This is a genomic window from Pedobacter cryoconitis, assembly GCF_014200605.1.
In the GTDB taxonomy this organism is placed as follows: Bacteria; Bacteroidota; Bacteroidia; order Sphingobacteriales; family Sphingobacteriaceae; genus Pedobacter; species Pedobacter cryoconitis_B.
The window spans coordinates 115344-173014 of the sequence record NZ_JACHCE010000008.1; the positions used below are offsets into that span (position 1 = coordinate 115344).

Consider the following 57671-nt stretch of genomic DNA (forward strand, 5'->3'; position numbering starts at 1 on the left):
GAACTAGCCAGCATGTCGGCGGTACTAACATGTTTGTACCAGGAATTAAAATTCTTCCTGGGCGAAAAGCTCAGCTAAAGATTAATTACCATTATACACTTAATAAGGGGTCTTTCATCAGAACTGGAGAGGTTGACAGCAGTTCTTTTTTTATCGCTTATTTCTTCCCTCGAGTTGCTGTTTATGATGATATAGACGGTTGGAACGAATTCCCATACGTCGGTAAGGAAGAATTCTACAATGATTACGGCAACTTCCATGTGGAAATTACTGTGCCAGGAGATTACGCGGTATGGGCTACTGGGGACCTACTTAATTGTAAAGATGTTTACCAGCCAAAAATCTGCGAGCGCATCCATAAGGCGGAAATGGTTGATACTATTGTGAATATTATTACACCGGAGGATTTGAAATCCCGAAATGTTACGACAAAAAAGGATATCAATACCTGGCAGTTTGAAGCACAGAACGTAACCGACTTTGCCTTTGGGACCAGTGACCATTATGTATGGAAGTCTGTCAGCGTGATGGTGGATTCTGTAACCAAACGGCGAACCAGAGTTGATGCTGTATTTAATCCAATTCATCGATCTTATATACCAGTAGTTGATTATGCCCGCAAGACGGTAGAACTTATCAGTAATTATTTTCCAAAGGTCTCTTTTCCTTATGCGCACGAAACCGTATTTGATGGTCTGGATGCCATGGAATACCCGATGATGGTCAATAACCGTCCAATAGATGATCACAGGGAAAATATTGAATTGACAGCACATGAGGTATTCCATTCATTATTTCCTTTTTATGTAGGTAGTAATGAAACCAAATATTCATTTATGGATGAGGGCTTGGCAACGCTGACGGAATTTTATTTTTATCCTAAAATCGATCCTTTAGTTCCGGTTAATTATGATATTACCTATATGAATAATAGTGCTGTCAGTGCGGAAGATGTACCTATTATGACCCTTACACCACAGTTATATAGTATAGCAAGGTTTACAGATAAGGATCTTAAACCGGCTTTGGCTTTATATTATCTTAAAGAAATGTTGGGTGAACCGTTATTCATTAAAGCTATCCAGAAATACATTCACAACTGGCATGGTAAGCACCCTACACCTTATGACTTCTTCAATAGCCTAAATGCAGGTAGTGGCAAAAATCTTAACTGGTTTTGGAAAAACTGGTTTTTTGAAAAGAATGATCCGGATCTGGCTATTACGAAAGTTATTGAGCGCAAATCAGATTATGAAATTACGATCACTTCATTGGGCACACTTGCTGTTCCGATACACCTGACTATTACTTATCAGGATGGAAGTATTCAGAAGGTAGAGCGTGACCTAAGTTGCTGGCAAAAAAAGAATAAAACGGTTGTGTTCCATATCAGTAATAAAAAGCATATCAACAAACTTACAATTGGAAATGAACTGGATGTTGATATCGATTTAAGCAATAATAAGTGGGATGCGAAATAGATCGAATGTTATTTCATGGGATCAAAAATTGATAATAATTTTCCTGTTGTTTATCGGGTCACTTATAGTTAATTATTCAGCCAGAGCTCAAGTGTCTCCAGTTATACGATATAAACAGCAAACTTACCTGATTCCTATGCGTGATGGAATCAGACTTTTCACAAGTATTCAGTATCCGGTGGATCTGAATACAAAAGTTCCATTCTTATTGATGCGAACGCCTTATGGAGTTGACAGCCTAGTTAGGGACAGTGCCAAAACGATCACAGGAAGTTTTGCGGAACTCGCATCTAGTGGCTACATTATTGTCAAACAGGATATCCGTGGCAAATTCAATAGCGAGGGAAAAATGAAGATACATCAGCCTTTGGTCCATCAGTATGATAAAAAGGCTATTGATGAAAGTACCGATACTTATGATACTGTCGATTGGCTTATCAAACATATTGCAAATAATAACGGTAAAGTAGGGCTCACCGGACAATCTTACGATGGTTGGCTGGTGTTAACCGGTGCTGCATACCCACATCCGGGGGTCAAAGCAGCTTGTGAACAAGCGTGTATGGCCGATCTGTTTTTGGGCGATGATTTTCATCACAATGGTGCTTTTCGCCTTAGTTATGGTTTTGAATATGGTTACGAAGTGGAGCATAATCCCCAGATGGATAGTCAATTCCCCTTTCCTGATTCTGATTTATACGACTGGTATTTAAAACTGGGGCCGTTAAGTAATGTGAATAAAAATTATTTCCATGGAAAAATACCAACATGGAATAGTTTTGTTAATCATCCTGATTATGATAATTACTGGCAAAAAAACTCGCCTTTAAATTATATGCCTGCGATCAAAATCCCCATGTTACATGTTGGAGGTTACTATGATCAGGAGGATCTTTACGGTCCACAACTGATGAATAACTGGATGGAAAAGCAAGATAAACAAGGCTTTAATCATCTTATTCTTGGGCCATGGAACCATGGGCTGTGGAACACTGATAAGTCAGACAGTCTTGCCGCAATAGAGTTCGGCTTTCAAACTGCAAAATTTTTTAAAGATCTCCAACGCAAATGGTTCGATTTTTACCTGAAAAATATCGGTGATGGCCAGTTTTGCAAAGCGTATGTCTTTCAAACCGGGAGCAACCAGTGGAAAAGCTACAACAACTGGACTCCAAAGAATACGGTGATCAAACGGCTTTATGCTGGTAATAATAAGCACTGTTCTTTTAAAAAAAGTAATATTCGCAGCGCTATCAGCTATATGAGTGATCCTGAAAATCCGGTACCATACCGATCCCGGCCAATTGAGCCAACCTATGGAAAATATAGTCGATGGCCAACATGGCAGGTGGAAGATCAGCGTTTTTTAAGTAACCGTAAAGATGTTATCAGTTTTGAGGGCGATATTTTACCGAATGACTTGATAGTTACTGGTCAGATAAATGCTCATCTATTGTCTGCAAGTACCGGTAATGATGCAGATTGGATCGTTAAATTAATCGATGTTTATCCAATAGATAAACTGCAAGGTAAATTAAGCGGTTATCAATTACCGGTTGCTATGGAAGTATTCAGGAGCCGATTTAGAAAAAGCTTTAGCAAACCCAGTCCACTAATACCGAACAAACCAGAAGTATACACAATTAACATGCATCAGATTAATCATTGTTTCAAAAAAGGACACCGCCTGATGATACAGATTCAAAGTTCCTGGTTCCCTGTGATAGACCGTAATCCTCAACGCTATATAGCTAATATTTTTAAAGCGAGTGCAGATTATTATCAAAAGGCTAAACAATCCGTCTACGTGGGAGGAAAGGATGGTACCTATATTGAAATGCCTGTTAGTAATTAATGCATACCCGTCATTGACGGCTGATATAGGTGCGTTGGTCTAAAATGTAAAAAAGGTCATGAAAAATTTCATTGACTTGAACTGTAAAAGCAAAATTTCAAACTTAAATAAAGTGTTTTTATGATAAAGTCCCTCTTTTCATTAGCATCAGCTATTGTAATTTCTTTTTGTACCCCTTTTGTTACAACTGCTCAACAAACAAAAACTGTAGCCAGTAAAAAAAACTGGGTAAACACATCTGATCATTATACACAAATGTTGATAGATCTGGATGAAAAATTCTCACCAGAAAATAATTCTTCTCAAGGACTGGTCAAATATGATACCCTGATATCGATACCAACACTGGCAAATGTAATGGCCAAAAGAAAAGATGAGGAGGCGTTGCTAATTATCTATCAAAAAGCATTGAAAACCGAAAAGGAAGTACGGGTGATACAAGATCTGAACATTCTAATGGATTACTTAAAATTAAGATTTCGCAAGCAAGACTTTGCATTGAAGCATAAAATATCTTTTGAAAACGCAGCATCAATTGTCTATGATGGTGTAGCGGATTTGTTAGACGACCAAACGCCGGCAGAACGTAGACCGGCAGCTGTAGCCAGGATCATTAAATACGCGGGCCTTGTTAAGGGGTACGTACCAATAACTACTATTTTACAGGAGCAGGTTCTGAAACAGATATCGGGTAAGGATATGATATATCCATTAAAAAAGAAAATGGAAGACGACCTGTCACATAATTCCAGCCTTTTAGACGGTATATCAGAACTTTGCAGAAAGTATAAGCTAAAAGGTTGGGAAGAACCTTACGCTAAGCTCCGCAAACAAATTGAGGATTATGACCAATGGGCACGCGAACATGTTTTGACAAATGCCCGTACAGATTTCCGCTTGTCACCTGAAGAGTATTCCATGGCTTTGGAGACCCATGGAATTGATATTTCGCCGGTAGAATTGGTTAAAATGGGTCATACTGCTTTTATTGACATTCAAAATCAAATGAAGCCTATTGCGGCGCAAATAGCACAACAACGCCATTTACCATCGGCAGATTACCAGGATGTTATTCGCGAATTAAAAAAAGAACAGTTATATGGTGATTCGATAGTTCCGGTATATGAGAGCCGTTTAAAATATTTGGAAGGTATTATCCGTGAACATCACTTGATTACCTTGCCAAACCGACCCGCTATTATTCGCCTGGCAACTGCCGCAGAATCCGCTCAATTGCCTGTTCCTTATATGGCGCCGCCACCATTGCTGAATAACGCGGGGCAGAGCGGCATTTTTGTGCTACCACTAAATGAGCCTGCTGCGCCTGGTGAAAAAAGCGCGGATAAATTTGATGATTTTGCTTACAAGGCCGCCTCCTGGACTATCGCAGCACATGAAGGACGCCCGGGCCATGAGCTTCAGTTTGATAGAATGGTTGAAATAGGTGTTTCAAAAGCACGAGCCTTATATGCTGATAATTCCACTAATGAGGAGGGATGGGCTGTATATTCAGAATATATCACACGCCCGTACATGCCTTTAGAAGGCAGGCTTATTTCATTAGATTACTTACTTTTAAGGGCTGCTCACAATTATTTGGATCCTGGATTGCAGGCTGGAACCGTAACTCAAGAACAGGCATTTAAGATATTAACACAAGATGTAGGATTGTCGATCCCTTTTGCAAAAATAGAAATAAATTTTTATAAGATTAAAAGTCCAGGAAGGGCAAACAGCTATTTTTATGGATTTACATCAATGCTGGCCTTAAGAGCTTATGCACAAAAGGCTTTAGCTAGTAAATTCAGCGAGTTGCGTTTTCATGACTTTATTATATCACAAGGATTATTAACACCTAAATTACTTAAAAAAGCAGTTATGAATGAATTTGTTCCGGCTGAAAAAAACAGGTAGGGTATTGATTTACAGTTTATTTTAAATATTCATTAATATAAAATTTGACATGAGTGATCAACAATTAAAATTTACCTATAATTTAGGTAGCAATTTACAAATTAATAGGTTAGGTTATGGCGCTATGCAACTTAATGGATTTGGCGTGTCTGGTGAAGCAGAAGATCTTGAAAATGCTAAAAGTGTCTTGCGTGAAGCGGTTAAAGCAGGAGTAAACTTTATAGACACTGCCCATGCTTACGGCCCTGAATTGAATTAGTCACTGATCGGTGAAGACGCTTTCGTCCATAGCCAACAGGCCCTTGTTATCTGCAACAAGGGCCCGGGCGGTGTCTGTAAGTTGCTCAGTTATCATCGCTTTGATTCCATTTCCAATTTAGTATCTCTGGCATATCCTCACCATGGACATCAATAAAGTGCTTATGTTGTATAAGTTTATCTTTCATCATTTGTTTCAGGTAATCTCCTTTAGCACCAAGATTGGGAACACGGTCAACTATATCCTGAACCAGGTGAAACCTGTCCAGGTCATTCTGTACGCGCATATCAAAAGGAGTAGTAATAGTACCTTCTTCTTTGTATCCCCTAACATGCAAATTACGGTTAGTGCGACGATAAGTTAGACGGTGGACCAGCCACGGATAACCATGAAAGGCAAAAACAATATGTTTATCTTTGGTAAACAGCGAATCATAATCCTGGTCACTTAAACCATGGGGGTGCTCGCTGGCAGACTGCAATTTCATCAGGTCAACTACATTAACTACACGAACTTTCAAATCGGGCAAATGTTTGCGCAGGATAGAAACAGCTGCCAGTACTTCTAAGGTAGGGGTGTCTCCGCAACTCGCCATAATGACATCCGGTTCTGATTCCTGGTCATTGCTTGCCCATTGCCATATCCCGATGCCTTCAGTACAATGAATTACGGCAGCGTCCATCGTTAACCATTGAGGCAGTGCATGTTTACCGGCAACAACCACGTTTACATAATCCCTGCTGCGCAGGCAATGATCAAAAACTGATAAAAGGCAATTGGCATCAGGTGGTAAATATACCCGGACGATGTCTGCTTTTTTATTAATGACATGGTCAAGAAATCCAGGGTCCTGGTGAGTGAAACCATTATGATCCTGTTGCCACACATGCGAAGAAAGTAAATAATTTAGCGAGGCTATATTGCGCCTCCATGGCAATTCTTTAGTAACTTTTAGCCATTTAGCATGTTGACTGAACATAGAATCGACGATGCGAATAAAGGCCTCATAACTGTTAAAAAGGCCATGCCTGCCGGTAAGTAAATACCCCTCAAGCCACCCCTGACACTGGTGTTCACTCAGCTGTGCATCCATTATCCGGCCTGATGGTGCTAAAAACTCATCATTTTCTTTTTCTTTAGCATCCCATTGGCGGTTACTAACTTCAAATACAGCACCTAATAAGTTCGAGAGGGTTTCATCCGGCCCGAATACACGGAAATTATCTCGGTTGAGCTTAATTATATCCCGGAAAAACTTTCCCAGTATAGTGGTGTCACCCAGCTGTACTGCACCCGGCGAAGGTATAGCTACAGCATGATCCCTAAAATCTGGCATATAAAGATCGCGCAATAATATACCGCCATTGGTATGCGGATTTGCGCCCATCCGCCGGTTTCCTTTGGGAGCTAGCTCGACCAGTTCGGGTATCAGTGTGCCGTTTTTATCAAACAGTTCTTCGGGTTTATAACTTTTCATCCATCTCTCCAGTTGCTCAAGGTGTTCAGGATGTTTGGCATCTACCAGGATAGGTACCTGGTGTGACCGAAATGTTCCTTCATTAGGCAAACCATCCACTTCCTTGGGGCCTGTCCAGCCTTTTGGCGAACGTAAGACGATCATTGGCCATCGGGGACGGGTATTATCATTGTTATTTCGTGCATTTCCCTGATATTGTTTAATATCTGCTATGGCCTGATCTAACACACCTGCCATTAATTGATGCATGGTTTCAGGATCATCACCCTCCACAAAATACGGTGTCCAACCGCAACCTTGCAGAAACTTCTCTAGTTCCTCATGCTCGATTCTGGCAAGTAAAGTGGGATTACTTATTTTATAGCCGTTTAAGTGCAAAATAGGCAACACCACTCCATCCGTGATTGGGTTTAAAAATTTATTGGATTGCCAAGCTGTTGCCAGGGGGCCTGTCTCGGCTTCGCCATCACCAATAATACAGGCCACTATCAGGTCTGGGTTATCGAATGCGGCACCAAAGGCATGACTAAGCGAATAGCCCAATTCTCCACCTTCATGGATGGAGCCTGGAGTCGTTGGTGCGACATGGCTCGAAATACCACCCGGGAACGAAAATTTGGTGAATAATTTCTTCATCCCGGCTTCGTCTCTTGTAAAGTCTGGATAAACGTCGCTCCAGGTACCTTCCAGATAAACGTTTCCTACGATAGCAGGTCCTCCATGCCCTGGCCCGGCGACATAAAATAGGTTAAGGTCATACTTAATAATGATGCGGTTCAAATGCACATAAATAAAATTTTGCCCCGGCGTGGTACCCCAATGTCCAACAACAAGCGGTTTAACGTGGGAGAGTTTTAAAGGCTCTCTCAAAAGTGGGTTGTCATATAAATAGATCTGTCCTACTGAGAGGTAATTAGCAGCGCGCCAGTAAGCGTCCATATTTTTAAGTAACTCAGGAGATAGGGGGCCTGCCACTGTATTTATTGTTGCTGTTTCCATAAATATTAATTTTTAATGTTATAACTCAAAAGTTTATATACTGATCTCGCAATCATTAATTCTTCGTTAGTCTTGATCACCCAAACAGATGCCTTGTTGGCACCCATTGAAATGAATATTTCATTCTTGATATTTTTAGTTCGATCTATTTCAATCCCTAAAAATTGAAGCCCTTTGCAGATCCTTTCGCGAATTTCAGGTGAATGCTCTCCTATACCACCAGAGAATATAAGGGTGTCTAAACCACCAAGCACAGCGGCAAAAGCGCCAATCCATTTGATCGTTTGGTAGCAAAAAAGCTCAACAGCCTCTGCGGCCCGATGATCGTGCTGTTGCATGTTTAGCAGTTCCTGCATATCGGCTGTAGTTTCTGAAATACCTAATAGACCCGACTCATGATTAACCAGTTGGTTAAATTTTTCAGGAGTAAGCTTTTCCGATTTCATCAAATACCAGGCAACGCCAGGGTCAAGATCGCCTGTGCGGGTACTCATCGTTAAGCCGGATGCTGGCGTAAACCCCATACTGGTATCCATGCTTTTCCCATCTTTTACTGCAGCAAGGCTTGCTCCGCTGCCCAAATGTGCCATGATAATTTTACCCTTTGATGCTTCAGTACCTGCAATCCGTTCAAATTCTTCCATGAGATAAGAATAGGAAAGGCCATGAAAACCATATCGCTTGATTCCTTTAGCCTGATATTTACGTGGGATGGGCAATAGTTTTGCGATACTGGGCATTGCTGAATGGAAAGAGGTGTCGAAACATGCCACCTGATCCAACTGCGGGAAGTGTTTTTTAAATGCTTCCACTAATTTGATCTCTGCTGGAAGATGCTCGGGATCGTAGGCACTGATCTCTTTTAATTCCATTATCAATTTCGCGGTAATGAATTCAGGTGATCCATGATTCATCCCCTGGACTATCCGATGTCCTATTGCCTTTATCTGGACAAATTCAGTCTCCTTTGCAAGCCAGTTAACAAGCCAGTCCGCAGCTTCACCGTGGTTCGCTACTTTGATGTCGATTAGGCACTGTTGTTCTCCACCAGAATGGATAAAGTTGAGGTTTGCACTACTGCTTCCGATATTTTCCATTTCGCCGACCAGCAATTGATTAAGCGAACCTTCCATTTCATACAAAGCATATTTAATACTGGATGAACCTCCGTTTATCGTCAGTATGCATTTTTTTGAGGTATTATTCATGAGCCGCAGGGATTAAATTTAATCCAAACTCATTTAATTGATCTCTGGTTGATTGGAGGCTGGTATGTGAAATGCCCTTTATACCAAATCGTTCAGCTATACTGACAAATAAGGGCTGGTTATCAATGTAAATGCTTTCTCCCGGCGTTACCTGCGCAATGTCTAATGCCAGCCTGAAAATGGTGGCATCTGGTTTTCTTAAATTCACAAAGGAAGAAGAGATGAAAAAGTCAATAAATTCATTAAGCTTAAATTTCTTTATCCTGTATTCATTAAGTTCGCGGCCTTCATTGCTGATGACGGCAATTTTTAAACCATAATCCTTTTTTAAAGAAGTAATGAGTGCTATCATCTGCGGCAGAGGTTGCGATTGTCTGAACATAAATGTTTTAAATTCATCCGGGCTAAAATTTCGTTTCTTATAGAACACAACGCTGTCTAAGTATTCATCCAGGCTCATTTTTCCTAATTCATATGTTTCAAAATTAAGATGGTGCCGTTCTTCCATGTCATTATGATCTAGATGGAATTTTTTAGCGCCTGCTCTGCGTGAATTACGGTCCCATCCATCGCTGAGTAAAACACCCCCAATATCAAGAAATAGTATATTTATGTGAGTTTCTTTCTTCACAGGATAATTTTGATTAATTATAACCACTTTTGATGATAGGTTGAATCATTTGGAAACGGCCGTTAGGTTTGATGAAACTAGAAAGATGAGCCGGAATGATAATGCCTTGCCCAGATTTAATGAATAGCAAAAAATGGAGGCTTGTAAGTCTTTTGCAAAAAAAAAATTGACGTAAAACGTTAATTTCATGCAAGTATTTCGTTCTTCAAGGTCCATGTTATCCTTTACTTCAGATGATCTGTTAAAGGACTGCTATATATCGGAACAATCCTTTAAATAGATCAATTCATTATTCGAATTCAACAAGTATATCATTCTTTACCTTAGAAACACCAGGAGCATTCCAGGCGATTCGCCCTGCTTCATCTCGTTTATAGATGGAATTTACAGATCCGGTCAAGGTTACGTTATTACCCTTCACGTTTACACCAATGTCTTCTGCATCAATAGACCAGCTCCTGTTAAGTGCGCGTTCAATGGCACCTTTTTCTACTTGGTCGGTTGTTTGAGAATGGATAGCGATATTATTAATCACGCCTAAAACACCCAAAAGTGTTGATACAGATTTTTGTGCTGCTTCTTTTTGATAATTCCAGCGGACTTCACCTTCAAGCGTAACTAATCCATCCTCCACTTTTACTTTTATTTTATCATCCGGAACTTCCCAGTTCCACTTCCATGCATTCAATATTTCTCGCGCAATTTCCGTATCATTTTGTTTGCTTGTACCTCCAAAATGAATTTTGATGGTTTCTGCAACAATTTTTACACCCGCTACATTTTTAGCGGCATTTTCCGCTTCCTTTTTCTTGGCGTAACTGTTTACAGTTCCACTCAAAGTTATGACACCATCTATTGCGGTTACGCCAATTTCTGCTGCGTTCAATAATGGTTCCCATTTGATAGCATTTTGAACATCTCTTTGCAAATCTTCGTTTGTTTTCATGTTTATTTAATTGTTAGATAGCTTGTTGTTTTGTTTAAAGTCGGTTATTTAAATTACCACTTTTTTATTTGCGTACTTTCACTTCTCTCTTCTCAGGTTCAATTGAACCATTCTTTTTAAGATCTATACAAAGCAATCCCTTGCGATAAGTGGCAGAAATATGATCTTGTGCTACATTTTGAGGAAGGTGGAACGAACCAGTGAAGGAAGAACGTGAGAATTCTTTTCGGGAATAATTATCTTCATTTTTATCTACTTCCTTACTAGACTCTGCAGTAATTGTCAATATTCCATTATCGGTCGTAATTTTAAAATCTCCCTTTTTGAATCCGGGGGCGGCAACTTCCAGTTTGAACTTACCTTCTGTATCCCTGATGTTTACTGCATGCTCAGGTTCATCTGGGTTATCAAAAACATCTGTTTTCCAGAAGTTCTCGATCATTGAGGACACTTTTTCGGTTTTTTTTGCTTTTACTAACTCTTCCATATCGTTTACATTTTAATTCTGATATAAAGATCAGTAAGAAATAATAAGTCAACTTGATGTGAATCAGTAGAATGGATGATGTTGGTCATCCCCAGCTAATTTTCATATCTTACATTTGACAGAGTCCAAGGTCACGGGCAATCGTTCAATTATGTTGAATCAACATTTCATTTAATAAAATATTATGACAATCATTAAAAATATACATCCTTTAAGCGCTGAAGTACTTTTCGACCTTCTGAAAAAAGAATTTCCAGATTATATTAATGCTAAACTGGACTCTATGTTGAACATAGATTTTACTCATGTGTATCATGAGATCAATGTGCTGTTTCCTGAAGTTATTACAGGTACCGCGCTCACAATTACAGTATCGGATCAGGAGATCACTATATCTGACAATACAGCGAGTTATGAATTTAATGCCACTTTGCTAGAAGAGCAATTAATAGTTTTTATCAAGATAAAAGCCGGGCAATAGTAAATCCGAGTTCACTCAGTACCTTCTTCTATGTAAAAGTTAAAGTTATTTAGAACTGGTGAGCCGTTTTTTTATTTTCTTGTAGAACCATCTTTTGGCCGCTTCGGCAGTTAGCAGGTAAGCGGTAATGATAACAATCATCCAGCCATAAAAGAATAGGGGTAGTCTGATAAAACCAAACCATGTGGCTACAGGTGTAATCGGTATAACCAGAACGATAAGTAAAACAACCATAGTTGCGATAGACAGGTAATTACCAGGCAGACTTTTCAGGAAGGAAAGCCGGGTGCGTACGACTAATACGATCAGGATTGCTGAGATCACAGATTCTGTGAACCAGCCAGTTTGAAATACCTTTTCGTTTGCGTGCATGACCAGTATTAAAAGACCAAAAGTTAAGTAATCAAATACTGAACTTAACAGCCCGAAGGTAATCATGAAATATTGAACGAACCTGAGGTCCCAATGCTGGGGTTCCTGAATATTTACATCATCCACCCTGTCTGTTGCTATGGCCATCTCCGGGAAATCTGTGAGGAGATTGGTCAGTAGAATTTGTTTGGGTAGTAAAGGCAAAAAAGGAAGAAATAAAGATGCACCGGCCATGCTGAACATATTTCCAAAATTGGCACTGGTTGCCATAAATATATATTTCATTGTATTGGTGAAAGTTTTTCGTCCTTCAACAATTCCCTCACTCAGCACATTAAGGTCCTGGCTGAGCAGTACAATATCTGCAGCTTCTTTAGCTACATCAACGGCTGAATCTACAGATATGCCTACATCGGCAGTATGTAATGCTGGAGCATCATTGATCCCATCACCCATAAAGCCTACAACGTGCCCAGCCTTTTTTAGTATGGTAATGATGCGTTCTTTTTGATTGGGTTCCACTTCTGCAAAAATATCAGTATGAGGAGCCTGATGTTTTAAGGCCGCATTGCTCATCTCTCTTAAAGTAGAACCAGTTAATATTTTGGGTGTGGCGATCCCGATTTGCTGTGCAAGGCTTTTTGCTACCAGGGCATTGTCACCAGTGATGATTTTTAACTGTACACCAAGATTTTTCAGTTTAGTAAGCGTAGCAGACATCCCAGCCCGTGGTGGATCAAATAAAGTAATGAAACCCAAAAAGATCATTTGCTGTTCCTGATCCCTGGTAAAGTTTTTTTCAGCACTACCTGCTTTATAAGCCACGCCAAGCGTTCGAAAACCTGCATCACTCAACTGCTGATATTGATCCAGGATTTTTGCACGATTTTGATCTAAAGGAACCAGGCTGCCGTCTGCGGTTTCTGTTTGATTACAAATGTTTAAAATGACCATTAGTGCACCTTTAGTGATCACCAGGTTGTCCTTTTTATTTTTAACCTGTACGGTTAACCGCTTACGGATAAAGTCATAAGGGATTTCAGCTTGAACATGATACGGATCAGTTGATGACTCCGGCTTTGGATAAGCTAAACAAATAGCCTTATCAATAGGATTGTTAAAACCTTGCTGCATTGATGCGTTGAGCCAGGCATATTGCAAGACCTTATCGCTGTGTTTACCATCAATACTTAGGGAATCTTTTAAGGTTACTTTACCCTCGGTAATGGTGCCGGTTTTATCAGAGCATAGGATATCCATACTGCCAAAATTCTCGATAGAGGAGAGACGTTTCACAATAACCTGGTGTTTGGCCATGCGTCTGGCTCCCGTAGATAGATTCACACTTATAATGGCCGGTAATAATTGAGGTGTTAATCCTACGGCAAGTGCAAGAGAAAACAAGAATGAATCCAGCACCGGTTTATGCAAGAAAACGTTGACTGCAAAAATAATGATGACCAGTATAAGGGTGATTTCCATTAGCATATAACCAAATTTCCTGATACCTCTTTCAAAATTCGTTTCGGGTGCCTTTTGCTGTAGACTAGTTGATATCTTACCAAATTCCGTTTGGGAGCCTGTTTTCATGATTAAGCCAATCGCTTTTCCGCTAATCACATTAGAACCCATAAAAAGAGAGTTGGATCGTTTGGCCAATGATATGTCTGGCTGTAATACACCCGGAAACTTTTCTACCGGATAAGTTTCACCTGTAAACGCAGCTTCATCAATAAACAATTCCTGCGCTTCTAAAAGTAAACTGTCACCGGGAATGATATCGCCGGCCGATAGATAAATGATATCGCCTGGAACGATCTCTTCTATTGAAACTTCCTTTTTCTCACCTTCTCTTAGTACTGTGCAATGTAGCTGAACCATTTTTAGAAGTTCAGAAACCGCATTAGCTGCTCCTCTTTCCTGCCAAAAACCAAGTAAACTGCTAATCATGACGATCAGCAGTATAATTACCGTATCGGCTATATCCCCGAGACTGGCAGATAGGAGCGCAGCGATGATAAGCATGATGGTAATTGGGCTTTTAAATTGTGAAAGCAGCAGTAACAACATTGGAGCCTTATTCCCTGATTTTAAGGTATTGTGCCCATATTGTTTGATCCGGCTTACTGCCTGTTTAGAAGTCAAACCTTTTTGGTCAGCAGCTAAACTTGCAAATGCTTCGGTACTGCTCAAACTCCAGAAACATTCTGTTTGATGACTATCTTGAGGATTTTGTTTGTCCATGTTAGCTATTTTTAATCGAATTGACTGGTATAGAGTTCAAAATACCTTCCTTTTTGTTTTAATAATTCGGCATGACTACCCTGTTCAATGATTTCGCCCTGCTCAAGAACAATGATTTTGTCGGCATTTATAATGGTGGATAAACGATGGGCAACTACAAAACTTGTTCTCCCCTCCATTAAGCGGTCGATTCCAATTTGAATATGGATCTCGGTTCTGGTATCTATAGAACTGGTTGCTTCATCCAGGATGAGGATTCGCGGATCTGCAACGGCGGCTCTGGCAATGTTTAGGAGTTGCCGCTGACCCTGACTTAGGTTATTACCATCATCTTCAAGGATGGTTAAATAACCTTTAGGTAATCTTTTAATGAAGGAATCTGCGCTAACGAGTTTTGCTGCTGCAATGACTTGTTGGTCTGTTGCTTTTAGTGACCCATAGCGGATATTTTCCATCACCGTTCCATGGAATAAATGTGTGTCTTGAAGAACCATAGCAAGTGATTGTCTCAGATTTTTCCTTTTGATCATCCTGATATCGGTACCATCAATGGAAATATCGCCAGACTGGATATCATAGAAGCGGGGAAGTAGATTGATGATTGTGCTTTTTCCTGCACCTGTTGAACCTACGAAGGCAATTTTTTGCCCAGGTAATGCTTTTAAAGATATATTCTTAAGAATTGTTTTTCCTGGATTATAACTAAATGTCACCTGATTAAAATGGATTTCTCCTTTAATGTTAACGAGTTCCACGGCTTGCTTCTCATCTGCTTTTTCTGGCAGCTGGTCCATGACCTCAAAAATTCGTTCCGCACTTGCCATTGCAGTTTGAAAACTGCTGAACTCGCCAGATATTTGATTTAAAGGACGTGAAAATTGTTTGGAGTATTGCAGAAAAGCAGCAAGTCCGCCAATATCCAGTCCAGTTACAATCGACATAATTCCTCCAGCAGCAGCAGTTAATGCAAAATTTATGGTGTTTAAATTTTGCATGATAGGCATCATAATCCCTGAATAAAACTGTGCTTTGGTGGCTTTTTTAAGCAGACCTTTGTTTAGTTTTTCAAAATCATCTACGGCCTCCTCTTCATGACAGTATACTTTAACGGTTTTTTCGCCAGTAATTATCTCTTCTATGTAGCCATTTAAAATACCAAGAGCTGCCTGCTGTCCGGTAAAATAGGTATTGCTTTTCTGAATAATCAGTTTTGCGAGCCAAAACATTGCGAATACGACAACAATAGTGACCAGAGACAACATCGGGCTAATGTATAGCATAAGGACAAATGTGCCAGCTACAGTAATTAGACTTGAAATAATCTGGGTTACACTATCGTTCAAGGCATCACTTACATTATCCAGATCATTTGTAAAACGGCTCATAAGTTCTCCATGGCTATGGGTATCATAAAACCGGATTGGAAGGGTCTGCATTTTACAAAACATATCAGCGCGGATCATATTTACTGTTTTTTGTGCAACATGTATCATCAGACGGCTTTGGAAGAAAGCTGCTATTACACCAAGTAGATAAATAGCCATTAGCAAGACAACCATTTGTAACAGGCCTTGAAGGCGACCCGGAATAATATAGTTGTTAATGATGGGTCTCAAAAGGTAAGATCCATATAAGGATGCAGCTGTGTTCAGGAGTAAAAAAAGAATTACCAGCAAAAACAGTATTTTTTGTTTGCCAAAGTACTGCCATATTCTGATGATGACCATACCTGGTTTTTTAGCTTTCTCCAATGATACGTATCCATGGTGTCCCGGCAGTCCGGAAGGTAGAAGATTGACACTTTTACTCATTTTACAGCTCCTTCCTTTTGCTGTTGGGAATGGTATATTTCCTGATAGGTTTTGTTTGTCTTCATGAGTTCATCATGAGTACCCATTCCAACAATTTTTCCGCTATCCAAAACAATGATTTTATCGGCCAACTGAACCGAACTAATTCTTTGGGCAATAATAAATATAGTAACCTCCTTAAGATACAGTTTAAATTCATCCTGGATTTTAGCTTCTGTGGTAGAATCTACAGCGCTTGTGCTGTCGTCAAGGATTAGTATCAGGGGATGTTTAACAAGGGCCATTGCGATGCAGATTCGTTGTTTTTGTCCACCGGAAAGATTAACGCCTCCTTGTCCTAGTTCAGTTTCGTATTGTTTTGGAAAGGACATGATGAAATCGTGTGCCTGAGCTTCCTGGCAAGCCAGGATGATTTCTTCCTGAGTTGCGCCTGGATTTCCCCATCTCAAATTATCTTTGATTGACCCTGAGAATAATTGGTTTTTCTGTAAAACCATGCCGATGCTATTTCGTAAATTTTTTAGTGAATAATCCTTCAGCTCGAGATCATCAATCAATATTTTTCCTTTACCCACCTCATACAATCGTGGTATAAGTTGTACAAGGGTGCTTTTAGCCGATCCGGTTGCGCCAATAATAGCAATTTGTTCACCGGGGTGAGCAATAAAATTAATGCCATTCAGTACATATCTTTTTGCTTCTTTATGGTATTTGAAAGCTACATTCCTAAATTCTACCTTCCCTGCTTTTATCTTAATACTTCTTTCCAGAGCCGATGGTGTATCCACTATATCAACATCTGTATTCAATACCTCAAGAACACGCTTAGAGGATGCTCCAGCTCTGGAAAAGGCCATGATGGTCATAGAAAGCATGGTCAAAGACATCAGGATCTGGGTAATATAAGTAATGAAAGACATGAGCTGTCCGATATGCATGGTCCCGGATATGATTTTTTTTCCGCCAAACCACACTACTGCAACAATGGATATATTCATCACCAGCATCATCACTGGGGTTACCATCACTACTATTGCTGAAGCTTTAATGGCGGCATCTCTTAAACTATTATTCGATATTGAGAATTTTTTTTCTTCAAAAGACTCACGTACAAAAGATTTAACCACACGAATGTTCATTAAGTCTTCTTGTATGGCACCATTTACATGATCCAGTTTTTGCTGCATCCTAAGAAAATAAGGAAAGCTTTTTCGCAGGATAAAGAAGATACTTATGCCCAATACAGGAATGGCGACTGCAATAATAAAGGCAAGACTGGAATTGATTCTTGCTGCCATAAAAACTCCAAATACAAGCATGAGCGGAGCACGGATGAGTAATCTTAGCGACATCATGACTACGTTCTGGATAATATTTATATCATTAGTCATTCTGGTAACCAGAGATGCAGAACTGAATTTGTCAATATTTAAAAAAGAAAAGGTTTGGATTTTTCGAAATAACCCTTGTCTTAATTCAGCGGCAAACCCAACAGATGCTTTTGAGGAATAATAAATATTACCCACATTTCCAATGATTGCAACAATAGAAAGGACCAACATTGTTATTCCTGTAATTATGATATAGTGCAGATTTTTCTCCTGTACACCCTGATCAACGATGCGAGACATGAGCACAGGTTGAACGATTTCTCCCATAACATCTATAAATACCAGTAGTGGAGCCATTAGGAAAGCCGTCAGGTACTTTTTAAGGAATGGGAAATAAGCATTCATCTAAAGGAGATTTTTAAGTCTTACCGTGTAAAATCTGTCTAAACCTTGTTTTGAAATAAAATTCATTTTATTTAGATATTCTCAAGCGCAGTGCGATGGCCGGTTTGGGCATTTTTAAAATAGGAGACTGTAAGCCCTGTTACTTTTTTAAACTGTCTGCAGAGGTGGGCAACACTACTGTAATTCAATAGGTGGGAGATTTCGGTAAGATTAAGCTCCTTATAAAGGATAAGTTCTTTTACCCTCTCAATTTTATGCTTGATGATGTAATGCTCAATAGTTAGTCCTGTTTGCCGTGAAAATACGTTGGCCAGGTAAGTATAATCGTAATGAATTTTCTCGCTGATGTAATTAGAGTTTTTGATTTTTGGCATTTCATCATTATAATGAACCATGTCAATAATTGTGTTTTTAATTTTTTCTATTAACATTTCTTTCTTATCGGATATCAATTCGAAACCTGATTCGAGCAAGGCACACCTTAACAATTCGAACTGCCGCTGAGTCGGATTCTCTTTGGTCTGGACTTCACCCAGGTCTATGGATCTATAGCTTAAACCAACCTTATCCAATTCTATTTTTACGGCCATTCTGCATCGGTTACTGACCATGTGTTTAATATGTAAAACCATTGTGATTATGTTATGGGAGTTAGTTTGAGTCTCAATAGGCAACCAAAGCTGTTTTAACAAAACTCGGGATTTAACCGCGTGTTCAAAATGATAACCGTCACGATTATCATGATGGTCATCATGATTACTGATGATGCATAAAGTTCCTTTTTATGTGAATTGTGCAACTGTTATCCATAAATGTATAATGATGTTGGAATGAAATAAGGCAACCTTTGAGGTGTGAAATATTTCACATGAAAATCATGGATCATGAAAAATAACGAAACATTGCAAAAAAATGTTCAGGACGCAATCAAATGGGAACCATTATTACATGCAGCTGAAATTGGTGTAACAGCTAATGATGGTGTGGTCACCTTAACAGGAATAGTGGATAGTTATGCTAAGAAATCCGAAGCAGAGGATGCAGCAAAAAAAGTAGCTGGAGTAAAAGCCGTTGTCGAGAGAATAGAGGTGAAGTATCTTGGTTCTATCCACAAAGAAGATGAGGAAATTGCCAAAGAGGTTTTAAATGCTTTCAAATGGAACTGGAAGATCCCCGGAGAAAAAATTACAGTTAAAGTTGAAGATGGTTGGGTAACTCTTACAGGAACTATTAATTGGAATTATCAAAAGGATGCTGCTAAAAATGCGATCAAGAACCTGTTAGGGGTGAAGGGGGTGACCAATAGCATTACAATCGAGTCAGATATTCATGATGCAGTGGAGAAAAAGGAAATTGAAGATGCAATTGACAGGAACTGGTCGGTCAATAACCAGGATATACAAGTTAAAGTTTCTGGTAGTCGTGTGACATTGACAGGAACTGTGAATTCAATTTATCAAAAAGATGAGGCCCAACGAATGGCTTGGAATGCGCCAGGTGTCTGGTATGTGGATAATGAGATTGAAATTGAATACGATTATTTATTAGTTGATTAAATATAGAACGGGAGCTAATGCTCCCGTTTATTGGAAATTATGAGAAAATTAGAAAAAAAGGTGGTATTCATTACCGGTGGAAATTCAGGTATAGGAAAAGCTGCTGCACTTGAAGCTGCCAGGGAAGGTGCGATTGTTGTCGTGGCCGACCTTGAAAGTAAGGACCACATGGAAACGCTTACTGAAATAAAGGCACTTGGAGCCAGAAGTATGTTTGTCCCAATTGATGTGTCAGATGTGGAGAGCGTTAAATTGGCAATTCTTACGGCTGTAGCAGAATTCGGTAGATTGGATGTAGCTTTTAACAATGCAGGTATAGGCGGTACTTATTCGGGAATACATGATATGCCAGAGGCCACTTGGGACAGGGTGATCGCTGTAAATTTAACTGGCCAGTTTTATTGTGTCAAGTATGAACTGCAACAGTTTTTGAAACAGGGCGGAGGGGTAATTGTAAATATGTCTTCTCTTGGTGGATTGAAAGCAGAACATGGTCTGGTACCTTATACAGCAGCCAAACATGGTGTATTAGGCATTACCAAAAATATAGCGGTTCAATATGCTGCACAGCACATCAGGGCAAATGCACTATGTCCCTATTATGTGGAAACTCCTTTATTGGCTGAAGTTCCTGATGCCACCCATCAGGCATGGATTGATGGAACCCCATCTAAACGTCTTTGTACACCTGAAGAAGTGGCTAAAGCTTTTATTTACCTGGCTTGTGATGACTCCAGTTATTGTAACGGCACACAAATTATTCTGGATGGGGGAGTGATGGCTTAATTAGTTCTTCATTTTCGTAAGCCTTTCCACATCCAGTACCATAATGGTTATTCCTTCACGTTCAATTAATTTTTCGTTTCGGAAATCTGACAAGGTCCTGCTTACCGTTTCAGTAGCCATACAGGCCATTGCAGCTAAGTCTTCCCGGGTAATGCTTAAGAAATCACTTTTTATAATCTGCTGATGGTACAGGCGAAGAATGGCTCCGGCCATTTTTTTTCTTACTGAATCGTAAGCTAGTTGGAGGAGCTGTTCTTCTTTTTCCCGGTTATCATTGGATAAAAGATGAATGAATTTTCTCGCTACTTCAGGATAAAGATTGATGACTTTTTCAAGTTCTTCAACAGGGATCAGACAGAGTGTGCTATCCTCTATTGCGGTGGCAGTATCAGTATAATTGCTTTTTCCTAAAATGGTATTGATGCCAAGGTATCCCCCAGTTGTATACATGCCTGTCATCAATTCACGGCCATCCAGCGAAAGTTTAATGGTTTTGATCTTACCCTGGATGATCAGATACAGACCTTTGCCATGATCTCCTTCATAATAAACAACTTGGTTTTTTCTGAATTCGCGGCCTTTATGGCCTGCTATGATCTTTGAAAATTCTGCCAGACCATCAGTTTTGGCAACCAGTACTTTGAATTCATCAGCTGTATTTTTATTTTGGAGTTGCAGATGGGCTTTTTTTCTTAGCCTGACCTCAATGGCATTAAGCAGTTCAATATCATCAAAAGGCTTAGTTAGATAATCGTCAGCACCCATCTCCATTCCCTTACGAAGATCATGGTGATCAGCTTTGGCAGTCAGGAAAATGAAAGGAATTGCCGAAGTCTCTGAGTATTTATTGAGCATATACAAAACCCCATATCCGTCAAGTTCAGGCATCATGATATCGCAAAGGATGATATCGGGAATATGTTTTAAAGCCATTTCTAAACCCATCTTGCCATTGTCAGCTTCAAAAACAGTGTATTTGGCCATTTCAAGGATCTCAACTATGTTCCCCCTTATGGCGTCGTGATCTTCAATGATCAATATTTTTTCGTTCATGATTGTGGAAATGTGAGGGTGAAAAGTGTACCCCGGTTAATTCTGCTTTTGAAATCTACTTTACCATTCATCAGATCGGTATACCTGGAAAGTATACTTAATCCAAGTCCATTACCGGAGATCTTTCCTGTGTTATGGGCCCGAAAAAATGGTTCACAAAGATGTTTCTGGTCATCAATAGGTATCCCTATGCCATTGTCGCAGATTCTGATGGTGCAGTTGTTTTCATTGATTTTGGTATAGAATTGAATGGAGCTTTCTTCACCGGAATATTTTATAGCGTTGTCAATAAGTATAACGATACAGTTTTTTAACAAGGTCTGATCTAGTGTGATCATTGATTCCGTGCCTCTGTGCACAAAGACTATTTTTTGTCTTCCCTTTAAAGCGATCTGCATTTCTTCAGTAATTTCTGCGGCGAATTCGGCTAGATTAAAATGGTTGAATTTAGTCTGTACCTTTCCGGAATCTAATTTTTCAAGGGAAAGAAAATCGTTTAAGATGGCAGTAACATTCAGTACAGCATCTTTTATTTTATCTACATGTTTACTAATATTGGGGTTGTCAAAAGGAAGCGCATGACGTTCAATAAGTGAGGCAGAAAGCTGTACCATACTCAATGGTGTACGGAATTCATGTGATGCAATAGAAACGAACCGACTTTTAAGCTTACCTAATTCTTGTTCTTTTGCCAGGGATAAGTTCAGTTCCCGTTGTGTCTGTTCTAAAGTAAAAACGGTATTGTGTAAGTTTTCAAGCGACTGGTTCAATTCTGCCTTGGTTTGCTCTAGGGCATCAACAGTTTCCCGAAGGGAAAGCGTTCGCTCCTGTACCTGATCTTCCAGTAAAGCTGCATAATCATGGAGTTTTGATTCGGCTTCTTTTTCCCGGCTCAGGTCATGAATAAAACCTGCATAAATGATCCTTCCTGAGTATTTAACCTCACTGACACCCAAACGAAATGGAAACTGACTCCCGTTTTTTCTTAAGCCTGTCAATTCTCTCCCGACACCAATAATACTGGCCTGACCAGTTTTTTTATAGCGGAAGAGGTAACCATCATGGTTCATCCGATCTTGTTGTGGCATCAATATAGAGATGTTTTTTCCAAGAATTTCCTGTTCAGTATAGCTAAAAAGTCTGCAGGCTGAGGGATTAATGGACTCAATGATCCCCTGGTCATCAATAGTAATCAGACCGTCTATCGCATTATCGATAATCGCTTTAAGCAGAACGGAATTTTCCATAAAATTGGGGTTACAGATTAAATTAATCTGTTCTATACCTACAATCTGATGATCATTTTGTTTTAATTATCTGATGGCCGATGATGGGCGTCACCATTTGACTGGTGGCTGATCATGTCTGAGAAACATCTCAATACCGAAATTTGAATTCAAACAACTGTAGATCAACTCAGGTTCGAAATTGGTAGATAAAAAAATGGATCAGTCAAATTGCTGATAAGTGATCCGGCAGGTGAACTTTCATTATACAAAGACATCAGTTATCTTAACTTGGATGACATTCCTGAAATCAAGAATTGGAAATGGAAAATGAAATAAAGTATCCATTAGAACTAGTTCCGCTTTAAGTACGTAAAGCTTTTTCTGGTAAGGTTGGGTTGATCTGATGACGAGTATCTTATATGGAGATGATTAACATCATTTCCAATGTTGGTGATTAAATAGACCTTTATTATCTAATTGAGATAACTAAAATACAATAATTGCTATTTAAAATGACAATGAATATGATATACTTCACTGAAAATCAAAAATCTTTATTCGAGAATATTGGAATAATTCATTATGAAGAACAGATGTTGCGGTCTGAGGAGAAGTTTAGTATATGGGAAAGTAAAAGTTTCCCTGAACGACAGTCTGTTTTCAAAAAGGTGAGTATGCTTCGTCGGTATTCTGAAGATCTACTATCCGATTGGGTTGCCGAGCAGATGGACATCTTATTAGCTAAAAGTGTTGCGGGCTGAATTAAATTAAAAGCTTGTTCAGGGATATTTTAAAATAATAATTAAATAAAATCATGGTTTATACAAATCTTTTTTTTGGAATGGACATCATTTGGTGGTTCATCTGGCTGATCATGTTGGTATGGATATTTCTTGTACCCTATGATATTCCTGGCCAACGGAATAAAAAGGAGCGGCCACTGGATATTTTACAGAAAAGATTTGCCAGAGGCGCAATTGATCTTAAGGAGTATCAGCGAAATAAAGCTGTTCTGGAAAAAGACGCTACTCAATAGTAATGGTTACACAATTCAAATAAATAATCTACATTATGGCTATACAGACCATTAATCCTTTTAGTAACGAGCTTATTAAAAGTTTTCAGGAAATGTCCCCAGAGTTAGTGGCAGACGAAATTTCTATCGCTGACGAAACTTTCCAAAGCTGGCGCAAAACCAGTTACGTACAAAGGGCGGAACTCTTACACGGTGTTGCAAAATTGATGCGTGAGCAGAAAGACCAATTATCTAAATTGATCACATTGGAGATGGGTAAATTAATTGCTCAAAGTTATGGTGAGATCGCACTTAGCGCCGATATTATAGACTATTATGCTACAAATGGGGAAGCATTTTTGAGTGACCAAAAGTTGGAAACTGAATTTGGTGAAGCTTATATTAAGAGCACTCCAATTGGTGTACTTCTTGGGGTTGAACCTTGGAATTTTCCCTTTTATCAGGTAGCTCGCTTTGCTGCACCTAACATTATGGCAGGTAACGTCGTTTTAGTTAAACATGCTTCCAACGTTCCTCAATGTGCATTGGCAATTCAAGAATTGTTTGTGCAGGCTGGAGCACCAAAAGGTGTGTATACCAATTTATTTGTCAGTGGGACTCGCATAGAAGATGTGGTAGCAAACCCAAGGATTAAAGGCGTTTCCCTTACAGGAAGTGAGGTTGCTGGTGCAAGTATCGCCACTGCTGCCGGAAAGTTTCTGAAGAAGTCGGTGCTTGAACTTGGTGGCAGCGATGCCTTTATTGTTTTAGAAGATGCGGATTTGGATAAGGCTGTTGATTGGGCTGTTGTTGGACGGATGAACAATACAGGGCAGTGCTGTGTAGCCTCAAAACGAATTATCGTGTTGGAAGTTGTTGCTGATGAATTTTTGGATAAGTTCAAGGCTAAACTGAGTGGGTTGAAAGTTGGAGACCCAATGGATGAGGCGACCGAGTTAGGACCTTTAAGCTCAGAGGGAGCCGTCATTCAGTTGGTTGAACAAGTACAGCGGAGTGTAAGAGCTGGTGCGAAGATATTGTTAGGTGGTAAATTAATTGATCGTAAAGGTGCATTTATTGAGGCTACCATTTTAGGAGATATTAAACCTGGAATGGCTGCGTATCATGAAGAATTATTCGGGCCGGTTGCTTCCTTTTACAGGGTGAAAAATGAGCAGGCGGCGATTGAGCTGGCCAATGATTCACCTTTTGGATTGGGAGGAAGCATCTTTACCAATGATATCGAAAGGGGGAAACGTTTAGCTGAACAGCTAGATACAGGTATGGTATTTATCAATCATCCAACCTGGACTCAGCCTGATTTGCCTTTTGGTGGAACTAAGGGGTCTGGATACGGAAGAGAGTTGTCTAGTCTTGGTATACAGGAATTTGTCAATAAAAAATTGATTCGGATCAGCAAATTAACAGATCCTTTTTAATCGCCAGCAGGGATGCTCAGACATTTTGGGGCCAAAAGGACCCGTTAGTGAAAGGAAAAATAAAAAATGCCTTTGGAAAACCTCCAAAGGCATTTTTATGTAGAAAACACTTATTGCGCCAGATTCAAGGGCGTCATTGCATGGATATTGATTTCATAACTGGCCAATTGTGTCAGCTCATCATCAATGTGTTTTTCGTTTACCTCAGATTCGTAAAAGACGTTTGCGAATTCCAAAAGGCCTAACAGTTTGGCAAATGCTGCCGCTGTTCCATAACTGCTAATCTTAAAGTGGCAGATTGACTGGATTCCAGCAAGTACACAAGCGTCCTTAATTTCAGGATTATTGCAGGCTTCTAGTTTTTCATCGATAGACTTAATGAATGCAAGCATGATCATGTTTGTCCTGTTAACCGAAAGAATCTTTTCCTGTTCAAGAAAAGTGTCCATTCTCTGTAAGTGTTGACTGGTAAAACTGATGTATTTTTTTAAGATCATCTTTAGTTGCATGGAGCTGGCTATATTCGCCCATTCGAGGAGTTTTCTTTTCAATTCAATTTCTGCACTTGAAAATTGTGATGTGTTCAGGTCGAGTAGATCCTGAAGATTATTGATGCTTAGTTTTGCTTCCATTTCTTGTTTTTTTAAGATAAATAAAGCTAGCTTGATTTGTTCCTTTCATTGATGATCATTGTCATCAGAAATGATGTTCCTGCGCAAGGAAATAGTAATTTCTATTGCTCACCTTTATAACTTCAACGAAGAGGAAATGAACAATCTATTGGTACTGACTGATTTTTCTAAGTCCGCAAAGCATGCGGCAGTTTACGCTTGCAGCCTGGCTAAGCAAATACAGGCTAAAATAATTCTATGCAATGTTGTCATTGTTCCGGCAGAGGTTCCTCTTGCGGGTTTTGTAGCCTGGCCCTTAGAAGAATCTGATGTTCTTTTAAAGGAAAGTGAAGTAGAATTAAAAAAGCTAAAAATGCAATTGGAAAAAATGGATGATTACCCAATTCCCAATTCTGATATCAGCTTTAGAAGTGATCCAGGGATACTACTGGATGTGGTAAAGGATATATCAGCTGAAATCCAAATAGATTTTGTAATCACTGCTGCACATGGAAGTGGTTTAGGTGCATTTCTACTTGGAAATCATAGCAGAGGTTTGATTGATGATATTGGAACAGCACTTTTTATTATTCCTCCAACGTCGAAAATTGCCCTAATCCAAAAGATTGCTTATGCTACAGATTTTGAAGATCCAGATCATGAAATGAAATTCATCAGAAAGCTGATCGCATTGGCAAATTTACTCAAAGCTGAGGTATTTATCACGCATGTATATAAAGAAAGTGACGTTAGTCCAGCTTTTTATAAGTCTGTTCAGCAAATCATGTTGGATATCTCCTGTGAAAATGATTATCCTAAGATTCATTATAAGGCTATTAAAAATGTAAGTAACAAAAAAGGGTTGGACTGGTTGATGGCTCACGGCGACATGGATCTGTTAGTTATGGTTCATCATGCCCAGGGTTTTTTAGATAGAATAATTCGGGGAAGTCTGACTCAAAAACTGGCAGGGTCTGATGCAATTCCATTACTCGTGTTCAAGAAAGCTCCTGCCCCATAACCAATTTAAAAATTAACCCTACTTTTAAGTAGTTATTTCTTTCTGAAACATTTTCTTCTTTTGTGTGTCAATTATTTCTCTTAAGTTTTCTAATAAGCTTTATTAACACCTTGAACCATGAAAAAATTATTGTCTTTTAACCTGATGTGGTTATGAATGAACCTGAATATATTATTGCAATTGGTGCGTCCGCCGGTGGCCTGGATGAAATCAATTCTTTCTTTGATCATACTCCTTTAGATGGAGTATCCTATATTGTTGTTCAACACCTTTCAGCTTCTTTTAAAAGTAGAATGGTTGAAGTGCTTGCTAAACATAGCAAGCTGGTTGTAGAAGAGGCTACTGACGGTAAGCTCGTCGAGTGTAATCAGGTTTACCTTATTCCGCACGATAAATATATGACCATTGAAAATAACAGGTTGTATTTAAGAGATAAGGAGGAAGCAAAGGGGGCACATCTGACCATCAATATATTTTTTAATTCTTTAGCTGCGGATTGTGGGAGAAAAGCAATCGGTATTATTCTTTCTGGCTTAGGAAGCGATGGATCTGAAGGACTTGTTGCTATTAAAAATGCTGGTGGAATGATAATGGCCCGAAATCCGGAAACTTCCGCTTTTCCCAGTATGCCATCCAAGGCCATTGCTACGGGAATGGTAGATTTTGTATTGGAGCCCGCAGCAATGCCTGGTGCAATAGAAGATTACGTAAAACACGAGGGAATTTTGCAAGCCGAGAGTTACAATGATGAGGTAAGCCTTAAGGCTATAGTTGAATTGATCAGACAGCAGTCTCCTCTTGATTTTTCAGATTATAAATCCTCTACCATATTAAGGCGCACCAAAAGGAGGGCAGCCTATCACGATTTTACCAGCCTGACAAAATACCTGGCATTTTTAAAGTCCTCGCTGGAAGAAATTGAGGCACTATCAAAAGACTTTTTGATTAGTGTAACGTCTTTTTTTAGAGACAAGGAAGCTTTTGAGTATATAAGACATAATATCCTACCTGGTATATTAAAAAAACTTAAACCAAAGGAAGAACTCAAAATTTGGGTAGCAGGTTGCGCGACAGGAGAAGAGGTGTATTCACTAGCTATTCTTATTGCCGAACAATTGACAGGTGAACTGGAACATATTATAGTGAAAATATTTGCTACCGATATTGATAGTACGGCATTAGTTCATGCAGGTAAGGGTGTGTATCCAAATGATATTGTTAAAGACGTGTCAGCTGAGCGATTAAAGAAATATTTCTTAAAGGAAGGTAATCACTATAGAATTAAGCCAAAACTTCGTAAAATGGCAATTTTTGCACAGCACGATTTGGTTAAAAATCCGCCATATTGTAATATGCATTTTATCAGTTGTCGTAATCTGCTCATTTATATGGCGCCGGTATTGCAAAAAAAGATATTTAGCATGTTACTCTTTGGACTTAAAATGGATGGTTATTTATTTCTGGGATCAAGTGAGAATCCGATGTCAATTATCCAGAACCTTGAAGTCGTAAATAAACAATATAAATTATATAGGAATATCAAGTCAAAAAGAATCGTGAGTTTCGATGCTTTTTCAATGCCAGATTCCGTAGAGGTGAGAAATAAGTCTACTTATACCAGTAACGAGCAGGTGACTAATGATCCGCTACAGTCGCTTGCCGAGATGATGCATACCAACCTTGCTGATGAACAGGATTACCTGGTGGTATGTGTAGATGAAAACAAAGAAGTCATCAAGTCTTATGGAGACACGAGCAAATATTTGCTTCCAAAACACTTTACATCTAATTTGGAGAAACTATTACCAAAGAAATTGGCAATGGTATTCAATATGCTAAGTAATAGTGTGTTAAAGACAAATCAAATAGCCCGTTTGAATGGTATAAAAATTAAAATGGCAGATTCGTTTGTCCATGTGAATCTAGTGGTTAGTCCTCTGGTTAGCAAAAGAAAGGAACAAAAGCTTTTAATGGTCACTTTTACAGCAGGCAAACTGGCCAAAAGCTCGAAAAGAGAGATTCAGGGTTTTGATGAGGATGTTTTTCAGGATCAATATACACTTGACCTGGAACAGGAGTTAAAAGAAATAAAAGAGAAACTAAGCTCTGCTTACGAGCAACTGGATGCTTCCAATGAAAATATGCAGTCCTTTAATGAAGAAATGATTTCTGCCAATGAAGAAATGCAAAGTACCAATGAAGAGATGCAGTCCGTAAACGAGGAATTGGATACTATTAATTCTGAGTACCAGTTGAAGAATAAGGAACTACTGGAAATTAACGATGATCTGAATAATTACTTCAGGAGTAATGTTAATGGGCAGTTATTTATTAATAATGACCTGCTTTTAATGAAATTTTCTCCTGGTACAGTCAAACAAATCAATTTACTTGAAACTGATATTGGGAGGCCACTGAATCATATAACCACTAATATAAAGTTTGAAACCCTCATTGAAGACGTTAAAAATGTGTTGAGTAAAGGTAATGTCATCACCAAGGAGATTGAAACCAATAATGGAAAATGGTACCAGGTGATGACCATGCCTTATGTGCGTCAATCTGATCAGAAGAATAGTGGTGCGATCATTACTTTTAATGATATTACCGAATTGAAGAAGACTCAGTTGGAATTGGATATCAGTAATAAAATGCTTGGAATGAGTATAGATTCTGCTGAATTGGGTACTTTTTCAATTCATGTTGGAACACGGGCATTTCAACCATCCGTGCATTTTAAAGAAATTTTTGGCTTTTATTCAGAGCAGGTACTTAGCTACGAGGCTGTCGTTGAAAGAATTGAGGAGGAACACAGGGATAAATTCATTAATGCTATTGAAGCTAGTCTTAACGGTGGTGATAAATGTGATCTGGAATTTCCTTTTCGAAATTTTCATGATAACCAGTTACACTGGGTTAGAATATTAGGTAATCTTTCCTATAACAATGAGAAAAAACCGGAGTACTTTACAGGTGTATTAAATGACATTACCGCACACAAACAGGATGAACTTAGAAAAAATGATTTTATTGCAATGGTAAGCCATGATCTGAGGACACCGCTTACTTCGATCCAGGCATACATGCAATTAATCACTTTAAAAGTTAAAAAAGTTGAAGATACACTTATTAACACTTCACTGGGAAGGGTAAATGCAGCTGTCAAAAAAATGAATACCATGATAAACGGTTTTCTAACCGTTTCTGGTTCAGAGGAGGGGCAAATTCATTTAGAACTGGAGACTTTTGAAATGAACATTTTAATTAATGAAATTGTCGAGGAATCACGTTTTATAAATTCAGGAATTCAGATCGCCTTTGTTGAGGGGGCAGAATTGTCCTTGAAAGCGGATCGAGATAAAATTGGTCAGGTGCTCAATAATTTTCTTAATAATGCGATTAAATACTCAAATGATGAAAAGCTGATTGAGGTCTCTTCAATAGAGTTTAATGGAATGGCTCAAGTTTGCGTGAAAGATAAAGGTATAGGCATAAAGTTACAGGATCAGGAGAAATTATTTGATCGTTATTATCGGATAAAACGCCTGGATACTAAATCAATACCTGGATTTGGCTTAGGACTCTATTTATCGGCTGAAATCATCAAAAGACATAATGGTAAGGTATGGGTGGAGAGTGAAATTAATAATGGATCATCTTTTTACTTTAGCCTGCCTCTAGCATATATTTCGTCCGTTGATTAAAATCACCAATAGTCTTGATTGGTGTCATGGTACACCAAGCGAAACCTCGGCATCTTTACGGTATACTTAAATAAAAGAATATGTCCGTAATAGAAAGAATTGAACACGATAGCATGGGCGATGTTCAGGTTCCTTTAAACCGTTATTGGGGTGCTCAGACAGAGCGTTCAAGAAATAACTTTAAGATTGGCCCAAAGGCGTCTATGCCGGAAGAGATCATTGAAGCCTTTGGTTTCCTCAAGAAAGCAGCAGCCTATGCTAATAAAGACTTAAATGTGCTGTCAGCAGATAAAAGAGATCTGATTGCAAAGGTCTGTGATGAAATTATAGATGGTAAGCTCTTCGGGGAATTTCCATTGGTCATCTGGCAGACCGGTTCAGGAACCCAGTCGAACATGAATGCCAATGAAGTTATCTCCAATCGGATCCATGTACTACAGGGGAATGACCTGGGAAAAGGTAAATTATATGTTCATCCGAATGATGATGTTAATAAATCGCAGTCCTCTAACGATACCTTTCCAACGGCCATGCACATCGCCGCCTATAAGATATTGGTGGATGTAACCATCCCCGGTATTGAAAAACTAAGAGATACATTAAGGCTAAAATCAGAAAACTTTAAGAATGTAGTTAAAATAGGGCGTACCCATCTGATGGATGCAACCCCTTTAACGCTCGGTCAGGAAATTTCGGGTTATGTTTCTCAATTGGACCACGGACTGAAAGCTTTACATCATACCCTAGATCATCTTTCAGAACTCGCACTTGGTGGCACTGCTGTCGGTACCGGAATGAATACCCCTGTTGGGTATGATATTGTTGTCGCAAAGTATATTGCAGAATTTACTGGTCTCCCGTTCCGAACAGCGGATAATAAATTTGAGGCACTTTCTGCCCACGATGCCATAGTGGAAAGTCATGGTGCATTAAAACAGATCGCGGTTTCACTCATGCATATTGCCAACAATATCCGCATGTTGGCTTCAGGACCCAGATGCAGTATAGGGGAAATACATTTGCCGGAGAATGAGCCGGGTTCCTCGATCATGCCCGGCAAAGTCAATCCAACTCAGAATGAAGCAGTAACCATGGTTGCGGCTCAGGTAATGGGTAACGATGTTGCCATTACCGTTGCGGGGTCAAACGGGCAGTTTCAGCTCAATGTATTCAAACCGGTAATGGCCGCCAATTTTCTACAGTCTGCCCGGCTTATAGGGGATGCCTGCTATTCATTTAATGAACACTGCGCACTTGGCATTGAGCCAAATTATGATGGTATCAAAAAACACCTGGAAACCTCACTGATGCTCGTGACAGCGCTAAATCCACACATCGGATATGATAATTCCGCAAAAATTGCAAAGGCTGCACTAGCGGATAATAAATCATTGAGGGAGGCTGCTGTTGGCCTTGGTTTGTTAACCAATGAACAGTTTGATCAGTGGGTTCGTCCCGAAAATATGATCGGAACAATCAAATAGCAAGGTTTTATATCCGAAAGATGAATTATCAATTTAACAAAGCACTCATACTAAAGGATAGTAATCCTAAAAGTTGAGAGCTCTGCAAGGAGTGCACTTAAATTAACAGAGGCACAGGCTATTTGTTCATCTGCTGCCCCATAATAGATATAAAGTGTATCTCCAAAGATTGCAGTGCCAGAAGGAAAACATACACTATCGACCTCACCAGATAATTCCCATGCTGTTTCAGGTTTAAATAATGGATAGGGTAGACGTGCTATCTCTTTTTCAGGGTTTTCAAGATCCAGCAGGGCTGCACATGCAGAATATACGTATCCTTTTGTCGTATCATGTACTCCATGGTAAATCACCAACCAGCCTTCTGTTGTTTCTATCGGTGGACACCCTCCACCGATATAACTTATTTCATGATCATATTTTGGAGTCAAAAGGATATTGTGATTAAAGTTTAACAGGTAGTTCGTCCAAAACAAGTTATTCAGATCCGATAATTCATTTACACTGGCAATTTGTATATCTGGTTTGATGCGGTGAAGAAAGTAAAGTTGATTATTTATTCTTCTGGGGAAAAAAACGAGATCCTTATCCCAAACAAGAAGTCTTGTATTCATGGTGATAATGGTCTTGTCGTGAGCAAACCTGGAATATTTTTCATTGAGTTTACATTTATGCTGTGCAAGGGATTTGAATTCAGGAAACGAAATTACAGGTACAATTATGCCATGTCGTTTAAAGGTTTTTAAATCCAAAGATGTTGCCAGTGAGCCCATGGCATTGAATCCGTCAAAAGCGGTATAAGTTAGATAGTAGCATCCATCGATTTTTACGATCCTCGGGTCTTCGATTCCCCTGGATTCTGTGTCACCCATCGGGGTGAGAATTGGAAGATTGAGTCTTTTTGTAATTTCTAACGGCCCGTTCAGCTGACAAAAGCCAATGGTTGAATAATTCTTTTTACTTACCGCCCTGTAAAACATATAGACAAGATTTCCCTGTTTAATTACTGCGGGATTGAGCACAGCTTGACTTTCAAAGTCCAGCGGAGTTTTCCTTAAAATAACCCCTTCTTTTTTTACTAGTATCAAAATTTTTGGCTTTAGTAGTCCGTTAATTACTCACTGGAATTACAATTAAGGTTTTCTTTGAGTGCCTGATTACATCCTCAGCAACACTACCAAGAAGTAAATGAGGTAATCCTTTTCTGCTATGTGTGCCCATAATTATGATATCAGCCCCCCATTTTTCGGCCGTTTCAATAATCACTTTGTAAGGTGTACCTTGTTCCACAAAGCTTTTAATTGGAAAGTCTTTGAATATCTTTTCAATTACATTGATCTGACTGCGATTTAAATTGTGCTCCATCATATCATCTAGTTCCCTGGTCGTTGCAGGATCCTGATCTGTTATACCATCTGGATCTACAATACTGACCAGAGCTACTTTTGAGTTGAACTGTTTAGCTAACTGCAGGCCACTCAGGGCAACTATTTCCGAACTTGGATGACTGTCAATTGCGATTAGGATTTTATGAAATTCCATTTGATCTGATTTTCTTAATATAATTGATATGGGGAAATCTAGGGTGTTATTTCTTTTGAGAACTTTTCAGTAATTCCGATTGTTCTTCTTTCTTTTTGCTGTCAAGTTTTCTAAAATATCCCCTGAATAGAAAGTTATGTTTTAAAGCTTCCATGTTCTGATTGAAACCGTCTGTACCCTTTTGAAGATTTTCTATTGTAAGGCTTATGTTTTTGGCCGTTAAGGAATCCTTTAGCAGTGTGTTAAGAGGCCCTTTTCCATTGGTTAGCTCATGATTTAAATCTTTTACCATGGTATTCATTTGGTTGGTCATTTGATTGGCATTGACACCGGCAGCTTTGATCTGTACAATCGCATCCTTCAACGTACTGGCCATTGAGGTATCAGTCAACAAAAGACCAGCAGTTCCTTTGCCTTTTTTGATGTCATTAACCAGATGGTTTAGCCCTATTGTCATTTCATTGGCATTGCTGGTTGTTTTGTAAATATTTTTCAGGGAGGCCTTCAAATTAATACCAATAGATTGGTCGTTAATTAATTTTAAAATTGCACTGCTGTCTATCCGCAAAACTGTTCCTTTTAGAACTTCTGAAATACTGGCTACATTGTCATTGGTCTTAGATAATTTTGCAATGATTTCATCCATGTTGGCCGTGTTCTTTACCTTGAGCAAATCACCTTCTTCGACCTTTTTACTAATTCCTTTCACCGGGCTAATATTAACCACTTTATTGCCCATGAGACCTTCAGTTCCAACAGCTGCTAATGCATTTTTATGAATGAATGATTTTACTTTGCTATTGATTTGCATTGTAACCTCGATAGTACTATCGTTGATTAGTTCAACTTCTTTAACCGTTCCTGCTTGCAGGCCAGAGAAGAGCACATTATTCCCTTTTGTTAAACCATTTAAATTAGAGAACCGGACCTTCAGTCTAAAGTCATTGCCAAATATGTTGTTGTTTTTACCAATGATAAAAAAGGCGAATATCATGAGCACTAATGCTGACAATACAAATGCCCCAAGTTTGATATTATTTGCTTTTGGATTTCTCATGCTATTTTATTCGAAAAATTGTTTAATATTTTCATCTGTCGATTGCTTCAATTCTTCATACGTTCCTTTGGTATAACATTTACCTTCCAGTAAGAGTACAACTAAATCAGCCGTATTTTTTACACAGTTCATATCGTGCGAGATGATGATGGAAGAGCTATGGTTCTTCTTCTGGAGTTTAAGGATCAGATTTTCTATTTCCCTTGAGGTAACCGGATCCAGACCTGTGGTAGGCTCATCATAAAGTATGACTTCTGGACGTAGAATCATGGTTCTGGCCAGGGCAACACGCTTAAGCATTCCTCCTGATAACTCCGATGGCATCATATCCATGGTGTGCAGCAGATCTACATTTTCGAGTGCCTCATTAACCAGTCTTTCAACTTCTTCTTTAGTGATGTCAACCCAGTGCCGGAGTAGAGGGAATTCCAGATTTTCGCGGATTGTCATTGAATCATAAAGTGCATTGCTCTGAAACAAAAAGCCGATTTTGGACCTGGCCTGATCTAGTTCATCTTCATTCATTTGAGATATGTTTCCCTTAAAGACGAGAATACTTCCGCTATCAGATTGTAATAAGCCAATAATGCATTTGATGAGGACAGATTTACCTGAGCCTGATTTTCCCAGGATGACGACATTGCTGCCTTTTTCTACCGTCAAATTAAATCCATCTAATACCTTTTTGTCTCCAAAAGCCTTCACAAGATCTTTTATAACAATTACAGGTTCTTTTATCTCCGTTTCCATGATCTGTTAATTAAGTCCCATTAATTCAGTGATTTGCACCGCTAGTAGGTCAATGATGAATATCATCACAGAGGATAAAACGACCGCTGAATTAGCCGATATTCCAACTCCTTGTGTACCCTTAGTTGAATTAAAACCTTTGTAACAACCTACAATGCCTACTGCAAAACCAAAGAATAAGGTTTTAATAATAGCTGGCAAGACATCACTAAAATCCAGGCTTTTAAAAACCTGCAGGAAGAACAGATCAAAACTAGTTACTGATCTGATATTCACGCCCAGATAAGCTCCAAATAAGGAAATGGCATCTCCAAGAATAGTCAGTAGTGGCAGCATTAATGTGGTGGCTAAAACACGTGTTGCAACAAGATATTTAAAAGGTTTTATACCACTAACTGTCATCGCGTCTATTTGCTCGGTTACTTTCATCGAACCTAGTTCAGCACCGATGCTACTGCCAATCTTTCCGGCAAAAATTAAAGCCGTAATCACCGGACCAATTTCCCTGACAATTGCCAGACCAACCATAACTGGCAGCTGCGATTCAACCCCATAGTCTACCAGGGAAGGCCTTAATTGCATTGTGAGTACTAGTCCCATAATAAAAGCAGTAAGTCCAACTAAGGGTAATGAACGATAGCCAATGATGTAACATTGGTTAGAGAGCTCCTTATTCTCATATCTGGGTTTTATCCCTACCGAAAAGAACCGTGCTGTGAAACGTGCTATATTTCCGGTTTCATCCAGAAAGTTTTTAAAGCGAATAACTAATGACATATTGATAAAGGTAAAGGATGTGGAAAGGGCTCGCCATGACAGCAACCCATAACCAAATGATCCTAATCATCATATTTGTTGACCAAGGTCATAAAAGTTAAAAAGTTGGATGTAAATCAACGGCTTCGGTGATGCTGATCATTCTTGAACTGACAGATAATCAGAATATTTGATTATGAAAATTGTAGCTGCCGTCTTATCCTTGATGACCATTTTAATTAGTATGCCTTTCGCTTATGGCCAGGGTAATTCCATCTCAACGGAATTTTCTGTGAACTTGAAGAACCAGATTAAACAATCCAAACTTTATTATCCTAAGTCTGTGAAACGTTATTACGATCAAAATGGCTTTCAGCCTATGTGGACTAAAAATAAAGAGCAGCTTAAACAGACTTGGGAAGCAATGATGCTATTGGATTGTGTACTCCAGTATGGATTGTCTTATGCTGATTACCATCCAAGAGAGTTGATATATGACAACTTACGTACCATAATCAATAATCCCGATACAGGAAATATTACAGAGCAGGTACGTTTTGATGTGCTGTTGACTGATGCCATCATTACCTTAATGAATCATCTTCATTACGGTAAGTTTAATCCTGACTTTTCAGCAAAAAGGTTAGATGGAATAACCAAAACCACTGAGTTTAACACCGTAGTTAAACTTACAAAAGCGCGTGGGGACATCAATTTCATAGAAGCAATATTAACTGCGCAACCCAAATCAAAAACTTATGTGCATTTACAAAGTTATATGCGGCTAATTAAAGGTCAATATGTGGGTGATTGTTACGAAACACCTGAATCAGAAGCTAGAAAAGTGGCAATCAATATGGAACGTTTGCGTTGGGCAGAGGCCTATACAGAGCGCGGCGGACATCAAAGAGTACCCTATCTAACCTGTGAAATAAAAGATGGGCTTCCGGTTTTTTATGAAGATATCCGTCATCTCGATGAGTCTCTGGAGGCTGCAATGTATCCAATGAACAAGCGTCAGCCATTAAAAAGAAGCGTACCAGCGCTTTCAGATATACACCTTAAAAAAGAATGATGAAAACAATATTAGTGACCACCGATTTTTCTGCACCATCACAAACTGCAGCTCGTTATGCCCTATATCTGGCAAATGCAATGAAAGCACATCTCGTTTTGTGTCATGCGATTCAAGTATCGTCTACAGTAACTATTGCCTCAAAAGCCTCACATTCCCCTGATAATTTTTCTAGTACCTACGATGCAGCAGTTGAACAAATTCAATTTCAAGTCCTGAGTTTAACAGAAAAGGAAGAAAACGATAGTCCAACTACTCTTGTTGACTATATTGTGGCCCCTGGTTCCGTAACTAATGTCGTAAATGATGTGATCAAAAAAAGGGAAATAAGCTTAGTAGTAATGGGAATGTTTGGTGCAGGGGCTATCAATAGATTTCTTCTGGGTAGTAATAGTCAGAATTTGATAGACAATAGGTTAGGGTTTCCGGTTTTGCTGGTCCCTTTTAAAGAGTTTCCAGAAACAGTTAACAAGATTGCTTTCGCAAGTGATTTAAGTGATGGTGATATCGGACTTATTCAGTCACTGGCCAGCTTTGCATGTCCTTTTGATGCGGAAATTCTGATCGTTCATATAAGCGGAGTAAAAGTTGACCAAATTCAAATAGATAATTTTTTAAAGGAAGTGACAGCTAAGATTAACTATCATAAAATCTATTACCGCCATGTTGAGGATAAAGACATCAATCGGGGTCTAAACTGGATTGCCAGAAATGGAGTTATTGATGTATTTGCGATGGTTCATCGTAAAAATAACTTTCCAGGTAACATATTTAGCAGCAGTTACACGCAAAACCTCTCCAGGAGCATTCATATTCCCCTACTTGTTTTTTCTGAAAATGAGTTCCCGGTATTTTAATGGAACAAACAGTGTCTCATCAGTTTTTATGTTATGTTTAAATAAATGAATCTAAAAAAAACCATACCATAAAGAATTTTCCGATTGTCATTTTTGGAAAGCAATATCACCAGGAGCTAATTGATCATATTGAGTTTATGAAAAGCAATGCTACTATTAGTGTGGATGATCCACATTTATTTCTGGTTACAGACAGTATTGAGAAGGCAGTTGCTTTGATTGTTGAAAAAAGCATTAAACAATATGGTCTCCGTCCGGAAAATAAAGTAAAACCCTTCAAATGGCTATTCGAGCGTAAATGATTCGTGTTATTTCGATCAGTACATTTGACCTTTTTAAGTCCCTAACTACCCAATTGGTAAAAGTTTGGTTTTTGTATTTACAACCTGAGACATTCAATTTCTGGTACAATAACCGCTGGGCATCTGGCTTTACTTACTACCTCGGTGATTTCTGTTCCGAACAGAACATCATCATTGCTGTGTGATTTAAATCCACTCATGACGAGCATGAGAATGTCTTTTTTCTTATCGATAATGCTGCACACATTTTCCACAACACCGCCACCTTCACTCAAATAATCAATTCTGGGTTTGAAATTTTTGGTATCTGCATTTATAACAGTATTTAATCGGTTCATCTCTTTTTCCAGATTTAATTTACTGATCTGGGCCAATAATTCATAATCTACGATTTGAGAGGATTCAAATTCTGATCCCGAGATATAGTAAGAGTGAAATAACAGCATGTTTGTTTTTAACTGGACCGCTAAAAATAAAGCATAATCTGTTGCGTTTAAAGCACTTTTTGTAAAATCTGTGAGTACAAGTATTGTTTTTGTATGATCAGAATCTTGACTGGTTTTCATAGGACTAATATTAGTTTAAGTTGAAATCAGATCTCATTTTTGCAGGGTGTGACCTATTAATTCATTTTTAGCTGCATGAAAAGTCATCAGTATTTCTTCCATCTCGTGGTTTAAAACCTGGTGCTCTTCAATTAAACTCAATTTAATTTCCTTTATTGGACCATAAGTTAATGGCTCTAGTCTTTTTTGCAAATGAATAAGCTTGAATTTTAACCGGGAGAGTTGTTGTTCTATTGAATTGAATTTGATAATGTGTTTCTTGTTGACTTCATATTCTATATGTTTCTGATATAATTTTTTGAGAATATCAGATTCATTATGAATAAATTGTAGATCCGATGACCATTGTTTGGTGATCAGGTAAAGTTCCTGTAATTCTGTGTTTAAGGCATTGTCTTCTATTGTCGTAGTCATGATAATAAGATTATATATACAAAGATTCTGCTAATAAATTGTTCTAAACTTGATGGCTATCAGTCTTTTGAATGATATGTATCATAAATCAAACCTACTCATTCAGCGGCATATCCTTATTGATGCTGGTCAGCCGGTTTGGTGATGGCTATCATTTTTATTGGAGCTAAATAGTTGAAATTTACTGAAAAGGACAGTAAGTAATCAGTTGCCTCCTGACCAAGTCTGTGGTTATATAATTATCGAAAAAATCCTAATGAAGATGAAAAACAAAAATGAGGAAGACATAGCCAGATCCCAAAGTAACCCCCTGCAGCATAACGTTCCGTTGGCTCCAATGCCGAAAACAATGCAGGCTATGGTGATGGAAATAGCTGGGCAGCCATTGGTGCGCAAAACAATGCCATTGCCGGTAGCTAATGAAGAGAAGTTACTAATTAAGATTATCGCCTGCGGGGTTTGTCGCACCGACCTGCATATTATGGATAGTGAACTTGCTAATCCCAAACTTCCACTGATACCGGGACACGAAATTATTGGAACTGTTGAAAAAGCAGGTCGTAAGGTAACTACATTCAAACCAGGCGATCTGGTTGGGGTTCCATGGTTGGGTTATACTTGCGGCTATTGTAAATATTGCCTTAAGGATCAAGAGAATCTATGTGAAAATGCACTTTTTACGGGTTATACCATAGATGGCGGTTATGCCGAATATACAGTGGCATTCCAGAAATATTGCTTTCATCTTGGGCCTCAATATGGTCATCCTTCATCTGCACCATTACTTTGCGCTGGTTTAATCGGTTATCGCTCTTATCAAATGATTGGACCAGAGGCTAAACATATAGGGTTTTACGGTTTTGGTGTAGCTGCACATATATTGGTGCAGATTGCAAAGCATGAGGGTAAAGAAATTTATGCCTTTACACGGGATGGTGATCTGGAAGCACAATCATTTGCAACCAGGACGGGGGCAGTATGGGCAGGTAATTCGACCGATCCACCGCCTGTATTATTAGAAGGAGCTATTATTTTTGCTCCGGTTGGTCAGCTTGTTCCTAAAGCATTAAAGGATATTGATAAAGGCTGCGCTGTTATCTGCGGTGGGATACACATGAGTGATATTCCATCTTTTGCCTATCAACTGCTTTGGGAAGAAAGGACAATCCGCTCTGTTGCTAATCTAACCCGGAAGGATGGGGATGATTTCTTTGAGCTTGCAGACAAAATTAAAATAAAAATAGAAACCCGCCTGTTTCCATTGCAACAGGCCAATGAGGCATTGGCTGCTGTGCGCAATGGCGATATTAACGGAGCTGCGGTTCTAGTGATGTAAATTTTGCTTGAAATTGACTACCACAAAGATTGATTGAAATTTAAACTATGTTTCCTTAAATCCAAAAACAGACAGTAAAATTTTATACGAGTTACGAAAATATATCTTTCCGCAAATCTGAAACTCTATAAAGTAGTTGCGGTCAACTAAAAGCATGACCAAGATCATGCTTTTAGTTGATATTCAGCAACCTATATGGAATAAAATGGTTGTAAATTTAGTATATGGAAAAGATACTTGTTACCACGGATCAGTCTACCAATTCAAAAGCGGCGATCCGTTTCGCTATCCAATTAGCAAAGCAGCGTAAAGCAGAACTGATCATCCTCCATATTTACCACAATATTAAGCCTTTCAGTTGGAGCGAAAGAACTTTTGAAGAATACGAAGATACCTTCATAAAAAAAATCACGGCAGAACTAACAGAATTCATTGCCGATATATATCATGATATTCATGAATCCGAAATTCAGCATCAGTTGGTCATGGTATCTAATCTCGATGTGGTAGAAGGAATTATGGAATATGCCATTAAGCACAATTGCGCATATATATGTATCAGTACCCGAGGCGCAGGAACATTTACTAAAATACTCGGTACACATACATCTAAACTGATCCGCAGTTCTGCAACCCCCGTTTTATGCATACCCAGTGCTTACCATTTAGCAGAATTAAAACACATTCTTTACGCATCGGATATGACCGATTATGAAAACGAGCTTAAAAAAGTCGTGGCCTTCGCCAGGCCTATCCATGCCAGTGTAGAGATGATGCATATTTCATATCCCTATGAATTTGCATTTGATAAAGACCTGATGGAAGCAACACTACAGAAAAAAACAGCCTATAAAGTTAGCCTGCTAAATCCCAAAAGAGATATAACCAATGTTTTGCTTGAAGATATAGACGATGCCATTAAGGTGAGTAAACCCTCGCTTTTGGTCTTATTTACCCACCAGTCAAGATCTATGTTTGAACGACTGTTATTTCCTTCAAATGCAGAAGAATATTCTTTTTATGGCAAGATCCCATTACTTACCTTTAATAAGCAGGAAGATAAGTAAATGAATTACCCATTAGAATATCCATTTTCATTATCTGTAGAAGCCGTGCTTAAACGTTCCGAAACGGACAACAACAATGGAATTTCTGCGCCTGAGGCTGCCAAACGTTCTCTAACCTATGGTCTCAACACCTATAAAACGCAAAAGCAAAAATCGCTGTGGCAAATTCTGATAGCACAATTCAACAGCCCGATTGTTTATCTTTTATTTTTTGGCGCAGTTGTTTCAATTTACTTTAAGGATCTTTTAGAAACCATCGCTATTCTGGTCGTCATTGTTGTCAATGCGCTGATCGGCTTTTTTATGGAAATGCAGGCCCGCAGTTCTATGACCGCGTTGAAAAAAATGGATGTTATCCTGGCAAAAGTAATTCGTGGGGGCAAAACCAGATCAATTCCATCTGAAACGTTGGTGCCAGGCGATCTTGTTCCGCTGGAAGCGGGGGATATTGTACCAGCAGATGGCCGTTTAATAGCCGTTAACCGCTTGCAATGCGATGAATCTTCACTTACCGGCGAATCACTTCCCTCCAACAAAATAACCGGACCGCTGGATGAAGATACGCTTATCGGTGATCAGCAGAACATGGTTTTTAAAGGTACCTCAGTAATAAATGGAAATGGGCAAATGGTCATCACGGGCATTGGAGCAAATACACAATTAGGCAACATTACTACTTTGGTGGGAAGCTCTGCAGATACGATAACCCCACTCGATAAAAAACTGAACAGGTTAAGCCGGAAACTCATCTGGATCACACTCGGCATGACCGCTATTTTTGCGGTCACAGGATTTATTCAAGGTAAGACCATATTAACCATTATCGAGACATCCATTGCCCTGGCAGTGGCCGCTATACCAGAGGGCTTACCTATAGTGGCAACAGTGGCGCTATCCTACGGCATGTTGCTGATGGCCAGACGAAATGCTATCGTTAAGAAGCTATCTGCTGTAGAAACACTGGGCAGCACCGGGGTAATTTTGACAGACAAGACGGGTACCCTGACCGAAAATAAGATCCATGCCGATACCTTCGCATTTCCAGAAGAAAACATCAAAGTACATATCGAAAACAAACAGTTGAAATTTCTGTCCGGAAAGATTAAGGTAAGTACCGAAAATTACAATAAACTACTGCTAACCGGTGTCTTATGCAATGATTCAAATGGAATAAGCGGCGATCCTGTGGAAGTGGCCTTGATACAAACAGCCATTGCCGCCGGCTTAGATACTGGTGAATTGGTTAAAGAATATGTACGTACCGCAGAAGTACCCTTTAGTTCTGAGATGATGATGATGGGTACGCTGCATCAAACATCCTCCGGATATTTTGCTGCTGCCAAAGGCTCAATGGAAAGATTGCTGGAAAAATGTAGCCAAATACAATTTGGTACCCTGATCAAACATTTAGATGCCGAATGTAAGAATGCTCTGCTTTTGAAATCGGAGGAAATGTCGGCCAGCGGACAGCGGGTCCTGGCCTTTGCCTACAGGGCGGATGACTCGCTTAATGTGCACAATTATTTGGATGACCTGGTTTATATTGGCATGGTGGGCTTTCTTGATCCACCCCGGAAAGATATAAAAGCTGCTATTTTAAGTTGCAGGAATGCGGGAATCAAAGTGGTGATGATCACTGGCGATCATCCGCAAACGGCATTAAATATTGCCCGAAAAGTGGGGCTGATTGACGAGAAAAATAAAGAGGTAATTACCGGGAAAGAATTGCCCAAGCCCGAATTATTAACAAAAGAATGGCGACAACGTATTTTGGCTACGGCCGTTTTTGCAAGAGCTTCACCCAAACAAAAACTTGAAATAGCAGATGTTTTTCAAAAGGCAGGATCTATCGTTGCCATGACAGGTGATGGTGTAAACGATGCACCTGCTTTAAAAAAAGCAGATGTAGGTATTGCAATGGGCATCCGGGGAACCCAGGTGGCTAAAGAAACGGCAAGTATCATATTAAAAGATGACTCTTTTACCTCTATTGCCGATGCTGTTGCGCACGGTAGAGAAATCTTTCAGAACATTCAAAAATTTGTGGTTTATCTGGTATCCTGTAACCTAAGTGAAATATTCATTGTAACTGTTTTAGGTGTAGCTGTACCCGGTGCAACTTTACTTCCACTACAGATCTTGTTTTTAAATATGGTGACAGATATATTCCCGGCACTTGCACTTGGTTTAGGTACAGGGGATAGGACTGTGATGTTAAGCCCTCCAAGAGACCCTGAAAAAAATATTATCACCAACCAAAAATGGCTGGTAATAGCCCTGTATTCCGCTGCGATCACCTTAGCTGTGATCATTGCAGTAATCTATTGTAAAGAAGTGCTTCACAGTGACGACCGGACCTGTAATAATATCGCCTTTATCACGCTCGTTTTTGCACAGCTATTCCACGTATTCAATATGTCTTCCAATGGTTCTGGATTTTTGAATAACGAAATTACCAGGAATAAATTTGTTTGGATCGCGATCCTGATATGTAGTGGCCTTACCTTTATGGCCTTTGCTATCCCCGGTATGCGTATAGTTTTAGGTTTATCCATACTTTCATTCAAATTATGGATGGTTTCCATTACCATTGGCCTGTTGCCATTATTGACGATCAAGGCTTATAAAGCATTATCGAAAAAATCACCTATCAAACCGTCATTGGACTTTTAGCAGGTCTCTCATCACCAAGAAGTATTCCCCAATGCTTATATTTTTCGGTGTGATCGAAGACGATTTTAAAAACAGACAGTATTGGCATGGCAAGAAACATACCCGATAAACCGGCCATGACTCCTCCAACGAAAATACCGACAATAGAAACAAGCGGATTAATCTTCACCTGAGAACCTACGATACGTGGCATTAAAATATTATTATCCAGAAATTGCACTACAGTTATAGCTCCTAGTACGATTACAACATCTGTAATACTATCAGAGGATGCTAAGGTGAGCAATATACCCAGGATATTACCAATTAAGGCCCCCAAATAAGGGATAAGGTTCAAAAAAGCAAAAATGATTCCGATCAACAGCGCATTCTGGATACCGAAAAGCCACAATGCGCCACCTAATAGGACGATGATATAAGTGATTTGTATCAACAACCCGATAAGGTAGCTTTTAACTATTTTTTCTATCTGCCGGATGGCTTTCTCTACGTTTTGATGCTCCTGTTTTGTAAAACACATCAGGATGAACTTTAAAAAGATGTTTCTGTATAAGATGATCAGGTAGATATAAATCGGAAGCAAACCTATAAATATGATTATGCCCGATAAAGATCCTGCAGCACCGCTTAAAACGCCGCCAAGGGAGTTAAAGAGTTTTTTGCTCTGCATATTAATGAAGCTAACCTGGTCCGCTGGGGAATACCCAAATGACTTATTGATCCAGATACTGAGATTATCTAAATGCTTAGTTACAGTAAGCTGTATTTTAGGGAAATCATCTAATAATGCGCCCACTTGGCTGGAAAAAAGCCAAATAATCATCGCTATTGCAATCGCTAATAATAAGATCGGTAAAAAAACAGCAATGGCTTCAGGTACTTTTAGCCTTCTGAAAAAGCGGAATACAGGCAAAAGCACAAGGCTAAAGAAAAAGGCCATTAACAAGGGCATAATGATCGTATTTCCCGCCACTATTGAAGCTCCTAAAACAAACAGGCCAACCAATTCTATGGCCCGTTTAACGGTTACCGGCATTTCTTTTACCATGGATTATAGTTTTCAATCATCTTTTTTACCACTTACTTCCTTAGAAGTGGATACTGAATTAGCGCCAATTTCTGTATGTCTGATCTGTCCTCCCAAATAGCCGGTCCTTGCTACAAAACCAAATGCTGTTAAGGAAGTAAATAATGCGATCCATGCAAACGGTCTGGTCAACGAATGGCTTTTCCAAGTTACAAATACCCCGGCCATTGAAATTATTCCTACCACAATCAAGCCGATCAACGATGGCAGTGCAGACGCTGCATGTTCTTCTATAATATTTTTAGAGATCCCTTGTATATGCTCGACCGTTTCTTCAGCACTTTCACCGGTTGCATAAGCTATACAGGCCCCGATAGCGGAGATTATCAAAATACTATAGGCAGCCATTAAAGTAGAGTTGCTTTTTCTCCATATTCCATGGATCAAAACAAGTACACCCAAGATACATCCTATAATAGGGAAATGGGTGATCAACAGGTGTATGTGCGTTTGGTTCATGATTTTTTTATTAAAGATCATTCATTTGAAAGTAGTTTTAAGTGATTGATATCAAGTGTATTAATGATGCTTGTCATTTAGATTTTAATGGTAAATAAATAGATTTATGATCTAACTTGACAAATTGAGACCCACTAAAAAATTATTGTAAAAGGGGATAAAAGGCTTTAATCTTACTAATTGATAGTACATGAAAGTAAATAATTTTAACGTACAGGGCTTAAGCCGCCAGGATGTAACTGCTGCAAGGTTAAAGTATGGGCAAAACAGCCTGTCGTTTAAAAAAGAAAATGGATTTGTTGATGCCCTAAAAGGATTGGTAAAAGAGCCAATGGTGATGTTACTCTTGGTTACTTCGTGCATATATTTTATCAGTGGAAAACTGGGTGATGGAGTGTTTTTGGCTTCAGCTATTGTACTCGTAGCAGGGATTTCTTTATACCAGGACTCCCGTAGCCGCAACGCACTCGAAAAATTAAAGGATTTTTCTCAGCCAAGGTGCAAAGTGATCAGAGATGGCGGAGTCTTAGAAATAAAAAGTGAAGAGTTAGTCATAGGTGACAGCCTGATGGTAGAGGAAGGAACTTCCATCACAGCAGATGGTATGATTGTGCACTCCAACGATTTTTCGGTCAATGAAAGCATCCTCACAGGCGAATCATTCGCCGTTTATAAAGACCAGTCTTCTGTTGACAACTTGATTTTCCATGGCACAACCGTAGCCAGTGGCCTGGCCATTGCAACCATAACTGCCATAGGGAATCAAACCCGGCTGGGGAAAATCGGCAAAAGCCTGGAGTCTATTGTGGAAGAGAAAACGCCTCTTGAGTTACAGATCAATAATTTTGTAAAAAAAATGGTGATCGTTGGGGTGATCGTTTTCCTAATCGTTTGGGGTATCAATTATTTTCATTCTTTAAATATTTTAGATAGCCTGATCAAAGCGCTTACACTCGCCATGAGTATTTTGCCTGAAGAGATCCCGGTTGCTTTTACCACCTTTATGGCGCTTGGTGCCTGGCGGCTGATGAAAATGGGTATCGTGGTTAAACAAATGAAAACGGTTGAAACTCTTGGCAGTGCATCGGTCATATGCACTGATAAAACAGGTACCATCACAGAAAACAAGATGAGCCTTGCAAAAGTGTATACTTTGCAGCAGAATCGTATAGCTGACGCTATGGTAAAGATTTCAAATGGTGCTGAGCAGGATCTGATAACATTAGCCATGTGGGCCAGTGAACCGATACCCTTCGATCCGATGGAAATCGCCCTGCATCAAGCCTATACAAAAACAGTTCTTGCTGATGAGCGTCGTGATTATCGAATGATCCACGAGTATCCCCTAGGTGGTAAGCCCCCCATGATGACACATCTGTTTGAAAATAAAAACGGACAACGCATTATAGCGGCCAAAGGCGCACCCGAAGCACTAATCAGCATTTCCCACTTAACAAGCCAAGAGAAGAAACAGGTAGCAACAGCAATTGAAATAATGGCTGCCGAAGGATACCGGGTATTGGCTGTAGCAGAGGCAAATTTTGCGGGAACTGATTTCCCTGCCACTCAGCAGGAATTCCAGTTCGCCTTTAAAGGTTTAATTGCATTTTATGACCCACCTAAGAAGAACATCAACGCTGTATTGCAAGACTTTTATAAAGCAGGTATCACGGTTAAGATTATCACAGGTGATAATGCGGAAACCACCGGCGCAATTGCCCGGCAAATTGATTTTAGAGGGTTTGACCACTGCATTAGCGGTGATGCGCTAATGGAGCTATCTGATAAAGAACTTGGAGAGAAAGTAGAGACCGTGAATATTTTTACGCGAATGTTTCCTGATGCTAAACTAAGGATCATTAACGCATTAAAAGCTGAAGGTGAAATAGTAGCCATGACTGGGGACGGAGTAAATGACGGTCCTGCACTAAAGGCCGCAAACATAGGGATAGCCATGGGCAAAAAGGGAACCGAAATTGCCAAGCAGGCCGCATCTCTCATATTACTGGAGGATGATCTTTCTAAAATGGTTGATGCTGTGGCGATGGGCAGACGTATCTATACCAATCTTAAAAAAGCGATACAATACATTATTTCCATCCACATACCAATTGTTTTAACCGTATTTATTCCGTTGGCCTTAGGTTGGATATACCCCAATATATTTTCTCCCGTACATATCATTTTCCTGGAATTGATTATGGGGCCAACCTGTTCTGTTATTTACGAGAACGAACCCATGGAGAAAAACACGATGCTGCAAAAGCCACGCCCGTTCAGTACCACTTTCTTTAACTGGAAGGAGTTAATGACGAGTGTCTTTCAGGGATTGGTTATTACAGGTGGAACGTTGTTTACTTATCAATATGCCGTAGCCAGAGGAGCAGATGAACAGTTGACCCGAACTATGGTATTCACCTGCCTGATAACAGCCAACATCTTACTCACAATGGTCAACCGGTCATTTTATTATTCAATACTTACCACGATCAAGTATAAAAACAATCTGGTATTGCTAATCGTCGGGATTACCATATTTATTTCCGCGTCCTTAATTTACCTCAGCCCGTTAGCAAATTTCTTTGGTTTCGTACCGTTAAAATTGCCTGAAATTCTCGTAAGTGCAGGTATCGGTTTGTTGTCGGTAATATGGTTTGAACTTTTTAAATGGAGAAAACGACTGACATCCAAAAAGACTTTTACAAATCGCAGTACTTCATGAACAGGAGAAAATTTTTAGGCCTGCCGCCAGGTTTGGTATTGATAGCTTAACCTCTTGCACTAAATGATAAAGCAATCTTGTAAGGGAAGATTTAAAGTCCGTTTTATAGTTTTTTAATGCAGAAGATCATTTTACTAATTCCATTTGGAATAATGCTTTACCTCCTAATATGGGCAGGACTAAATCTTACCGTAGGCATAAACTTCAATTTAAGCAAGCAATAGCTTTTGAAGATTTGGGTGCTGAAAATGTTATTATATCATGTCCAGAGATGATGGGCGTCATTTCTAAAGCTACTCATTAATACCACCTTTATAAAAACAAATGGCCATGAAAAAAATAATTTTCCCAATTGCACTAGTAACAGCTGGATTAGTAGGTCTAAATACCTTTGAAGCAGCGGCCCAAACATCAGGATCAACACAAAAGAAAAACATTAACATACATGCTAAAACGCTAAGTAAAACACAAATGAAAGGATTTAAAACAGACATCCAGAAGGATGCCATTGAAAATAATAGCTTCAGAAAGGTACTTTATACAGCCAAACATCTTCAGTTAGTATTGATGAGTTTAAAGCCGGGTGAAGAAATCGGATTGGAGACACATGCCAACAGTGATCAGTTCTTCCGGTTTGAAGGAGGTAAGGGAAAATGCATTATTAATGAAACCGTTTATACAGTAAAGGATGGCGACGTGATTATAGTACCTGCCGGGTCTAAACATAATGTGATCAATACAGATACTAAAAAAGATCTGAAGCTGTACACTATATATGCGGAACCACAACATAAAGATGGCATCATAAGAGCCACAAAAAATGATGCTGAACGACACGAAGCCAAATTTGATGGTAAAACAACAGAAAAAGATATGTAATAACTGAACAGAATAGGGGTAAGACTATTTTAGTTTTTGAATAAAATTAAATATCACATTAGATGAAGAGGAGGGAATTTTTAGCTTTTTCAGGCGGATCTATAGTTCTCGCGGGAACAACGTATTACCTACTTAGCGATAAAACTAATTTTGTGAGATCAGACACTTCAAAAGATGAAGTTAGTAAAGTTGCTTTAACTGCTGATGAACGGCGCATACTATACTTCGCTTCCCTGGCTCCGAGCGGTCATAATACACAACCCTGGTTCATCCAGCATATTGAGCCCTTGCACTGGATCATCTGTAACGATAAAAGTAAATGGCTGCCCGCTGTTGATCCGATGCAAAGGGAAACTATACTTTCCATCGGTGCATTTATTCAAAATTTAGAATATGCCGCTGATTATCTGGGCTACCGGTGCCAATTCAGTTTGATAGCTAGCAATAATCAGGATGAAAAAGTAATGAGCGTCCAACTGATCAGATCGGGTAACCAATTCAAGTATAATGTTGAAACCATTGTACAACGCCGCACGATAAGATCGAATATACTCTCTGCGGGATTAAAAATTGAACACATCAGGCAATTAATTGATAATGAACCGGACCTCATTCATTTCATTCCACACAAGACAAAGTCCTATTATGATCTGAACGAACAAACCATCGAAGCAAACAAGATTCAATCCTATCGTAATCCCGCGCAAAAAGAATTGGCTGACTGGATCAGATTTTCTAGTAAGGATGCTGAGAAATACGGAGATGGCCTAACTACTGGCAGTATGGAAATTGAGGGCATTTCTGGTTGGGTGGTGCGTAACTTTTATGGAAAATCCAATGTGATGGGTAAAAACTTCAGGAATCAGAATATTAACCAGGTAGAGAAACAGGTAGCTTCATCTGCAGGTTGGTTTTTAATAACAAGTAAAGATAACTCTGTAAGCTCCCTAATCGAAACCGGGAGGCGGATGCAACGGCTGTTCCTAAAAGTAAAAGAAAAAGGTATCGCTATACATCCGATGACCCAAATACTGGAAGAGCCATCCATTTATCAAAGTCTGAACGCATCCATCGGCCTAAATGATCCGATACAGTTTGTGCTACGAACCGGATATGTTAAGGATTATCCTGAACCTGTCTCGCTAAGGCGAACGGTAGACCAGCTTGTTCGAATGATCTAATTGTAACTTGTTTCAATGTTTTCCTATGCACAAAAATATAACACATGAAACCAAAAGCAGCAAGAAATATACTATTGAGCTTATTGGCTTTTTTAGGTTTCGGGGCCATTGGTGGTGGTGGTGCTTTGATTGTCTCCCCCACAGGAACGCTGATAGGAATGCCACCATCCATATTAAAGAATTCACCGTTTCATAGTTTCTTGATACCGGGAATTATTTTATTCGCCCTGCTTGGCCTTGGCCCGTTGCTGGTGATACCTGCACTATTAAAAAAGCCAACATCCAAATTGGCGGAAAAGCTGAATTGCTTCAAAGATATGCACTGGTCCTGGACTTTTAGTATTTATACGGCATTCATCCTCGTCGCATGGATACAGCTTGAAATGGTTTTTATACAAACAGTAAGCTGGATGCATACCTTCTACATGTTTCTTGCGTCGGTTATAATCCTTGTGAGTTTGACACCAACAGTCAGAAGCCTGTATAAAAATCATACTAATTAAAAGTAAAAGATATGCTCATTTCAGCGATAATAATTGGTACGCTTTTAATAGTAGTCATCATTGGGAGGGTTAACTTATCAATGCGGTTCGATAAAATGGTAAAGAACCTTTTTGCAATAGCAAAGTCAGTTGAAGGCAAAAGGTTTAGTTATGAACAATTGACAGACTTGCCGTTACCCGTGCAACGGTATTTCAAATATGCTTTAAAAGAAGGACAGCCCTACATTAGTTACGTTAGTCTTTTACATAAAGGGCAATTTAAAACCGGCCTTGATAAAGCATGGATGGATATTAAAGGCGAACAATATTTCACCATCGAAAAGCCTGGCTTTATATGGAAAGGTTCAACAAATTTTTTCACAGCCCGTGACATGTACCTCGCAGATAAAGGTAGGCTGATCGTTTCGCTTTTATCTCTCTATAATATCTTAGATGGGTACGGTGACAGTTTTAATCAAGGAGAACTATTGCGCTGGCTGGCTGAAAGTGTCTGGTTTCCAACAAACCTGCTACCCAGCGACGAATTGAATTGGATAGCCATTGATAAGGATACAGCAAAACTTACTTTTAGCTATAACGGCATGTCATTATTTTACATTGCAACGTTTAACAGTATCGGTGAGGTTATCCAAATGGAAACTAAACGTTATATGAACAAAGATAAGATGGAGACCTGGGTAGGTAAATTAAGTGGTTATAAGGAAGTCAACGGCATATTCGTGCCCACAATCATAGAAGCAATATGGCGTTTAGAAAAAGGCGACTTTAGCTACGCGAAATTCAACGTAACCAAAATAGTATATGATAAACCTCATTTGATACATGCATCATGATCTGGGTTTTATTCAGAAACTTTTATTATTTTTCTTGTTTTTTGTAATATCTCCATTTTCAGCTAGTTATTTGCCTTAACAATAGTAATATTTTGATTTTAGTCCCTAAAAAAACATGAATTACTAATATTAAGAATAAAACCTTGGTTTGGCAGCAAATATGTTTTAAAAAACATCAGTGAGGCTTGCACTTGGTCTGTAAAGCTCCTCGAAGAACTGCTTGTCAAATTAAAAAGGATTAAACCATTGTTATGCAAAATATGTGGTAGGCGCAACTTATAACCGATAAAACAGTTTTCATGCATTTAGTCGTGGTCTGTTAATCAGATTTATTACTGCCTATATATGGTCTTCATCGTGCTTTTCCGGTTTAATTTCAGACTCATTCATGTCCTTTTCAAATTTCTTTTCATCCTTTATATTCCGCCAAACCAACCAGCCCAAAAGCAGGATGACTACGAAAATAACAGGTATAATGATAATATAGTTGATTTCCATGTCGATTGAATTAGGAGTAGATGCCGAGGAAGGGCTCGAACCTTCATAGCTGCCTGATTCAGCGCTCTGCGATGAAGTAACAGCTTTACTTCATTTCAAAGGTAAATTATCTTTACCGGTTTTCCTGTTTAATGTTATTATTTAACGGCCACGTAATACTGTATTGGTATCACTTTAGCTGGTAAGATAACTGGCATGATGCGAAGTCAACAGACTAACCCAGTTTTACTTCCCAAAAATAATTGTTGGTATCTATGGAATAAGGAGTTGGTTTCAGTATGCAATAAAAAATCTGATAGGTTTATGGTCGCTTATATTGGTAAAAAAAATCCACATGCAAAGAGTCTGTAGCGATCGCTATAGCACTCCTGAACTGAAGTTATTCAAATTCTAGCAATGTGTTCTGGGTAATGGAGGCGGGATCGTTAAACTGTTGCAAAAGAATATCATCTGGCATTGCAATCTGAACGGCTGAGGTTAGAATCAGGATGCCGTTCATTGTAGATTTATAGTTTAGGTATTCTCCAACGATAGGGTTCAATTCCTGTAGCCTTGATATTAATTCATATACTACATAAGTTGAAATTTGCATAAATTAAAGATAAGGTAACTTTATTGAAACATAAAATTATCATTATAATAACACTTGTTTTCATTAATTTAGAGCAAAATCACATAAAGTGCTAATTACGCCAAATAGTTTAAGGAGGGAATAACCTAAAGTGAATACCTCCTTAAATTTATAAATATCGTTTAAACGATCGGAGGAAATGCAGCCTTTTTAAGTTGTCCGTCTGCATCAAATAACAACTGCTTGGAGAGGTTCATTTTTTTACTAATTCTATTCTTTTTGACCCTAGCATATCTTTGTGTTGTTCGGATGTTCTTATGTCCGAGCATTTTACTTACATCTTCTAGGGGGAAATCCATAGTGTTGAGCATCAAATCGGCAAAGGTATGTCTTGCTAAATGGCTATTAAGAGGCCGACCAATTCCACATAGGTCAGAAAGCTCCTTTAAATAGCAATTGTACCTGAAATTGCTGTTTACGGGAATTAACTTTTTATGCAATATGCAATAAGGATCGTCCTTATATTTCGCAATAATTTCCGTGATTATTGGGAGAATTGGCACCATTTCGGTGACTTTTGTTTTACCTCGTTCCTTGATTAACCACTTTTCATTTTCTGCCCCGACTTTTACAATGTTTTGGGGTGACAGATTGTATATATCTTGGTAGGCGAAGCCAGTGAAACACTGAAATATAAAAGCGTCGCGTACTTTTATAAGCCTGTCAATGCTAAGATTCTTGCGCCAGATACTTTCGACCTCAAACAATTCTAAAGGTAGAATTTCAGGTTCTTCGGATCCACATCTAAATTTCTCTATCGGATTATTAATAATCCACTTATTAGTTTCAGCGATGTTGAGCAATTGTTTAGTGTTTTTAATCTGCTTCATAGCTGCCGCCTCCTGAATGGATGGTTTTCTTTTAACAATTAAGAAGGTGTGAAATTTATTTGCAAAGGACTGGTCAATTTCTGAAAGTTCAAGATCCTTTGATTTAAAAGTGTGTGTAATAAATTCAGCTATCTTTTTCTTTGTGGATTTCCACTGCTTTAAAGTTTCCTTTGATCTCAGGTTTTTTTCCACTAGTAAAGTGAAGTTCTCAATATGAAGAGAGGCCAGTTCCAGTAAGGTTGGAATCTTATCTTCTGTTTTTTTCTTTTCTCCATTATGATCTGTAGAAAGGTTTCTATAACTGTTCCTGAGCATTGAAGGGCTTACTACCTCATGCTTTGACTGTAGTATGGTAAAATGCTTTTCAAGCTCACATTGTATCCTGTTTAATGCAGAATTGATGCTTTTTGCCTCTGGGCAAGGCAAGATCCTTTTCTTTTCCATATCCCATCTATCACTAGGAATTTTTTTGGCTATAGAGAACTCTATCTGGTTTCCATCAATGGAAATTCTACAGATAATAGGGGCATAGCCGTTGATGTCAGCTTTTGATTTACGGTGCCAAAAAAGAATTGACAGGTTTTGGTTACTTTTCATTTCTCAATCTGTTAAAGTTAAAAACTTGTTTATGGCCGGATAACCCGGTAACAGCTTGCTCTTAATAATTTGGAGTCTAATGAATCTTTTTGACTGGTGCCCAAATTTACCGATTACAAATGGGCACCAGTTAAGGCACCATTTATAATGGTTTCATATGGTTTGAAATGACTTATTATTTATTGAGAAATGCCTTTTGAAATACATTTTAAACAGAAAAGGCGCAATCTCTTGCGCCTTTCGTGATCCCGCTGGGATTCGAACCCAGGACCACTACATTAAAAGTGTAATGCTCTACCAGCTGAGCTACGGAATCAATTAATTCCTTTTGTTTAAGGAGGTGCAAAGATAGAAATTTAATATTAACATGCAATTAAATATGCAAATAAAATTAAGAAAAATAGCGGCTTATTTCTTAATTTGCTGAAAATCAGAAAGGCGGAACAATTCCGCCTTTCAAAAAAAATATAATAAATTCTGTTAAACAATCACAACCGTTATTTCAGGATAAACATAATCCCATTGATATCATCATTACCGCCATACTGGCTCTGAATAGCAATTTGATAATTAGCAGCATTTGCTGTACGTTCATACTCATGATACTGAAAACGGCTTGCAATACGGCCACCATTTCCAGTTCCCGGGCCAACAGTAAATTTAGGGATCAGCGTGCGGCGATACGTAAAATAAGACTCCAGGCCAGAATGACGGAACAATGCCAGGTATTTCTGCTGTATGATTTGTGTAAGCCCATTTGCAGTATTATACTTCACCTCGGGCTGGTTATAATAAGTATCCCAGTTTACATTTATATTATAGGTATCATAGTTGGCAGGTAGCGTAACATCTTTAGATCCGGGGCGGTAAAAATACGCTGTAAATGATCCCGTACCAGTAGGGATTTTATAGGAATCCATCGAACTTTTGATACCCGCTATATAATAATTCTCTGCATTGCCGGCTGCCCATCCACGATAAACACCTTCAGCCAGGTTAAACATTAATTCCGCATAGCCAATCTGGATACTAGGTTCACCAATGTAAGTTGAATAATAACGTTTTCTGTTCAGGAAAGAGTATTTCTGTAAGCCAGCATTATTATACATCACCCCAAGATCTTCACCAGCATCAGCACCAACAAAAGATGAAAAATCAGTAGGACTTTGTTTCAAATTATCTACCAGGTAACGTGAAGGCTCAGCAGTCACGAATACCCTTGGATCTTTTAGCTTAGTTAACAGCCCGATATAGGTCGCAGAAGTATTCTTTCTTGATCCGCTTTGTCCAAAGTTATCAGGATTCTGTGGGTAATAGTTTGTAGAAATAGTAGGAAGGTAATTGTACTGCATATTGTCAGCAGCACTTTCCATAACAGGATATTTTCCTGGATTGCTGACGATATCCGAAAACTGTTTTTTTACATTTAACTGTGCATCATCATCAGCCCTTTTACTCAGCTGAATCAACAGGCGGATTCTAAAAGTATTGACAACCTTTTGCCATTTCAGCAAGTCACCATTAAAGAAGATATCCCCGGCAAGAATGTTTTCTTTTGCTGCGATTAAAGCAGTTAAATCTGTGTTTGCACTTTCCAGTAAAGCCAGAGACTGTAGCATTACATTCTTCTGCGTATCATAAGCAGGAGTAAGGTTTGTTAAGCCCTGCAATGCATCAGTCATTGGAATATCGCCCATTTCCATGCTCATTTTAGTGAAAAGATAAGCCTTGAAAAACTTACCCAGTGCCGCATAAGAATTAACCGCATTCCCAGTTTTAGCTGCTTGTTTTTCCATTTCAACCACGTTTTTTAACACGGTATAATAATCATCACCATATTTAAAATCATAGCGGTTATTGCCATAATAATCATAGTTATTCAGGTAATACTGGCAATTTGTTTCTTTAGAACCATCCGGGCCCTCAACTAAACCCTTACCAGTTAAGATTCCATTGAGCAGTAAAGAAGCCGGTACTGCATTCGGTTTATTATTATTAACAGTTTTATCCTGAAAGTCCTTCTTGCAGCCTGCAATAGTAATAACTAGTAGAAGAGGTAACAGAGAATAAAATTTGAATATCTTTTTCATATAGGAGAATTAAAATGTCATATTGATATTGAAGCCATAACTACGTACTGTAGGGGACTGTAAGCCAGTTGCAGGGGTTTCTCCATTATACTGATCTAAGTCAACATCTTTAAACCTCTTGTCTTTGTAGAAATACAATAAGTTACGGCCTACTAAAGAGAAGGAAGCTTTTTGAATGAATGTGCCCGCAAGTAATTTCTTAGGAAGATCATAACCGATAGTTACTTCACGCAGTTTTGCAAATGTCTTGCTCATCAGGTTGGCTTCATCGATACCATAATATTTACTTACATAATCCTGAACAAGTACTTTGGTCGTGTTTGGCGCAAAAGCAAGGTCACCATAGTTGAGGATTGCCCCAGTTTTAGAATCATAATTGATAGAAGCGCCATTGGAAACAACAACCCCTTCACCAACATAAGTACCTTTATAGCCTTCCTTACCATAATTGGCCCAATCCTGATAACGTGCATCACCTAATGCTCCCTCAGCAGTTTCAATGTTTGAACCACCACGCATAGTTTTATTATGCATGTAATCCGTAGTCTTGCCACCCACACTACCATCAAACTGAAACCCTAAACTCAAGTTCTTATAATGGAATTTATTGTAAATGCTCCAGGAGTAATCAGAATTCATATTTCCCAGAAAGTGGTTAGCATCACCAGTGGTTATTGGTTTTCCTGCCGCATCATTAATAATCTGTCCATCCTGTGTTTTCACAAAAGCAGTTCCATATAATTTATCTGTACGGTCGCCTACTTTGAAAAAAGTATTATAGGTATCCTGTCCCGGAGGCAGTTCTTTGTAAACACGCTTATAAGTTGACCAGTTAACCAATACATCCCAGCCAAAACCATCCATGTCTTTAATTGGTGTGCCACTCAGAGAAACCTCATAACCAGTTTTTTTCGTTTTTAAAGCATTCAGGTATAACAAAGTATAACCTGTAGCAGTAGAAATCTGGTTTGGTAAAATCTTCGGGCCGTCAATATACTGGAAAGCAGTTGCATTAAGACCTAGTCTGTTCCCTAAAAACTTAACATCAAACCCTTCCTCATAATTCACACGAGTAGTAGTCTTGATCCCATTTTGATACAAATAATCTGAAGCATAACCTGCCGCCTGATTATTATAAGGCTTATTAATATTAAATGAAGTATTCAA

At 38.9% G+C, this 57671-nt stretch carries 49 protein-coding genes and 1 tRNA gene (2 of these 50 cut by a window edge); 24 read left to right on the plus strand and 26 right to left on the minus strand.

The genetic code is table 11. From position 1 onward, the window contains the following. From HDE68_RS20915 to HDE68_RS26410, 4 genes are all read left to right on the plus strand, one after another. On the plus strand, window positions 1–1481 hold the 3' portion of the coding sequence (locus HDE68_RS20915) for a M1 family metallopeptidase (protein WP_183884185.1). Its footprint begins 370 nt before the window's first position; only the last 1481 of its 1851 coding nucleotides appear in the window; its start codon lies off the left edge, out of view; it ends in the stop codon at window positions 1479–1481. 136 nt (window positions 1482–1617) lie between these two features. Further along, entirely contained in the window at window positions 1618–3336 is a 1719-nt protein-coding gene (locus tag HDE68_RS20920) for a CocE/NonD family hydrolase (RefSeq protein WP_183884186.1), read from the plus strand. A gap of 120 nt (window positions 3337–3456) precedes the next feature. Further along, on the plus strand, window positions 3457–5250 hold the full coding sequence (locus tag HDE68_RS20925) for a DUF885 domain-containing protein (protein WP_183884187.1): 1794 nt from the start codon (window positions 3457–3459) through the stop codon (window positions 5248–5250). A 49-nt stretch (window positions 5251–5299) separates the two neighbouring features. Continuing rightward, entirely contained in the window at window positions 5300–5509 is a 210-nt protein-coding gene (locus tag HDE68_RS26410) for an aldo/keto reductase (RefSeq protein ID WP_221300856.1), read from the plus strand. 85 nt (window positions 5510–5594) lie between these two features. Here the strand turns inward: HDE68_RS26410 and HDE68_RS20935 are convergent, their stop codons facing one another. The 5 genes from HDE68_RS20935 to HDE68_RS20955 form a co-directional block, all read right to left on the minus strand. Then, window positions 5595–7985, minus strand: coding sequence for a phosphoketolase (locus tag HDE68_RS20935; RefSeq protein WP_183884188.1), 2391 nt, complete (start codon window positions 7983–7985; stop codon window positions 5595–5597). 5 nt (window positions 7986–7990) lie between these two features. Continuing rightward, on the minus strand, window positions 7991–9193 hold the full coding sequence (locus tag HDE68_RS20940) for an acetate/propionate family kinase (protein WP_183884189.1): 1203 nt from the start codon (window positions 9191–9193) through the stop codon (window positions 7991–7993). Then, window positions 9186–9824, minus strand: a complete 639-nt coding sequence (locus HDE68_RS20945) for an HAD family hydrolase (RefSeq protein WP_183884190.1) — start codon at window positions 9822–9824, stop codon at window positions 9186–9188. The genes HDE68_RS20940 and HDE68_RS20945 overlap by 8 nt, the downstream gene beginning before the upstream one ends. A gap of 289 nt (window positions 9825–10113) precedes the next feature. Beyond that, the gene (locus HDE68_RS20950; protein ID WP_111636070.1) at window positions 10114–10770 is read right to left on the minus strand and encodes a BON domain-containing protein; all 657 of its coding nucleotides are present in this window, start codon (window positions 10768–10770) and stop codon (window positions 10114–10116) included. Window positions 10771–10834: 64 nt separating this feature from the next. Beyond that, window positions 10835–11257 (minus strand): Hsp20/alpha crystallin family protein, encoded by a 423-nt coding sequence (locus HDE68_RS20955; RefSeq protein WP_183884191.1) that lies wholly within the window; start codon window positions 11255–11257, stop codon window positions 10835–10837. A gap of 184 nt (window positions 11258–11441) precedes the next feature. On the opposite strand from HDE68_RS20955, the gene HDE68_RS20960 reads away from it, so the two are divergent. After that, window positions 11442–11738: a hypothetical protein gene (locus HDE68_RS20960; RefSeq protein WP_183884192.1), complete on the plus strand. Its 297-nt coding sequence runs from the start codon at window positions 11442–11444 to the stop codon at window positions 11736–11738. A gap of 45 nt (window positions 11739–11783) precedes the next feature. Here HDE68_RS20960 and mgtA read toward each other — a convergent pair whose 3' ends face one another. The 4 genes from mgtA to HDE68_RS20980 all read right to left on the minus strand — a co-directional run bounded on the left by mgtA (window position 11784) and on the right by HDE68_RS20980 (window position 18512). Beyond that, entirely contained in the window at window positions 11784–14354 is a 2571-nt protein-coding gene (mgtA, locus tag HDE68_RS20965; RefSeq protein ID WP_183884193.1) for a magnesium-translocating P-type ATPase, read from the minus strand. Window positions 14355–14365: 11 nt separating this feature from the next. Further along, window positions 14366–16165 (minus strand): ABC transporter ATP-binding protein, encoded by a 1800-nt coding sequence (locus tag HDE68_RS20970; protein WP_183884194.1) that lies wholly within the window; start codon window positions 16163–16165, stop codon window positions 14366–14368. After that, a complete protein-coding gene (locus HDE68_RS20975) occupies window positions 16162–17901 on the minus strand; it encodes an ABC transporter ATP-binding protein (protein WP_183884195.1) in 1740 nt (579 codons plus the stop codon). The genes HDE68_RS20970 and HDE68_RS20975 overlap by 4 nt, the downstream gene beginning before the upstream one ends. A gap of 71 nt (window positions 17902–17972) precedes the next feature. Further along, window positions 17973–18512: a helix-turn-helix domain-containing protein gene (locus tag HDE68_RS20980; RefSeq protein WP_260171824.1), complete on the minus strand. Its 540-nt coding sequence runs from the start codon at window positions 18510–18512 to the stop codon at window positions 17973–17975. A gap of 273 nt (window positions 18513–18785) precedes the next feature. Between HDE68_RS20980 and HDE68_RS20985 the strand changes: the two genes are divergently transcribed. Both HDE68_RS20985 and HDE68_RS20990 read left to right on the plus strand, forming a co-directional pair. Then, entirely contained in the window at window positions 18786–19457 is a 672-nt protein-coding gene (locus HDE68_RS20985; RefSeq protein WP_111636063.1) for a BON domain-containing protein, read from the plus strand. 39 nt (window positions 19458–19496) lie between these two features. Further along, window positions 19497–20243 (plus strand): SDR family NAD(P)-dependent oxidoreductase, encoded by a 747-nt coding sequence (locus HDE68_RS20990; RefSeq protein WP_183884197.1) that lies wholly within the window; start codon window positions 19497–19499, stop codon window positions 20241–20243. On the opposite strand, the gene HDE68_RS20995 is transcribed toward HDE68_RS20990, so the two are convergent. Both HDE68_RS20995 and HDE68_RS21000 read right to left on the minus strand, forming a co-directional pair. Next, the gene (locus HDE68_RS20995; RefSeq protein WP_183884198.1) at window positions 20244–21296 is read right to left on the minus strand and encodes a response regulator; all 1053 of its coding nucleotides are present in this window, start codon (window positions 21294–21296) and stop codon (window positions 20244–20246) included. Further along, a complete protein-coding gene (locus HDE68_RS21000) occupies window positions 21293–22543 on the minus strand; it encodes a PAS domain-containing sensor histidine kinase (protein WP_183884199.1) in 1251 nt (416 codons plus the stop codon). Before HDE68_RS21000 ends, HDE68_RS20995 begins: the two co-directional genes overlap by 4 nt. Before the next feature lie 506 nt (window positions 22544–23049). On the opposite strand from HDE68_RS21000, the gene HDE68_RS21005 reads away from it, so the two are divergent. The 3 genes from HDE68_RS21005 (at window position 23050) to HDE68_RS21015 (ending at window position 24979) form a co-directional block, all read left to right on the plus strand. Further along, entirely contained in the window at window positions 23050–23286 is a 237-nt protein-coding gene (locus HDE68_RS21005) for a hypothetical protein (protein ID WP_183884200.1), read from the plus strand. 80 nt (window positions 23287–23366) lie between these two features. Next, window positions 23367–23561: an SHOCT domain-containing protein gene (locus HDE68_RS21010; protein ID WP_245952870.1), complete on the plus strand. Its 195-nt coding sequence runs from the start codon at window positions 23367–23369 to the stop codon at window positions 23559–23561. 35 nt (window positions 23562–23596) lie between these two features. Beyond that, window positions 23597–24979 (plus strand): NAD-dependent succinate-semialdehyde dehydrogenase, encoded by a 1383-nt coding sequence (locus HDE68_RS21015; protein WP_183884201.1) that lies wholly within the window; start codon window positions 23597–23599, stop codon window positions 24977–24979. A 110-nt stretch (window positions 24980–25089) separates the two neighbouring features. On the opposite strand, the gene HDE68_RS21020 is transcribed toward HDE68_RS21015, so the two are convergent. After that, complete coding sequence (locus HDE68_RS21020; RefSeq protein WP_183884202.1) at window positions 25090–25611, minus strand: ferritin-like domain-containing protein; 522 nt, start codon at window positions 25609–25611, stop codon at window positions 25090–25092. 136 nt (window positions 25612–25747) lie between these two features. Here HDE68_RS21020 and HDE68_RS21025 point away from each other — a divergent pair, with 136 nt between their 5' ends. The 3 genes from HDE68_RS21025 to fumC all read left to right on the plus strand — a co-directional run bounded on the left by HDE68_RS21025 (window position 25748) and on the right by fumC (window position 31799). Continuing rightward, the gene (locus HDE68_RS21025; RefSeq protein WP_183884203.1) at window positions 25748–26611 is read left to right on the plus strand and encodes a universal stress protein; all 864 of its coding nucleotides are present in this window, start codon (window positions 25748–25750) and stop codon (window positions 26609–26611) included. A 152-nt stretch (window positions 26612–26763) separates the two neighbouring features. Then, the gene (locus HDE68_RS21030) at window positions 26764–30315 is read left to right on the plus strand and encodes a chemotaxis protein CheB (protein WP_183884204.1); all 3552 of its coding nucleotides are present in this window, start codon (window positions 26764–26766) and stop codon (window positions 30313–30315) included. 80 nt (window positions 30316–30395) lie between these two features. Further along, window positions 30396–31799 (plus strand): class II fumarate hydratase, encoded by a 1404-nt coding sequence (gene fumC, locus HDE68_RS21035; protein ID WP_183884205.1) that lies wholly within the window; start codon window positions 30396–30398, stop codon window positions 31797–31799. Between the two features lie 50 nt (window positions 31800–31849). On the opposite strand, the gene HDE68_RS21040 is transcribed toward fumC, so the two are convergent. Genes HDE68_RS21040 through HDE68_RS21060 form a run of 5 tightly spaced genes read right to left on the minus strand, consistent with a single transcriptional unit; the run spans window position 31850 to window position 35925 of the window. Beyond that, window positions 31850–32887, minus strand: a complete 1038-nt coding sequence (locus tag HDE68_RS21040; protein WP_183884206.1) for a pesticidal protein Cry7Aa — start codon at window positions 32885–32887, stop codon at window positions 31850–31852. Between the two features lie 22 nt (window positions 32888–32909). Further along, window positions 32910–33341 (minus strand): universal stress protein, encoded by a 432-nt coding sequence (locus HDE68_RS21045; protein ID WP_183884207.1) that lies wholly within the window; start codon window positions 33339–33341, stop codon window positions 32910–32912. 46 nt (window positions 33342–33387) lie between these two features. Further along, window positions 33388–34398: an MlaD family protein gene (locus HDE68_RS21050; protein WP_183884208.1), complete on the minus strand. Its 1011-nt coding sequence runs from the start codon at window positions 34396–34398 to the stop codon at window positions 33388–33390. 6 nt (window positions 34399–34404) lie between these two features. Then, window positions 34405–35148: an ABC transporter ATP-binding protein gene (locus HDE68_RS21055; protein ID WP_111636050.1), complete on the minus strand. Its 744-nt coding sequence runs from the start codon at window positions 35146–35148 to the stop codon at window positions 34405–34407. 6 nt (window positions 35149–35154) lie between these two features. Continuing rightward, the gene (locus tag HDE68_RS21060; RefSeq protein ID WP_183884209.1) at window positions 35155–35925 is read right to left on the minus strand and encodes an MlaE family ABC transporter permease; all 771 of its coding nucleotides are present in this window, start codon (window positions 35923–35925) and stop codon (window positions 35155–35157) included. A 175-nt stretch (window positions 35926–36100) separates the two neighbouring features. Here HDE68_RS21060 and HDE68_RS21065 point away from each other — a divergent pair, with 175 nt between their 5' ends. From HDE68_RS21065 to HDE68_RS26415, 3 genes are all read left to right on the plus strand, one after another. Further along, window positions 36101–36979 carry a hypothetical protein gene (locus tag HDE68_RS21065; protein WP_183884210.1) on the plus strand — a complete coding sequence of 293 codons (879 nt, stop codon included), beginning with the start codon at window positions 36101–36103 and terminating at the stop codon, window positions 36977–36979. Beyond that, window positions 36976–37836, plus strand: a complete 861-nt coding sequence (locus tag HDE68_RS21070; protein ID WP_183884211.1) for a universal stress protein — start codon at window positions 36976–36978, stop codon at window positions 37834–37836. The genes HDE68_RS21065 and HDE68_RS21070 overlap by 4 nt, the downstream gene beginning before the upstream one ends. A 137-nt stretch (window positions 37837–37973) precedes the next feature. Further along, the gene (locus tag HDE68_RS26415; protein WP_221300857.1) at window positions 37974–38138 is read left to right on the plus strand and encodes a hypothetical protein; all 165 of its coding nucleotides are present in this window, start codon (window positions 37974–37976) and stop codon (window positions 38136–38138) included. A 77-nt stretch (window positions 38139–38215) separates the two neighbouring features. Here the strand turns inward: HDE68_RS26415 and HDE68_RS21080 are convergent, their stop codons facing one another. Then, entirely contained in the window at window positions 38216–38704 is a 489-nt protein-coding gene (locus tag HDE68_RS21080) for a universal stress protein (RefSeq protein WP_111636046.1), read from the minus strand. A gap of 33 nt (window positions 38705–38737) precedes the next feature. Then, the gene (locus HDE68_RS21085; RefSeq protein ID WP_183884212.1) at window positions 38738–39118 is read right to left on the minus strand and encodes a hypothetical protein; all 381 of its coding nucleotides are present in this window, start codon (window positions 39116–39118) and stop codon (window positions 38738–38740) included. Between the two features lie 262 nt (window positions 39119–39380). Here HDE68_RS21085 and HDE68_RS21090 point away from each other — a divergent pair, with 262 nt between their 5' ends. The 3 genes from HDE68_RS21090 (at window position 39381) to HDE68_RS21100 (ending at window position 44194) form a co-directional block, all read left to right on the plus strand. Beyond that, a complete protein-coding gene (locus tag HDE68_RS21090) occupies window positions 39381–40454 on the plus strand; it encodes a zinc-dependent alcohol dehydrogenase family protein (RefSeq protein ID WP_221300858.1) in 1074 nt (357 codons plus the stop codon). 224 nt (window positions 40455–40678) lie between these two features. Next, a complete protein-coding gene (locus tag HDE68_RS21095; RefSeq protein ID WP_183884213.1) occupies window positions 40679–41521 on the plus strand; it encodes a universal stress protein in 843 nt (280 codons plus the stop codon). Further along, window positions 41522–44194 (plus strand): cation-translocating P-type ATPase, encoded by a 2673-nt coding sequence (locus HDE68_RS21100; protein ID WP_183884214.1) that lies wholly within the window; start codon window positions 41522–41524, stop codon window positions 44192–44194. It begins immediately after the preceding gene. On the opposite strand, the gene HDE68_RS21105 is transcribed toward HDE68_RS21100, so the two are convergent. Beyond that, window positions 44172–45242 (minus strand): AI-2E family transporter, encoded by a 1071-nt coding sequence (locus tag HDE68_RS21105; RefSeq protein ID WP_183884215.1) that lies wholly within the window; start codon window positions 45240–45242, stop codon window positions 44172–44174. The genes HDE68_RS21100 and HDE68_RS21105 overlap by 23 nt on opposite strands. Window positions 45243–45254: 12 nt before the next feature. Next, entirely contained in the window at window positions 45255–45740 is a 486-nt protein-coding gene (locus HDE68_RS21110) for a DUF2231 domain-containing protein (RefSeq protein ID WP_183884216.1), read from the minus strand. 190 nt (window positions 45741–45930) lie between these two features. On the opposite strand from HDE68_RS21110, the gene HDE68_RS21115 reads away from it, so the two are divergent. The 5 genes from HDE68_RS21115 (at window position 45931) to HDE68_RS21135 (ending at window position 51858) form a co-directional block, all read left to right on the plus strand. Beyond that, window positions 45931–48462 carry a cation-translocating P-type ATPase gene (locus tag HDE68_RS21115; RefSeq protein WP_183884217.1) on the plus strand — a complete coding sequence of 844 codons (2532 nt, stop codon included), beginning with the start codon at window positions 45931–45933 and terminating at the stop codon, window positions 48460–48462. A gap of 330 nt (window positions 48463–48792) precedes the next feature. Then, window positions 48793–49341, plus strand: coding sequence for a cupin domain-containing protein (locus tag HDE68_RS21120; RefSeq protein WP_221300863.1), 549 nt, complete (start codon window positions 48793–48795; stop codon window positions 49339–49341). Between the two features lie 152 nt (window positions 49342–49493). Then, entirely contained in the window at window positions 49494–50522 is a 1029-nt protein-coding gene (locus HDE68_RS21125; RefSeq protein ID WP_317617722.1) for an Acg family FMN-binding oxidoreductase, read from the plus strand. A gap of 44 nt (window positions 50523–50566) precedes the next feature. Continuing rightward, the gene (locus HDE68_RS21130) at window positions 50567–51025 is read left to right on the plus strand and encodes a hypothetical protein (protein ID WP_183884219.1); all 459 of its coding nucleotides are present in this window, start codon (window positions 50567–50569) and stop codon (window positions 51023–51025) included. Window positions 51026–51036: 11 nt separating this feature from the next. Continuing rightward, window positions 51037–51858, plus strand: coding sequence for a DUF6544 family protein (locus HDE68_RS21135; protein ID WP_183884220.1), 822 nt, complete (start codon window positions 51037–51039; stop codon window positions 51856–51858). A 339-nt stretch (window positions 51859–52197) separates the two neighbouring features. Here HDE68_RS21135 and HDE68_RS21140 read toward each other — a convergent pair whose 3' ends face one another. The 5 genes from HDE68_RS21140 to HDE68_RS21160 form a co-directional block, all read right to left on the minus strand. After that, window positions 52198–52356: a hypothetical protein gene (locus HDE68_RS21140; RefSeq protein ID WP_183884221.1), complete on the minus strand. Its 159-nt coding sequence runs from the start codon at window positions 52354–52356 to the stop codon at window positions 52198–52200. A gap of 753 nt (window positions 52357–53109) precedes the next feature. Next, complete coding sequence (locus HDE68_RS21145; RefSeq protein ID WP_183884222.1) at window positions 53110–54414, minus strand: site-specific integrase; 1305 nt, start codon at window positions 54412–54414, stop codon at window positions 53110–53112. A 243-nt stretch (window positions 54415–54657) separates the two neighbouring features. After that, window positions 54658–54730, minus strand: a tRNA-Lys gene (locus HDE68_RS21150). Window positions 54731–54911: 181 nt separating this feature from the next. Beyond that, window positions 54912–56504: a SusD/RagB family nutrient-binding outer membrane lipoprotein gene (locus tag HDE68_RS21155; protein WP_183884223.1), complete on the minus strand. Its 1593-nt coding sequence runs from the start codon at window positions 56502–56504 to the stop codon at window positions 54912–54914. 9 nt (window positions 56505–56513) lie between these two features. Next, a protein-coding gene (locus HDE68_RS21160; protein ID WP_183884224.1) for a SusC/RagA family TonB-linked outer membrane protein crosses the window boundary here: on the minus strand, window positions 56514–57671 show its 3' end. Its footprint extends 2124 nt past the window's final position; 1158 of the gene's 3282 nt are visible here — the last part of the coding sequence; the start codon falls outside the window, past its right edge; its stop codon occupies window positions 56514–56516.

Excerpts from the sequence above, each read along its gene's own strand:
- HDE68_RS21030 (WP_183884204.1), top strand. The coding sequence starts at position 26,764 with ATGAATGAACCTGAATATATTATTGCAATTGGTGCGTCCGCCGGTGGC.
- HDE68_RS21015 (WP_183884201.1), top strand. The coding sequence starts at position 23,597 with ATGGCTATACAGACCATTAATCCTTTTAGTAACGAGCTTATTAAAAGT.
- HDE68_RS21020 (WP_183884202.1), bottom strand. The coding sequence starts at position 25,611 with ATGGAAGCAAAACTAAGCATCAATAATCTTCAGGATCTACTCGACCTG.
- HDE68_RS20975 (WP_183884195.1), bottom strand. The coding sequence starts at position 17,901 with ATGAATGCTTATTTCCCATTCCTTAAAAAGTACCTGACGGCTTTCCTA.
- HDE68_RS20955 (WP_183884191.1), bottom strand. The coding sequence starts at position 11,257 with ATGGAAGAGTTAGTAAAAGCAAAAAAAACCGAAAAAGTGTCCTCAATG.
- HDE68_RS21130 (WP_183884219.1), top strand. The coding sequence starts at position 50,567 with ATGAAACCAAAAGCAGCAAGAAATATACTATTGAGCTTATTGGCTTTT.
- HDE68_RS20920 (WP_183884186.1), top strand. The coding sequence starts at position 1,618 with ATGCGTGATGGAATCAGACTTTTCACAAGTATTCAGTATCCGGTGGAT.
- HDE68_RS21010 (WP_245952870.1), top strand. The coding sequence starts at position 23,367 with ATGGACATCATTTGGTGGTTCATCTGGCTGATCATGTTGGTATGGATA.
- HDE68_RS21120 (WP_221300863.1), top strand. The coding sequence starts at position 48,793 with ATGAAAAAAATAATTTTCCCAATTGCACTAGTAACAGCTGGATTAGTA.
- HDE68_RS20985 (WP_111636063.1), top strand. The coding sequence starts at position 18,786 with ATGAAAAATAACGAAACATTGCAAAAAAATGTTCAGGACGCAATCAAA.
- HDE68_RS20970 (WP_183884194.1), bottom strand. The coding sequence starts at position 16,165 with ATGAGTAAAAGTGTCAATCTTCTACCTTCCGGACTGCCGGGACACCAT.
- HDE68_RS20995 (WP_183884198.1), bottom strand. The coding sequence starts at position 21,296 with ATGAACGAAAAAATATTGATCATTGAAGATCACGACGCCATAAGGGGG.
- HDE68_RS21135 (WP_183884220.1), top strand. The coding sequence starts at position 51,037 with ATGCTCATTTCAGCGATAATAATTGGTACGCTTTTAATAGTAGTCATC.
- HDE68_RS26410 (WP_221300856.1), top strand. The coding sequence starts at position 5,300 with ATGAGTGATCAACAATTAAAATTTACCTATAATTTAGGTAGCAATTTA.
- HDE68_RS21100 (WP_183884214.1), top strand. The coding sequence starts at position 41,522 with ATGAATTACCCATTAGAATATCCATTTTCATTATCTGTAGAAGCCGTG.
- HDE68_RS21050 (WP_183884208.1), bottom strand. The coding sequence starts at position 34,398 with ATGAGAAATCCAAAAGCAAATAATATCAAACTTGGGGCATTTGTATTG.
- HDE68_RS20925 (WP_183884187.1), top strand. The coding sequence starts at position 3,457 with ATGATAAAGTCCCTCTTTTCATTAGCATCAGCTATTGTAATTTCTTTT.
- HDE68_RS21005 (WP_183884200.1), top strand. The coding sequence starts at position 23,050 with ATGATATACTTCACTGAAAATCAAAAATCTTTATTCGAGAATATTGGA.
- HDE68_RS21155 (WP_183884223.1), bottom strand. The coding sequence starts at position 56,504 with ATGAAAAAGATATTCAAATTTTATTCTCTGTTACCTCTTCTACTAGTT.
- HDE68_RS21000 (WP_183884199.1), bottom strand. The coding sequence starts at position 22,543 with ATGGAAAATTCCGTTCTGCTTAAAGCGATTATCGATAATGCGATAGAC.
- HDE68_RS20950 (WP_111636070.1), bottom strand. The coding sequence starts at position 10,770 with ATGAAAACAAACGAAGATTTGCAAAGAGATGTTCAAAATGCTATCAAA.
- HDE68_RS21080 (WP_111636046.1), bottom strand. The coding sequence starts at position 38,704 with ATGAAAACCAGTCAAGATTCTGATCATACAAAAACAATACTTGTACTC.
- HDE68_RS21140 (WP_183884221.1), bottom strand. The coding sequence starts at position 52,356 with ATGGAAATCAACTATATTATCATTATACCTGTTATTTTCGTAGTCATC.
- HDE68_RS20980 (WP_260171824.1), bottom strand. The coding sequence starts at position 18,512 with ATGGTCAGTAACCGATGCAGAATGGCCGTAAAAATAGAATTGGATAAG.
- HDE68_RS26415 (WP_221300857.1), top strand. The coding sequence starts at position 37,974 with ATGAAAAGCAATGCTACTATTAGTGTGGATGATCCACATTTATTTCTG.
- HDE68_RS21095 (WP_183884213.1), top strand. The coding sequence starts at position 40,679 with ATGGAAAAGATACTTGTTACCACGGATCAGTCTACCAATTCAAAAGCG.
- HDE68_RS21045 (WP_183884207.1), bottom strand. The coding sequence starts at position 33,341 with ATGGAATTTCATAAAATCCTAATCGCAATTGACAGTCATCCAAGTTCG.
- HDE68_RS21090 (WP_221300858.1), top strand. The coding sequence starts at position 39,381 with ATGAAAAACAAAAATGAGGAAGACATAGCCAGATCCCAAAGTAACCCC.
- HDE68_RS21065 (WP_183884210.1), top strand. The coding sequence starts at position 36,101 with ATGAAAATTGTAGCTGCCGTCTTATCCTTGATGACCATTTTAATTAGT.
- HDE68_RS21115 (WP_183884217.1), top strand. The coding sequence starts at position 45,931 with ATGAAAGTAAATAATTTTAACGTACAGGGCTTAAGCCGCCAGGATGTA.
- HDE68_RS21070 (WP_183884211.1), top strand. The coding sequence starts at position 36,976 with ATGATGAAAACAATATTAGTGACCACCGATTTTTCTGCACCATCACAA.
- HDE68_RS20990 (WP_183884197.1), top strand. The coding sequence starts at position 19,497 with ATGAGAAAATTAGAAAAAAAGGTGGTATTCATTACCGGTGGAAATTCA.
- HDE68_RS21085 (WP_183884212.1), bottom strand. The coding sequence starts at position 39,118 with ATGACTACGACAATAGAAGACAATGCCTTAAACACAGAATTACAGGAA.
- fumC (WP_183884205.1), top strand. The coding sequence starts at position 30,396 with ATGTCCGTAATAGAAAGAATTGAACACGATAGCATGGGCGATGTTCAG.
- HDE68_RS21105 (WP_183884215.1), bottom strand. The coding sequence starts at position 45,242 with ATGGTAAAAGAAATGCCGGTAACCGTTAAACGGGCCATAGAATTGGTT.
- HDE68_RS20940 (WP_183884189.1), bottom strand. The coding sequence starts at position 9,193 with ATGAATAATACCTCAAAAAAATGCATACTGACGATAAACGGAGGTTCA.
- HDE68_RS21145 (WP_183884222.1), bottom strand. The coding sequence starts at position 54,414 with ATGAAAAGTAACCAAAACCTGTCAATTCTTTTTTGGCACCGTAAATCA.
- HDE68_RS20935 (WP_183884188.1), bottom strand. The coding sequence starts at position 7,985 with ATGGAAACAGCAACAATAAATACAGTGGCAGGCCCCCTATCTCCTGAG.
- HDE68_RS21025 (WP_183884203.1), top strand. The coding sequence starts at position 25,748 with ATGAACAATCTATTGGTACTGACTGATTTTTCTAAGTCCGCAAAGCAT.
- HDE68_RS21055 (WP_111636050.1), bottom strand. The coding sequence starts at position 35,148 with ATGGAAACGGAGATAAAAGAACCTGTAATTGTTATAAAAGATCTTGTG.
- HDE68_RS21060 (WP_183884209.1), bottom strand. The coding sequence starts at position 35,925 with ATGTCATTAGTTATTCGCTTTAAAAACTTTCTGGATGAAACCGGAAAT.
- HDE68_RS20960 (WP_183884192.1), top strand. The coding sequence starts at position 11,442 with ATGACAATCATTAAAAATATACATCCTTTAAGCGCTGAAGTACTTTTC.
- mgtA (WP_183884193.1), bottom strand. The coding sequence starts at position 14,354 with ATGGACAAACAAAATCCTCAAGATAGTCATCAAACAGAATGTTTCTGG.
- HDE68_RS21110 (WP_183884216.1), bottom strand. The coding sequence starts at position 45,740 with ATGAACCAAACGCACATACACCTGTTGATCACCCATTTCCCTATTATA.